This window comes from Bradyrhizobium sp. WSM4873 (assembly GCF_055811355.1).
In genome coordinates, this window is sequence record NZ_JBVVPS010000026.1 from 56,256 (window position 1) to 111,618 (window position 55,363).

The following is a 55,363-nucleotide window of genomic DNA, read 5'->3' on the forward strand; positions in this document are numbered from 1 at the left end:
AGCCCGCGCGGGTCCGACGTCCCGGGCGATGCCAACAATGCCTATGATTTCGGCCTAGGCGCCGGCTTCTATGTCGATGCGACGGAAGCGCCGTTTTCGCGCAATTATCGCATGTGGAGCTACGTCACCGACGAACTGCCGAAACTCGTGGCGGAGAATTTTCCGGTCGATGCGAAGCGCCAATCGGTGATGGGCCATTCGATGGGCGGCCATGGCGCGCTGACGGTCGCGCTGCGCAACCCGCATCGTTTTCGCGCGGCCAGCGCCTTTGCGCCGATCGTGGCGCCGTCGCTCGTGCCCTGGGGCATCAAGGCGCTGACCGGCTATCTCGGGCCGAACAAGGATATGTGGCGCAGCCACGACACCGTGGCGCTGATCGAGGACGGCGCGAAGTTTTCAGGCTTCCTCGTCGACGTCGGCGAGGCCGATAATTTCCTGAAGGAGCAGCTCAAGCCGGAGCTGCTGCAAGCCGCCTGCAACAAGGCGAACATCCCACTGACGCTGCGACGACAGGCGGGGTATGATCACAGCTACTACTTCATCTCGACCTTCATGGGCGATCACCTGCACTGGCATGCGGAGAGATTGAAGGGGTGAGCTTTCTGCCTCTCCCTTGGAAGACTCTACTCCGGCTTGCCGTAATTCGGTGCCAGCAACCGGTTGCGGATCAGATAGCTCATCGTGCGCGTCCAGGATTCATCCGTGTTGCCGCGCATGTCGGCGCTGGCAGCCGTGATCATGTTGCCGGTCTTCACGTCGCGCAGGTAGATGTTCAGATTGATGATCAAGTTCGAGACCTTCTGCACCATGCCGGTGATTTCCAAATCGGCACCCAACTGCCCGGCAAGCTTGAGGTCGCAGCCGCCGCAGGCCTGCAGATTGGCGTGACGGGCCGCATCCCGGATCGGCGCGATATCGAGCAGCTGGAACCTGCCTGACTCGACCAGTGCCTTGCGCAACTGCTCGCTGATCAGGTCGAGCCGCGCCTCCTCGGGCTTGGATCCGTAGAACTCGCCGGGCAGGCTGGTGTCGATCAGTTCGAAATCGAACACCGCGAGCTTCGGCGGATCGGCGAGCGCGACCGAGCCCGTCAACAGCAAAGCGGCGAAACATATCAGCGCTCGCATGATCGTGATTCCCGGCGTGGCAACGTGAGGACGAAATGCGGGGTTGCATGGCCTGACAAATCGGTCATGCTTTAGCAGAGACAATTCTCCATCGGCGGTCAAGCCGGGGAGTTGTGCGGAGGAAACATGATCCGATGGTTGGTCGGCCTGATCGGCCTGGGTGTTGCTGCGACGAGCACGCTCGCGGCCGATCCCGTCATGATCGGCGTCGGCTATCTCGGAATCGCCGGCACCAGATCGACGCTGTCGCTGGTCGAGCAGCCCGCGGAGAATGACGGCGTCGCCGGCGCACGCCTCGCCGTCGAGGACAACAACACCACCGGCAAATTCCTCAACCAGCGCTTTGCGCTGGAGGAGCGGCGTATCAAGGAGGGCGAGGATGCCGTGCAGGCCGCAACCGAGCTCGCCTCACGCAACGGCTTCATCATCGCCGACCTGCCGGCCGACGCGCTGCTGAAAGTCGCCGACGCCCTGCGCGAGCGCGGCACGCTGCTGTTCAACGCCGGCGCGATCGACGAGCGGCTGCGCGAGGCCGATTGCCGTGCCAACGTCATCCACACCGCGCCGACGCGCGCGATGCTGGCCGATGCACTCGGCCAATATCTGGTGTGGAAGCAGTGGAAGCGCTGGCTGCTCGTGGTCGGCTCGCATGACGAGGACAAGCTGTTCGCCGATGCGCTCCGGCGCACCGCGACCCGGTTCGGCGCCAAGATCGTGCAGGAGCGCAGCTTCGAAGACAAAGGCGGCGCACGCCGCACGGACTCGGGCGTGACGCTGATCCAGCGCCAGATGCCGGTGTTCACGCAACAGGCTCCGGCCTACGACGTGCTGGTCGCCGCTGACGAGAGCGAGGTGTTCGGCGCCTACCTGCCCTATCGCACCTGGGATCCGCGACCTGTCGCGGGCTCTGCCGGCCTGGTGCCGCGGAGCTGGGACGCCGCGCAGGACCAGTGGGGCGCGGTCCAGATGCAGAACCGCTTCGTCAAGCTCAACGCGCGGCGGATGACCGCGCTCGACATGCAGGCCTGGACGGCCGTGCGCATGATCGGAGAGGCCACCTCGCGCACCAATTCCGGCGACGTCAAGAAGGTCACCGATTTCATCAAGGGGCCGGATTTCTCGGTCGCCGCCTTCAAGGGCACAAAGCTGACCCTGCGCGACTGGAACCTGCAGCTGCGCCAGCCGATCCTGCTGGTCGACGGTCGTATGGTGGTGTCGGTGTCGCCGCAGGAAGGTTTCCTGCACCAGGTCTCCGAGCTCGACACCCTCGGCTATGACCGCCCGGAGAGCAAATGCAAGCTGAAGTGAGGACATCAAAGTGAGGACCTGGACGTTGCGCGCGTGGCGCGTTGGGTTGCTGTCCGGAATGGCACTGGCGGCGGCGCCGGCGCATGCGTTCATCGCCTATGTCTCGAACGAGAAGAGCAACACGGTTTCGGTGATCGACACCGACAGCTGGACGGTGACCAAGACCATCAAGGTCGGCCAGCGCCCGCGCGGCATCGACTTCACGCGCGACGGCAAGTTCGTGATGGTCGCGGTCGGCGACGACGACACCATCCAGATGATCGACGCCAAGACGCAAACCGTGGTGGACAGCCTGCCCTCCGGGCCCGACCCTGAATTGTTCGCCCAGGATGCCGCCGGCAAGGTCCTCTATGTCGCCAACGAGAACGACAACACGGTGACCGTGATCGACCTCGAGAAGCGCGCGCGCATAGGCGACATCCAGGTCGGCGTCGAGCCCGAGGGCATGACCATCAGCCCGGACGGCAAGACGCTGATCAACACGTCCGAGACCACCAACATGGCGCATTTCATCGACACGTCGTCGCGCCAGATTGTTGCCAACGTGCTGGTCGACGCGCGGCCGCGCTTTGCCGAATTCAAGCACGACGCTTCGGAATTGTGGGTGTCCTCGGAGATCGGCGGCACCGTCTCGATCATCGATCCTGGAAAGCACGAGGTGACCGGCAAGATCAATTTCGAGATTCCGGGGTTGAGGAAAGAGGCGATCCAGCCCGTCGGCATCGGCATGACCAAGGACGACAAGACCGCCTTCATCGCGCTCGGTCCCGCCAACCGCATCGCCGTGGTCGATACCGGCTCGCGCAAGGTGACGAAATATCTGCTGGTGGGACAACGGGTCTGGCACATGGCCTTCACGCCGGACGAGAAATTTCTGCTGACCACCAACGGCGTGTCCAACGATGTCTCCGTCATCGACGTCGCCGCTCAAAAAGTGATCAAGACCATTCAGGTGGGCGAACTGCCCTGGGGTATCACGATCGCGCCATGACCAGCCCTGCTCCCATCACCGAACAACGCGAAACACCAAGGCCCGATCCGGCGGCCGTGCCCGCGCTGTCGATCGACAGCGTCAGCCACGCCTATGGCCCGCGCCGCGCGCTGATGGACGTGTCCTTCAACGTCCAGCCCGCGAGCTTCACGGCCCTGCTCGGCCTCAACGGCGCAGGCAAGAGCACGCTGTTCTCGCTGATCACGCGGCTGTTCGGGATCCAGTCCGGCCGCGTCGGCATTTTCGGTCATGACATCAGCAAAGCCCCCGGCGAAGCGCTGCGGTTGCTCGGCGTCGTATTCCAGCCGCGCACGCTCGATCTCGATCTGTCGCTGACGCAAAACCTGCTCTATCACGCCGCACTCCACGGCATCAGCCGCCGCGAGGCTCGGGCGCGAGCCGCCGAGCTGCTCGATCGCATCGGGCTTACCGAGCGCGCCAGCAGCAAGGTGCGCGATCTCTCGGGCGGGCAGATGCGGCGGCTGGAGATCGCCCGTGCGCTGCTGCATCGGCCACGCCTGCTGTTGCTGGACGAGCCCACCGTCGGCCTCGACGTCAAGGCGCGCGCCGACATCATCAGCCATGTGCGCCAGCTCGTGAGCGAGCAAGGCATCGGCGTGCTCTGGGCCACGCATCTGTTCGACGAAATTATGGCTGGTGACGATCTCGTGGTGCTGCATCAGGGCAAGGTGCTGGCGCAGGGACCGATGAGTCGCGTCGTCGCGCAAGCCGGCGCGCAGGACGTCAACACCGCCTTCATGCGCCTGACCGGCGCGCAGACCTTGCCGGGCGGCGGCGCATGAGCAGCATCACCACGCGCGAGGCGCCACGCGGCTTCTCGGCCGCCGAATACATGACCTGCCTCACGGGCATCGTCTGGCGCGAGGGACTGCGCTTCCTGCACCAGCGCGAGCGGTTCGTCTCGGCGCTGGTGCGGCCGCTGGTGTGGCTGTTCATCTTCGCCGCCGGTTTCCGTCAGGTGCTCGGCATCTCCATCATCCCGCCCTACGAGACCTACATCCTCTACGAGGTCTTCATCGCGCCCGGGCTGATGGCCATGATCCAGCTCTTCAACGGCATGCAGTCCTCGCTCTCGATGGTCTACGACCGCGAGATGGGGAACATGCGCACGCTGCTGGTAAGCCCCCTGCCGCGCGGCTACCTCTTGTTCTGCAAGCTGCTCGCGGGCACCGCGGTGTCGCTGCTCCAGGTCTACGCGTTCCTGCTGATCGCCTGGTTCTGGGACATCACCCCTCCTCTATCAGGCTATCTCACCGTGCTGCCGGCACTGATCCTGTCCGGACTGATGCTGGGCTCGCTCGGCATGCTGATCTCCTCCGGCATCAAGCAGCTGGAGAACTTTGCCGGGGTGATGAATTTTGTCATTTTCCCGATGTTCTTCGCTTCGTCGGCGCTTTACCCGCTCTGGCGGGTGCAGGAGGGCAGCCCCTATCTCTACTATGTCTGCGAGGCCAATCCGTTCACCCATGCGGTCGAGCTGATACGTTTTGCATTCTACGGGCAAATCAACTGGATCTCGCTGGCGGTGGTCGCGACCTGCACAATCGTCTTCATGATCGGCGCGATCTATGCCTATGATCCCTCGCGCGGGCTGGCGCGACGGGGCCCTGCGGGAGGCGAAGGATGACGGTTCGGGTTCTGGCCATGGCCGCTCTGATGCTCGCAGCCGTGAGCACGGCAGCACGCGCGGCCGATCCGCGCTATCCGGATTGGCCCTGCACGCAGGCAAAAGTGCCGGAAATTTCGCTCGCAGCCGTTTGGGCCGGTCCTTCGCTCGACGACGTGCAGAACAAGTGGAAGGACGACGCCAAAGTCAGCGCGCTGGTCGCGAAACTGTCGGCACGCAAGACGCCGCTGGACGAGGCCGAGAAGTTGGTGAAGGAGTTTTTGGCAGGCTCCGCGTCCGACAAGACCGCGAATGCGAAACTGCTGTTCGCAGGCCTGTTCGACACGCTCAACGCTCAGCGCTCGCAGGTCATGAGCGGGCTGGAGCGCGTCAGCCGCAAGCAGCGCGAAGCCGCCGACAAGATCCGCGAGGAGAGTGTCCAGCTCCAGGCGCTCCAGGGCGCCACGCCGCGCGACGAGGCGAAGGTCGATGCGCTCAGCAACGAGCTGATCTGGAAGACCCGCATTTTCGAGGACCGCCACAAGGTGGTGCGGTTCGTCTGCGAGGTTCCCACCACCATCGACCAGCGGCTGTTTGCGCTCGGACGCGTGATCCAGCAGGAAATGGAATAGCGTCAGCCTCATTGACCGCTTGCAGCAGGTTCCCGCGCCTCCATTGCGGTTGTTAACCCGCCGCCGCGCTATATGCCGGAACCAAATCGGTCTAGGATGTCTTGTCGATGGGTAATCCAAGGCATCGGGAGGCCTCGATGGGAACCACGAAATTCATCCTCGCAGGCGCTGCGGCCATCAGCATGCTCGCAAGCAGCGCATTCGCTGACGATCTGACCGGAATGGTCACCCGGATCGATCGGCTCAACAGTACGATCTCGATCCAGCAGACGCAGAAGGGCACAGTCGGTGGCAGCGCAGGCGGCGCCGGCGCGCTCCAGCAGTACAAGGCCAAGGATGCCGCGATGCTCGACGCCGTCCACGCTGGCGACCGGGTGAGCTACTCTGCGACCGACAATAACGGCACGGGCACGCTGACGAAGTTGCAGAAGCAGTAGGCTTTCCTCGCCTCTTCCCACGTGCGACAGGGCGTCATGGCCGGGCTTGTCCCGGCCATCCACGCATAGCCACGCGGCACGAAGAACTTGGATGCCCGGGACAAGCCCGGGCATGACGATCTCTGCCTACTGCTCCGGCCGCGGCTCGGGCTGCGCCTCCTCAGTGGGTAGCTTTGCACGCTCCCAGCCGTCGGTGCCATCGGGATACCAGGCGACGTTGGAGTAGCCGTACCCGAGCGCGCGCTTGGCGGCGTTCCAGGACATCCAGCAATCGGCCAGGCAATAAATCACGAGCAGCGCGGTCTTGTCGCCGTGTGATGCACGCGCGAGGCCGCGCTGAAAGTAGTCGTCCATGGCGGGCGGCAGCATGCCGTAGCCGGTATCCGGCAGCCAGATGCTTCCCGGAACATTTTTGCGCGGCGCCTCGCGCCAGACGGTACCGGCTGGAAGATTCTTCGGCTTCGGCGCGCGCGGCAGCACGTCGACGAAGGCGCCGCTCTTGGCGTGCCAGATCGCCTCGGCTTCTGACGTCGACAGTACGCGCGCGCCGCCGAGCGTCGCCGGCACAGGCGCGCGGTAATTATCGGTGCGATAGCCCTCGGGCTCGAACGGCTCCTGCTGCTGCGCGACGACCGGCGCCACCAGCATGGCGGCGACCAGCGCAGCGACAACGCGCCGCCTCATGTCATGGTGCCTTCTTGGCCGTCTCCGCGCCGAGCGGCCGATCGTTCTCGTCCAGCAGCGGCACGCCGAAGTCGAGCAGGATCTTGTTGATCTCGCCCTGGTTCTCCTGGATCAGCTTGTTCAGCTGTCGCTTCCAGTTCTGATCGGCGCCACGTACGCCCATGCCGATGCGATAGACCAGTTTTGGCCCGGTGGTTTCCTTGACCAGCGGCGTGACATGAAGCGAGCCCGCCTTCTTCGCGTAGAACCCCGCCATCGGTCCCCACAGCACGCCGGCATCGATCTTGCCGGCCGTAAGGTCATCGATCATGGCCTGCGCCGAATTGTCGTAGCGCGTGTCGATCATCAGCGGATAGGGCTTTGCATCACCCATCAATCCCGCGATGGCCATGTTGGTCGCAGGCGGCGTGCCGGCGACGATGCCGACATGCTTGCCCTTCAATCTGGTATCCTCGAGCGTGTCGACCTCCTCCAGCCCGCTGCCTGCTTTCGCGACGAGGGCATAGCTCGTGCGGTAATAGGGATTGGTGCCTTGCACGAGGTCGTCGCCTTGGGGGAAGCCCATGATGACGTCGCAGCGATGCGAGCCGAGCGTCATGCGCACGAAGCCGGTGGCTTGCGGAAAAAAGACATAGTCGAGCTTCTTCTGGAGCTTGTCCGCAAACAGCTCAGCAAGCTTGTTCTCGAATCCCTCGCCCTTCTCGTTCGAGAACGGCAGATTGCGCGGGTCGGAACAGACGCGCAGCACCTTGGGATCGACCAGCTCGAACGAGAGGTCACCCGTCTCGTTGGTCTGCGCGATGGCGACGTCGCCGAACGCGCAAGACGCAACCAGGATACTCAGTGAAAACAACCAGCGACGATGTCGTCCGGCCTCCCTCATCGCGCTTCCTCCTAGGCTTGTTTGAATGCTAGCCATGCAACGCATGACGCGCCATGTTTTGCCAGACTGTGTGCTGGCTTTTCTTTGTTGCAGTGCAATGCGCGCAAACCCTTTGAACTGAGGCGGAAAAGTGTCTCGCATCGCTCTCGTGATCGCAGCCTTGTCCCTGCTGGTGAAAGCGACGCTAGCATGCGCCGCAGCGGCCGAATTGCCTGTGAGCGAAGTCGCGCCGGGAATCTTCGTACACTCCGGGACCATCGCCCTGATGACCCGCGAGAACGAGGGCGACATCGCCAATGTTGGCTTCATCGTGGGCGAGGATGCGGTGGCCGTGATTGATACCGGCGGTAGCGTTCGCGAGGGCGAGGCGCTGCTGGCGGCGGTGCGGGCCCGCACCAGCAAGCCGATCCGCTACGTCATCAATACCCACGGCCATCCCGACCATGTTTTCGGCAATGCGGCCTTCGCCCTCGGGGACACCATTTTCGTCGGTCACAGCAGGCTGCCGCGGGCGCTCGCTGCGCGCGGGCCGTACTATCTCGACAATTTTAGGCGCATCATGGGCGACGAATTGATATCTCCCGTGAAGATCGTGCCGCCGACAATGCTCGTCACGGACACAATGACGCTCGATCTCGGCGCGCGCCGCCTGAGCTTGCGGGCCTGGCCGGCCGGGCACAGCGACAATGACCTGACCGTGTTCGACGAGACGACGAAGACGCTGTTCACTGGCGACCTCGTCTTCCTCCGCCATATTCCGGTGATGGACGGCAGCATTCGCGGCTGGCTCGGCACTCTCGCGGAACTCGAGAGTATTCCGGCGCAGCGCGTCGTTCCCGGTCACGGGCCCGTGAGCGAATGGCCTGCGGCGCTGACCGATGAACGGCGCTATCTGACGGCACTGCTGGCGGACGTCCGGGCATCGAACAAGAAGGGCGAGCCGATCCGAACCGCCGCTGACAAGGCCGCCGCCTCGGAACGGCCGCACTGGGAGCTGTTCGAAGACTACAACGCCCGCAACGCAACCGCAGCATTTTCGGAAATTGAATGGGAGTAGCGGACGCGCTACGATGCGCGAAAGGTTGCTTCGTCCGCGGGACCATGACCATGACGGGATGCACGCGCCGACTGCCTCTGATCGCCCTGCTCCTCGGCATTGCATTCGCCGTGCCGGCGCAGGCGGAAGAAGCTTACGATCCCTGGCCAGGCCTGGTGCAGGACATCTTCAGCAACCGTCCGATGAATGACGGCGGCAATGTCATTGGCATCGAGATGCCCTATCGCGCCGAGGACGCGGCCATCGTGCCTGTGACCCTGCGCAGCAAGCTCTCGCCCGGCGATGCCCGCCGCATCCGTTCGATCACGCTGGTGATCGATCGTAACCCGGCACCGATGGCGGCGAAGTTCGAGCTCGGACCGGATGCCAACGTCACTGAAATCTCGACGCGCGTGCGCGTCAACAACTACACCGACGTCCATGCGGTGGCCGAGCTCAGCGACGGACAGCTCTACGTCTCGAAAGTCTATGTGAAAGCCTCCGGCGGCTGCTCGGCACCAGCTGGCAAGAATGCCGAGGAAGCCCAGAACCGGCTCGGGCAAATGCGCTACCGGCAATTCGCGCGCGAGGAGGCCCCGGCGAGCCGCATGCGGGAGGCGCAGATCATGATCGGCCACCCCAACAATTCCGGCCTGCAGATGGACCAAGTCACGCAGCTCTACATTCCCGCCTTTTTCATCAATCAGCTCAAGCTGACCCAGGACGACAGCCCCGTGCTCTCGATGGAAGGCGGCATCTCGATCTCGGAAGATCCCAATCTGCGCTTCACCTATGTTTCCAACGGCGCCAGGCGTTTTCGCGCAGAAGCCAAGGATACGGACGGACACGTGTTCCGCAACGAGTGGGATGTGGAGAAGCCGGGGACGTGAGGGCATCCATCATCGTCCCTCAATATCCCTCGCCCCAACGATACTGCCATGCGATACCGACAGCTGTCAGTTCGCTTCCCGTGCGGCTGGTGATGTCGGTGCTGGCAGAGAGCTTGACTGAGTTTTGTCGATCGATCGGAAACGCAACCGTCACGCCCGCGCGCGAGATGGCCTGCTCGTTGTCGTTTTTGATGCCGTTGAGGGTCGTGCTGCCGCCGGCGAAATACAGTCCGTCCAGCGCCATCCATATGCCGGACTGGAACGTGTAGATGACATGTCCCTGCACCGCATAGATCGGAGCCTGCGAGAACGTCTTGCCGCCGAAGAAGTCGGTGTTGTCGCTGAAGAAGGTCACGCTGGGGGCGAGTTCGACCGTCCATGGTCCCCATGCCTTTGAAATTCCGAGCTCGGGCCGGAAGGACCAACGGTTGCCGCCGAGGTTGAGCAGCTTGGTGCTGTCATATTGCCCGAGGGGCGCGGAGACCTGAAGGCTTACGCCCACGATCAGATCCTGGTGGTAGCTGGCGAAGTCCTTCGCCGAGAGCGCGGGAGCCCCAAACAGGTTGACCGAGACACGAAATCGCGGATCGCCCAGACCGGACATCTCCCGTTCGCGCGGCTCGCCGTTGACGAGCCCATGCGCGGCAAACGACGATGCCGGCACGATCGCATCGAACTTGGCCGACTGGCCAGCGACGTCGAAGGACCGAACATAGGCCACTACGCCGGTATCGGAGCGGAATGTGGCATCGGCGATCGCGGTGCTGGGATCGAACGCGAGCTTGCCTTGGGCGTAAACGTAGCCCGAGATCAGGAAATTCAATCCGACAGGCGTATTCGAATACGATCGCGGCTCTGCCTCCTGCGCGCTCGCATTCGAGACCGCCGACAATGCGGCGATTATTCCCAATGCCGGGCCAAGCGGGAACCGTCTTGCGCGACGCGCTTGAGGCGCATCGGCGTTTGCATCATCGATGATGGGCGCATCACCAACCGCCCGGTGCACTCCAACGCCGCGCCGGTCCATCGAGATATCCTACCAAGCAAGCCCGTCGGATCATACCATCGAAGCTACGCCGGCGACCTTGACGAGGGAAGCGAAGCAGCGCGGCAGCGGTCAAAAACACCTCACCTCGGCTTCCGCCTGCGCGCGCCTGAGGTCATTCACCGCGGAATTCGCCTGCTCTGACGTGCGGAACTGGACGCCGAGATTACCGCGGACCTGGGACATGCTGAGCGCCGTCTCCGCGGTGACGTAGCGCTCATAGGGCACGATCGAGGCCACCACGTCGATCGAGCAGGAACATTGCTCGATCGCCTGCCGGCTCTCGCCATTGGCCTTCATGCAGCCATAGACATACTCGGCACGCGCCGACGTCGGATAATCATTGGCCTCTTCAGCCTGCGCAGCGAGCGCGGTCGCAGCCCACACCGCCAATGCGGCGACAATCGGTCGTAGCTGTCCGGCCAGATTCATGAGCGTCCTCCCGCTGGTTGCGACGGAAGCTATGCTATGCGTATTGTCCTGAAAAGCACCCTATCAGAGGAAACGGCTCACAAGGTGATGAGAGTATTTGGTCGATCATTGGCGCTCGCGGTGACGCTGGCGCTGACACTGGCCGGGCCCGGCCGCGCCGCGGATACGATCCGCCTTGCGGTGCAGAAGACCGGAACATTCTCCTGGGAGCTGGCCGCGATCCGCGCCGGCGGCCTCGACAAGGAGGCCGACCTGTCGCTCGACGTCACCGAGCTTGCGAGCCCCGAGGCCGGCAAGATCGCCCTGCGCGCCGGCAATGCCGACATCATCCTGTCCGATTGGCTGTGGGTGTCGCGCGAGCGCACGCTCGGCGCAAAGCTCACCTTCTATCCCTATTCCAGCGCGCTCGGCGCGGTGATGGTGCCGGCCTCCTCGCCGATCAAGTCGCTCGCGGATTTGAAGGGCCGCAAGCTCGCCGTCGGCGGTGGTCCCATCGACAAGAGCTGGCTGCTGCTCCAGGCGCGCATGAAGCAGGACGGCATCGACCTGAAGTCCGAGGCGACGATCGTCTATGGTGCTCCGCCTCTGATCGCCGCCAAGGCGCTGGACGGCGAGATGGATGCGAGCCTCAATTTCTGGAATTTCTGCGCACAGCTGGAGGCCAAGGGTTTCCGCCGCCTTGCCGGCATCGAGGACATATTGCCGAAACTCGGCGCCAAGGGCGCGGTCTCTGCAGTCGGCTATGTCTTCGACGAAAGCTGGGCAGCAAATCATCGCGAGGCGGTGGCGCGCTTCATCGCGATGACCCACAAGGCCAAGCAGCTGCTGGTGACCTCGGATGCCGCCTGGGACAAGATCGCGCCGCTCACCGGCACGAGCGATGCCACCATGCTGAAGACCTATCGCGAGCGCTATCGCGACGGCATTCCGCGCCGGAGCATCGACGACGAAGAAAAGGACGCGCGCGTGCTCTACCGCGTACTGGCCGAGACCGGCGGACGCGACCTCGTGGGCTCGGCCGCCGAGCTCGATCCCGGCACGTTCTATCACGCAGTTGCCGGAGACTGAGGTGCTGCGTCTTCTGTCGTTTGCCCTGTTGCTCGCGATCTGGTGGATTGCCGCCCTGTTCGTCGGCGCCGCAAAGCTGCCCTCTCCGCCCGCCGTGCTCGACGTCGTCATCGCGGAAGCATCGAGCGGCGCGCTGTTCCTGCATCTCGGCGCCACGCTCGCCCGCGTAAGCCTCGCCTTCGTGCTGGCGATGTCACTCGGGAGCGCCATCGGCTATCTGATGGGACGGGTGAAGCTCGCCGACCGCCTCGGCGATCCCTGGCTGATCCTGCTCTTGAACCTGCCCGCGCTGGTCGTGATCGTGCTAGCCTATATCTGGGCCGGGCTCACTGAAGCAGCAGCGATCGCAGCAATCGCCATCAACAAGCTGCCGACCGCCATCGTCACCCTGCGCGAGGGCGCGCGCGCGCTCGACCGCTCGCTCGACGAGATGGCGAGCGTGTTCGCGATGCCGCGCTGGCGCGCCTTCCGCCACGTCGTGCTGCCGCAACTGGCACCCTATATCGCGGCCTCAGCCCGCTCCGGATTGTCGCTGGTGTGGAAGATCGTGCTGGTCGCCGAACTCCTGGGGCGACCCAACGGCGTCGGCTTCGAGATCGGCGTCGCCTTCCAGCTGTTCGATACGCCACGGCTGCTCGCCTATTCCCTGACATTCGCCGCCGTTGTGCTCGTGATCGAAACCGCGCTGGTGCAACCGTTCGAAGCGCGCGCAACACGGTGGCGACCCCGTGCGGCTTGAGGTCGATATCACAGGCAAGAGCTTCAGGAGTGCCGCGGGCGGAACGCAGGAGGTGCTCGCGCCGATCAGCTTCGCGCTTCAATCCGGCGAGGTCGGCGTGCTGATCGGTCCCTCCGGCTGCGGCAAGAGCACGATGCTGCGCATCATCCTCGGGCTCGACTGCGATTTCGAGGGGCGCGTCTCGCGCCCACCGGAAGCGCGGATCGGCATGGTTTTCCAGGAGCCGAGGCTGCTGCCATGGCGCTCGGTCGAGCAGAATGTGCGGCTTGCGGCACCCGATGTCACCGACGCCAAGCTCGCCGAGCTGTTCAGGATCCTGGAGCTGGATGCGCATCGCAGCCATTTTCCGGGCGAATTGTCACTGGGCCTCGCCCGGCGCGTCGCGCTCGCCCGCGCCTTTGCCGTCGAGCCTGACCTGCTCGTGCTCGATGAGCCCCTCGCCTCGCTCGACGATGCTCTCGCCGGCCGTTTGCGCGACGAGATCGCGACGCTGGTGGCGCGCCGTCCGGTGATGACGTTGCTTGTCACCCACAGCCTAGACGACGCGATCCGGCTCGGCGACCGCCTGTTCTTGCTGTCGCCGCGACCGGCGCGCATCGTGCGGGAGGTGCCGATTGCCATCCCGCGCGCGGAGCGCAGCGAGGCCGAACTCGGCAAGATCAGGGCCAAGCTCGCCGCGTTGCAGCTTGAATCGAAATGAGAACTCATGGTCAATTGGACCAACGACATCTTCGCGGGAGGGTCACCATGCGGCGTACGCTGATTGCGATCGGCATCCTGTTGGTTGCGATGCCGGGCGCGGCGCTCGCGCAGGCCAAAGGCAAGGGTATCCGGCTCTGGAATCTGACGACGGAGACGATCTCCGGCTTCCAGCTCTCGCCGGCCGGGAAGACCGAGTGGGGGCCGAACCAGTGCTTGAACGACAAGGACAAGGAGGTCGATCACGACGAGCGGCTGCGCATCACCGGCGTCGAGCCCGGCCGCTACGACGCCAGGGTCAGCTATCCCAATGCACGGCAGTGCATCGTGCGCGACATCGAGATCAAGGCGGATGCGGTGTTCTCGATCGCCGACAAGGATCTGAAGGACTGCACTAAGTAACGCCGGCGGCTTCACGCCTTGTCGTTCGGGTGCGGATATTCGCAGCGCCATCGCACCGCCTGCCACTTCGGATGGTCGCCGACCCATTGCGCGATATAGGGCGGCGCGGCCATCGCGCATTGCGTCGGCGACCCCGCATAGTTGAACACCAGATGCTGCTCCTCGCAGGTCGCAGGCGAGAGCACCGCACACACAGTCACCACCAGGTCGATCGGGTTCATGCCGGGATCCTCGCAGAGGCGATGAAGAATAGCACAAAAGATTACGTTCCGAGGAGCGGGAAGTTTCAATCCGGTCGCGTGAAATAAGCGGGAATTGCCGGTCAACTCTCCCCGCAACCGAGGCGCGAGCGCTAGAAATTAACTCCAAAGACCAGCCTCGCCTGGTGGCGCTCGAAATTGACGAGGTCGAGATTGCCGCCCGATCCGGCCGGACGGCCCCAGGCCTGCATGCTCCAGCTCATGGTCAGGCGCGAGCGCTCGGAAAGCTGGAAATAAGCGGTCGGACCGACGAAGAGCGCCTGGCCCGCGAACTCGCCCAGGCCGATGCCCTCGTACTGCCGGAAGTAGCGGACCTCGCCGCCGAGCAGCACGTCGGGCCGCACGCGCACCAGGCCGGCGAAGGCCGCGCCAATGGTCGAACTCTTTTCGGACAGTCCCGCCATCTCGAAACGCGCCCATTCGGGTTGATAGATCAGGTTGAGCGCCCCGATGGCGAAGTTCGGGATCAGCTCGCGATCGAAGGCGAGCGTGAAATCGGTACCGTACATCCGCCCTTTTGCACCAGAAGTCTCGTCGATGCGGTCGCCATGGAGTTCGGCGGCGACAGTCAATCCGAATGGCGCGCGCTCGCGATCGAGCAGGCGATAACGCAGGTCGAGCGAAGCGCCCTGAAAATTGAACTGGCGGCGGTCGCCGATATCGGGGACGCCGGTGATGTCGTGCAGCGTGGCCGTGCCGCCGACCTCGATGCGGAAGTTCGGCAGCGGCACGATCTCGATCTCGACCTCCTGCGACAGCGCGCGATAGGTCCCGCCACCTTTGCCGAATCGTCCTGTCGTCTGAGTCTGGAATTCGCGCTCGCCGGGATTGCCGACATCGGTGCCGATCATGAAGCCGAAGATGTGCTCGGTATCAAAGCCCTCTTCGGCGCTGACGCATGCCGGCGCGAGCGCGACAGTGCAGGCGGCTATGGTCCAGAATGTAAGGGCTCTCGCGCGCATCCCCGACACTACCACGGCTTCGACGGTGGTTGCCATCGAAGCCGCGGCAGGTCGTCAGTCTTACTTGTTGTCTTACTTGCGCAAAGCGCAGGCGTACATGTTGATTTCCATGCCGACCGGCACTTCCACGATCTTCGGAGCTTTCCAGGCCATTCGGGGACTCCCAAGGGATTGAGCGCGACATCGCGCCAGCCAAAACCTAGGGCTGCGTCAGACACAGCGCAAGTCTGGAATCGCGCCGTTGACACAGCGAACTGTCGCATCGCGCTTGCAAATTTCTCTCTGGGGCAACTCGCCTTCGCTCCCAGTCAAGCGGCCCGGTTCTCACCGCAACAAGCGCAGCAGCGCGCGGCCGGCGCGCGAGTTCAGCTCCTTCGCATCCAGCGTTCCATCCTTGTCGGGATTCGCCGCGTTGAAGCGCTGCTCCGCCACCGAGAGATATTCGTCCAGCGTGAGAGTCCCGTCGCGATCGGGATCGGCGGCGGCGAGTTCTTTCGCCGTTAACCGTCCGCGCAACTCGCGGGCGTCGAGCGTGCCGTCGTGATCGGGATCAAGCTTGGCGAACGATGCAGCCGCCGCCTTCTTCACCTCGGCAAGATCGAGCGTACCGTCATTGTCGGTATCGAACGTCTTGACCGCGTTGCCGGAGGCCGACCATGCCGGACCGGACAGCAGTGCAATCGTGACCGCAAGTGCAACAGAGCGACGCGATATCATGAAAACCTCCTTGACCAAGGGCTCCGATTCGAGCCGGATCGAAACGACATAAGTCCACAAGCGAGCCTCCGTTCAAGCCCCGAATTGCAGCCTGCGCACCGCACAACTTGCGGAACCCGTCGGTCCGACCGCTGCCGTCGCGCACGCGCCCTGCTCCATGCCGCGGAATTTCTTCAGCGCCTGCGCACAAGTGAGCGTGGCTTGCCAGGTCACCGTCAGATGACGGCATCCGGCGCCCACTATATCGGCGTCGCAATTACGACTTTCGTATTGACGCGTTTTGCATTCGGGCGGAGTGTTGCTGTCGCAGCGTCAATAGGCGCGCATACTGGGAGGAACGGATGAAACGCTTTGCGATGGCCGCGAGCCTCGTCATGCTTACGTCGACTTGTGCAAGTGCACAAACCAGCGAGCAGCTGGTCAAGGGTGCGACCGATACATCGAACGTTCTCAACTACGGGATGGGCTACAATCTTCAGCGTTTCTCGACGCTGAACCAGATCAACAAGGACAGCGTCAAGAACCTTGTCCCGGTCTGGAACTACTCTTTCAACGACGATCGCAGCGAGGAATCCCAACCGCTGGTCTACCAGGGCGTGATCTACGTGACGTCGCACAACGCGACCATGGCGGTCGACGCCAAGACCGGCAAGCAGATCTGGAAATCCAAGGTCGAATATCCCGCCGAAACGCCGCGCATCGTCTGCTGCGGCATCATCAATCGCGGCGCGGCGCTCTATGAGGGCAAGGTGTTCCGCACCACGCTCGACGCCAACGTGGTCGCGCTCGACGCCAAGGACGGCAAGGAGCTGTGGCGGCAGAAGGCGGCCGACATCAAGGAAGGCTATTCGATGACGGTGGCGCCGCTGGTCGCCGACGGCGTGGTGATCACCGGCATCTCCGGCGCCGAGTTCGGCACCCGCGGCTTCATCGACGGCTGGGACCCCGCGACGGGCAAGCACCTGTGGCGCACCCATTCGATCCCCTCCCCCGATGAGCCCGGCGGCGACACCTGGAAGGGCGACACCTGGAAGCTCGGCGGTGGCTCGACCTGGATTACGGGCTCCTACGATCCCGAGCTGAACACGGTCTATTGGGGTATCGGCAATCCCGGACCGTTCAACTCGGCGGTGCGCCCGGGCGACAACCTCTACACCTGCTCCGTGCTGGCGATGGATCCCAAGACCGGCAAGATCAAGTGGCACTACCAGTTCTCGCCGAACAATCCGTTCGACTATGACAGCGTGGCCGAGATGGTCCTCGCCGACATGAACGTCGAGGGCAAGCCGACCAAGGTGTTGATGGACGCCAACCGCAACGGCTTTTTCTACGTGCTCGACCGCACCAACGGAAAGCTGCTCGCGGCCAATCCCTACGTGAAGGTCAACTGGGCGACCGGAATCGACATGAAGACCGGACGGCCCATCGAGACCGACGTCTCGAAGGACGCCCGTGAGGGCAAGAAGGTGACAGTCTATCCGTCGATCCTCGGCGGCAAGAACTGGGAGCCGATGTCGTTCAATCCGCAGACCGGCCTCGCCTACGCCAACACGCTCGCCTTCGGCGGCAGGTACAAGACTGAACCCGCCACCTTCAAGCAGGGTGAATGGTATCTCGGCATGGACCTCACCGATCTCTGGGAATGGGGCGACGGCCCGCGCGGTCATCTGAAGGCGATCGATCCCATGACCGGAAAGGCGAAGTGGGAAGCACCAAGCGACATCCCGCGCTTCTCCGGCGTGCTGTCGACCGCGGGCGGCGTCGTGTTCTCAGGGGCGCTGACCGGCGAGTTCGAGGCCTTCGATGCCGACACCGGCAAGAAGCTCTGGCAATTCCAGACCGGCTCGGGCATCGAGGGACAACCGGTGACCTGGCAGCAGGACGGCGTGCAGTATGTCGCGGTGACGAGCGGCTATGGCGGCGTCTACTCGCTGTTCTCCGGCGACGAACGGCTGGCCAAAGTCCCGCCCGGCGGCTCGCTTTGGGTTTTTGCGGTCAAGCAATAACCACGGCACGATGCTGAGAAAGCTATCTCACAAGACGGTGGCGATCCTCGCCACCGTCGCGGTGCTGACGGTCGCGCTTGCGGCGACCGTTCGTGCCGCCGATGATTCAACCGGCAATCCCGTGCAGGCGCAGATCGACCACGGCAAGTCGACCTATGCGGAGAAATGCTCGCACTGCCACGGCCCCAACATGATGAACCCCGGCACCATCACGCCGGACCTGCGCGCCTTCCCCGACGACAAGACGCGCTTCGTCACCACCGTGAAGAACGGCAAGAACAACAGGATGCCGCCCTGGGCCGACATTCTCAGCGACGAGGAGATCGGGAATCTCTGGGCCTTCATCTCGAGCCGGAGAAAACCATGAGGCGCTGGCTGGCCGTGTGGGGCATTGCCGCGATCCTCGCGGCGGCGACTACGACCGCGCGCGCGACTGACGACCCGCTGAAGATTTGTCTCGACGAGGACCGGCCACCGTTGTCGGTGCATCACAAGGGCAAGCCGGGCTCGGGTTTCGACGTGCTGCTGGCGCAAGCGATCGCCGACCGGCTCGGACGGCCGCTGACGATCCAGTGGTTCGAGAGCAAGCTGGACGAGGATTCGAGCCCGCAGCTCGAGGCCAATGCGCTGCTGTCCGACGGGCGCTGCTCGCTCGTCGGCAGCTACGCACTGACGACGGACTCCCTCGTCAAGCCCGGCATGAAAACGGCGCGCCTGCCGGATTTTGCCGGCGCCACGCGCGACGACAGGCGCCGCCGCGTCGCGCTCGGCGTGCTCGCGCCAAGCCAGCCCTATGTCTACTCGCCGATGACGGTCGTGCTCGGACCGAAGGCGCGGGGTCGCAAGATCGACGACATTGGCGACCTCGCCGGCCTGCGCCTCGTGATCGAGAGCGGCTCGCTCGGCGATGCGATCCTCATGACCTTCGACAAGGGGCGCCTGATCGACGACATCACGCATCTCGTCCCCGGCCGCGATGATCTCCTCGGTGCACTTGCCCGCGGCGACTATGACGCGACGCTGATCGACCTCGGCCGCCTCGACGCCCATCGCGCTACGAACCCCGATACGGCGATCACCGCGTCCGGCTACTACTATCCGATCGGCGCCAATCGCGGCTATGTCGGGCTGGTCAGCGATCCCGCGCTGATCGACGCCGTCAACAAGGCGCTGAGCGGGCTTACCGCCGAGGGCAAGATCGCCGAATTCGGCAGGCAGGCGGGGCTGACCTATCTGCCGCCGCGTGAGCCTGCGATCCTCGGCGACGTCTGGATGAAGATCATTCAGCGGTGACCGGAGCGTCCGGCTCCCGGAATGACGGATAAAGTGGTCGGCGATGGGCCCGCTACAACCATGGCTGGCTCGGCGACATTCTGCACCCTATGATGCCGCCGTTTTCATACGGTCCTTTGGTGGCATCGTGAATCCTTCCGCCGCAAGCCTGCGCGACCTCCTCGCCCGGGAAATCAAGACCGGCGAGCTGGTGCGGGCGCTGATCGTCGTCGGCCCGATGGTCGCCGCCTATTTCATCGCGCGCGAGACGGCGCTGCTGAATCTCGGATTGATCGCGGTCTCGTTGCTCATTCCCGCACTCAGGCTGCACCTGCCGCCGAAAGTCGTCGCGTGGCATTATCTCGCCATCCTCCTCACCTTTGCCGCGCTGTTCCTCGCGAGCCCGATCAAGCCGCTATTCGCAGTGCTGACGGCGCTTGCCGGATTCCTTGCGGTCGCGGTAACGCGCTATGGCGAACATTTCCGCACGCTCGGGAATTGGGTGTTCATCCCCGCCGTGTATCTTGCCTGCGAGGTGCGGGAGGGCGTGAGCGCCTCGGAAGCCCTGCGCCATGCCGGCATGATCATCGTGTCAATCTCCGATCGCGCTGGCTCTGGTCTGCGCCATCCGGATTTACGACCGGCGACGGTGCGGCGATGCCGCGAGTTCGTTCGGACCACCCGCGGCCGAGTGGTTTGCGCCCGCGGGGGCAACCGCCCTTGCGGTGTTCACTGCGGCGGCGCTGGTCGAGATCCTCGATCTCGCGCAGGGCCAATGGGTGATGTGGTCGGCCGCAAGCGTCGTGGTCGGCGATCTCGCCGCTTCGACCGGCAAGCTGAAGCAGCGGGCGATCGGCGCCGTCGCCGGCGTGCCGCTCGGTTTCCTTGCCGGCATGGTTCTGCCGCAAAGCCGGGTCGGCTATGCGCTCGCGGTTCTCGCGGCCACCCTCACGCTGATCTCGTTCTCCCGCTACATCGTCGGCTTCGGCCTGCGCTGCTTCTTCATCGCGCTGGCCGCTTCCTTCGCCGGCAGCGCCAGCGGCATCGCGGAGGAGCGCATCGTCAACGTGCTGATCGGCGGCAGCTTCGGCTTGCTTGCGGTAGCGCTGACCGAAATCGTCTGGCTACGTGTCATGCGAAAAGTGCGATTGTCCGGATGACGCGCGAATAGGCACAGCGCGACCCTTCGAATGCGCCAATCTGTCTCGCCTGCCGCCCATGGCAGAGACGACCCGATGCAGTACCGTCGGTGACAATCCGGGAGAGAATCATGTCCGCAAAACTCGATCGCCGCCACTTCATCGCCGCCGGCACCAGCACACTCGCGATGCCTTTCGTCTCGCGCGGCGCCTCGGCGCAAGCTGCGTGGCCATCGCGGCAGATCCGCATGATTTGCAGCTATCCCGCCGGCGGACAGACCGATCTGCTCGCGCGCGCCTATGGTGAATTCATTTCCAAGCAGGTCGGAAAGACCGTCGTCGTCGAGAACAAGCCCGGTGCCGCGGGCGCGATCGGGACGGCGGAGGTCGCCCGCGCGGAGCCCGACGGCCACACCATCCTGTGTTCGATCTCGACCACCTACATCATGAACCGGGTTGTGATGAAGACTCCGGGCTACGACATGGACAAGGATTTGACGCTCGTCAGCGTCATTCCGGGCGCCGGCCTCCTGCTGGTGGCGAACCCGAAAACCGGCGTCAAGACGCTGGAGGATTTCGTCGCCTTTGCGCGCAAGAGCGGCAAGGTCAACTTCGGCACCTATAGCGCGGGCTCGGCCCCGCATATGACGGTCCACGAACTCAACAAGCAGTATGGCCTTGCCATCGAGCCGATCCACTATCGCGGCGAAGCCCCGATGTGGACGGGCATGCTGGAAGGTACGCTCGATGTGGCCATGGGCAGCTACACGGCAGCGCAATCGGTTTTGCAGAGCGACCGTGGCACCGTGTTCGCGGTGCATTCGAAGAAGGTCGACGCGATCCCTGATATCAAGACCCTCCCCGAGCAGGGCGCGACGTCGAAATTCTTCACCGTCAGCGGCTTCTCCGGTTGGGCCGTGCCGAAAGCGACACCGCAGCCGGTTGTCGACCGCCTGGCAGAGCTTTGCGTGGCTGCCAACGGCGATCCGAAGGTGAAGGAGGTGCTCAACACGTTCGTGCTCGAACCCGCGATCGGCTTCAACGAAACCAACGCGCTGTATCGGCGCGAGCTGCCGATCTGGATCGAGAGCGCGCGGTCGCTCGGCCTTGAGCCCGCCTGAACCGCGAGGCAAGACGCCCTTCGCGGCGCGGCATCCGATCAAAGCCTGGTGCCGGAAACGTATTTTCCCGCTATGATTGTGCGACGCTGGCGGGAAGGTCTCGCCGGCGCGGACGAGAAAGGCCGATCCCATGACACCGGATGGCGTCGCCGTAGCCGTCATGATCATCCTGCTCTTTCCGATGGGCTATTTCACGCTGGCGTCTCCGGCCTTCCTGCTGGTGAGGCTAGATATCCAGCCCGTCGCCCAGCTTTTGCGCGGAATGTTCAATGCCCATTTTCTGGTGATGCGCGTTGCCGGAATCATCGGAGCGGTCGCTTTCCTGCTCGACGGTCGTCTGGTCGCCGCAATGGGCGTCGGCCTCCTTGCAGCCTTGGCGATCTACGGACGCCGCGGGTTCATGCAACGGATGGACGAACAGCTCAGCGCCAGGGACGCCGGCGATGCCGAGGCCCCGCGCCGGCTGCGCCGGCTCCATTGGAGCGGAATGCTGGGCAATGCAGTGCTGCTCGCCGCTCTCCTGACAAGCATTCCCTACATCGCCATATCGGCGTGAGAGACATCGCGGGCGCGTGAGGGTCAACCGTCGTCGTCGACGCCGAACCTGGCGTTTGCCTAGTGCTCGTCCGCCGCAACCGCGCCCTGTTGCGCCTTGTGGATCGAGGACGGCACCACGCCGAAATATTTCCGGAACACCCGGCTGAAATGCGATGAGCTGGAGAAGCCCCAGGAGAACGCGACGTCGGTGATGGTCTTGCCGGCGTGGGCCTCGAGCTCCTGGCGGCAATTCTGAAGACGCGCCTGCCAGATGTAGTCGCTCACCGTGGTGCCGCGCTCCGAGAACAGCATGTGCAGATAGCGCTTGGAGCAGCCGAGCTCGCCGGAAATCTGGTCGATGCACAGATCCGGATCGCGCAAATGCTCGCGGATGAAGAACTGCGCGCGCACATAGGTCGCTTCGGGCCCGACGCGATCGAGCATCGTGTCGGCCTCACGCAGCGGCAGCAGCAAGAGGTCGATCAGCGAATCGGCCACGCCGACCGCACTGTTCGCCGACAGCTTGGCCGCCTCGTCGAAGGTCGCATGCACGAAATCATGGGCGATGCGCCCCGTCCCCGTGCGTGAGGTCAATTTGCAGGCGGGCATTCGCTGCGACGGGAATCCGCGGTCGCGCAGCAGCGCCTTCGGCACGATCACCACGTCGTGGCGCGTGAAAGCGGGGCTGATGATCGAATGTGGACAGGAGACGTCATAGGCAATGATGTCGCCCGGGTTCAGCTCGATGTGGCGGCCTTCCTGCTCGAAATAAGACACACCGTAAGTCTGGAAGTGGATCTTGATATACGGGTGTTCATTGGCCTTGGCGCGCGCCAGCGTGTGCGCGATGCGATGCTGGCTGACCTCGATCTGGCAGAGCTTCAGGCGCGAGACGCTGGTGTAGTCGATGCGGCCCTCGAGCGAGGACGCTTCGAGCGGATCGACGTCGAAATGCCCACACAGGCTGGTCAGCCCGTCGATCCAGCTTTGGATCTGACGTTTCGGCGTCATTCCCGTCGTCGAGAGCGTGTGAATCGTGTCGGACATTAATCCAGCCACTGGTTTGATCCGGAGATTTGACGCGAATCGCGAGCCGCGCTGCCGGAGCCCTGAACCGTGATTGCGTGACGTTTACCTCGATTTTGAGCGATCTTCTAGAACGAGCGCCATCGTTCCATTGCCACCCTTGAAAGTTAATCCTCCGCCTTAGTTGCAGCGCCGTCAAGGGGAACCTGAGCGTTGAAGGCGCTCCCAAAGCGTTGAGGAAGCCGCTGAATTCGCTACTGCAAAATCAAAAACTTCCGACCCGTGCGCTGTCAAGCAAACCAGCTTCTCTCTTGGGCAAGTTTCCCGATAACGAAGTCGTTAGGGATTGTATCAGGAACAACAAGAACGGGCCGCTCCGCACGTGGACCCGTGGCTCTCATCAGGAGGAGGAAACACCACAGCATCGTTTCTGGTCCCAATCGTGACCGCCCTGCACGAGCAGACGCCGGACGAAAAGCCCGGCGATTAGCAATGCTTCGGAAAAAATAAACGAGACCAATGGAGGAATGACTATGCGCAAGGTACTACTCGCGGCCTATCTCGGCTCCGCGGCGGCTCTCGCCGTCGGCAGCGCGTCGGCCAACGACGAAGTGCTCAAGATGTCGCAGAACCCGAAAGACTGGGTGATGCCGACGGGCGACTATGCCAACACCCGCTATTCCAAGCTGAACCAGATCAACGCACAAAACGTAGGCAAGCTCCAGGTGGCCTGGACCTTCTCGACTGGCGTGCTGCGCGGCCACGAAGGCGGCCCGCTGATCATCGGCAACATGATGTACGTCCACACGCCGTTCCCGAACAAGGTCTATGCTATTGACCTTTCCAACGAGAACAAGATCGTCTGGAAGTACGAGCCGAAGCAGGATCCGAATGTCATCCCGGTGATGTGCTGCGATACGGTCAACCGCGGTTTGGCCTATGGCGACGGCAAGATCTTCCTGCATCAGGCCGACACCACGCTCGTCGCGCTCGATGCCAAGAGCGGTCAGGTGGCATGGACCGCGAAGAACGGCGACGCCAGCAAGGGCGAGACCGGCACTTCGGCTCCCATGGTCGTCAAGGACAAGGTGCTGATCGGTATCTCTGGCGGCGAGTTCGGTGTTCAGGCGCATATGACCGCCTACGACATCAAAACCGGCAAGCTGGCGTGGCGTGGCTACTCGGAAGGGCCGGATAACCAGATTCTGGTCGACGCCGAGAAGACCACCGCGCTCGGCAAGCCGGTCGGCAAGGACTCCAGTCTCAAGACCTGGCAAGGCGATCAGTGGAAGATCGGTGGCGGCGCCACCTGGGGCTGGATCTCCTACGATCCCGAGCTGAATCTCGTCTACTACGGATCGGGCAATCCCTCGACCTGGAACCCCAAACAGCGTCCCGGCGACAACAAATGGTCGATGACGATTTGGGCTCGCAACCCGGATACTGGCGTTGCCAAGTGGGTCTATCAGATGACGCCCCACGACGAGTGGGACTATGACGGCGTCAACGAGATGATCCTCTCGGACCAGGCCATCAACGGCCAGCCGCGCAAGCTGCTGACGCACTTCGATCGTAACGGCCTCGGCTACACGCTCGATCGCGTCACCGGCGAGCTCCTGGTCGCTGAAAAGTACGATCCGAAGGTGAACTGGACCTCCGGCGTCGACATGGACAAGAACTCGCCGACCTACGGCCGCCCGAAGGTGCTCGACGCAGCTTCGACCGACAAGGCGGGCGAGGACCACAACGTGAAGGGCATCTGCCCGGCCGCGCTCGGCACCAAGGACGAGCAGCCGGCAGCCTACTCGCCGGACACGCAGCTGTTCTACGTTCCGACCAACCACGTCTGCATGGACTACGAACCGTTCAAGGTGAGCTACACCGCGGGCCAGCCCTATGTGGGTGCGACGCTCTCGATGTATCCGCCGCAGGGTGAAACCCACATGGGCAATTTCATCGCTTGGGACGGCAAGACCGGCAAGATCGTCTGGTCGAACAAGGAGCAGTTCTCGGTCTGGTCGGGTGCGCTCGCAACCGCAGGCAACGTGGTGTTCTACGGAACGCTCGAAGGCTACCTGAAGGCAGTCGACGCCAAGACCGGCAAGGAGCTCTACAAGTTCAAGACTCCCTCCGGCATCATCGGCAACGTCACCACCTATGAGAACGGCGGCAAGCAGTATATCGCAGTGCTCTCCGGCGTGGGTGGCTGGGCCGGCATCGGTCTGGCCGCAGGCCTGACCGATCCGACCGCCGGTCTCGGCGCAGTCGGTGGCTACGCGGCGCTCAGCAACTACACGGCACTCGGCGGTACGCTGACCGTGTTCTCGCTGCCCAACTAGACCTCTCAGCATCGCTCCGGCGCGTGGATCAACTCCACGCGCCGGCTCGTCTCACCGAAGGCCTTCCGAGGAAAATCTCTTGCGTAAAATCTGCTCTGCCATTGCTGCGATGTTCTTGGTCGCGTCCGGGGAAATTGCCGTCGCGGACGGCTCAGGTGACCCGACCGCCGTCAAGCAGAACGAAACCGGCGAATGGTCCGACAAGGAAGGCAACCCGACCTACAAGATCACTGACGGATCCGTCGACTGGTACACCTATTCCGGATACCGCCGCTATCACTCGGACTGCCATGTGTGTCACGGCCCGGATGGCATGGGCTCGACCTACGCCCCGGCGCTCAAGGATTCGCTGAAGACGATGAGCTATGCCGACTTTCTCGGCGTCGTCGCCTCCGGCCGCAAGAACATCTCGACTGCCGCAGAGAACGTGATGCCGGCCTTCGGCGATAACCCGAACGTCGCCTGCTACATGGACGATCTCTACGTCTATCTGCGCGCCCGCTCCAACGAGGCCTGGGGCCGCACAAGACCCGGCAAGCACGAGGACAAGAACGACGCCTATACCAAGAACGAAGATTCGTGCATGGGCAAGAAGTGAACGTGCGGAGCCCGACCAGGACCTGATTCCTGGCGCCCTGCTGGAATTTGAGGAGTTTAAGATGAAGACACGTGCCGCCGTCGCTTTCGAAGCCAAGAAGCCGCTCGAGATCGTCGAAGTCGATCTGGAAGGACCAAAGGTCGGCGAAGTCCTGGTCGAGATCAAGGCGACGGGCATCTGCCATACCGACGCCTACACGCTCGATGGCTTCGACAGCGAGGGAATTTTCCCGTCGATCCTGGGGCATGAGGGCGCGGGCATCATCCGCGAGATCGGTCCTGGCGTGACCTCGGTGAAGCCGGGCGACCATGTCATCCCGCTCTACACGCCGGAATGCCGGCAATGCAAAAGCTGCCTTAGCCAGAAGACCAATCTCTGCACCGCGATCCGCGCGACGCAGGGCAAGGGCGTGATGCCCGACGGTACCAGCCGCTTCTCCTACAAGGGCAAGCCGATCTACCACTACATGGGCTGCTCGACCTTCTCGAACTTCACTGTGCTGCCGGAGATCGCGGTCGCCAAGATCCGCGAGGACGCGCCGTTCGACAAGAGCTGCTACATCGGCTGCGGCGTCACCACCGGCGTCGGTGCCGTCGTCAACACCGCCAAGGTCGAGCCGGGCTCCAACGTGGTCGTGTTCGGCCTCGGCGGCATCGGCCTGAACGTGATCCAGGGCGCCAAGATGGCTGGCGCGGACAAGATCATCGGCGTCGACATCAACGACTCCAAGGAGGAATGGGGACGCCGGTTCGGCATGACCGATTTCGTCAATCCCAAGAAGATCACCGGCGACATCGTCCCGCATCTCGTGACCCTGACCGACGGCGGCGCCGACTACACCTTCGACTGCACCGGCAACACCACAGTGATGCGCCAGGCGCTGGAAGCCTGCCATCGTGGCTGGGGGACCTCGATCATCATCGGCGTTGCCGAATCCGGCAAGGAGATCGCGACCCGCCCGTTCCAGCTCGTCACCGGGCGAAACTGGCGCGGCACCGCCTTCGGCGGCGCGCGGGGCCGCACCGACGTGCCGAAGATCGTCGACTGGTACATGAACGGAAAGATCCAGATCGACCCGATGATTACCCACACGCTCAAGCTCGAAGACATCAACAAAGGCTTCGACTTGATGCATGAGGGTAAATCGATCCGTTCAGTCGTCGTGTTCTAGCTCGAAAAGCGTCACCCCAAGGAGGATCGACCCATGACTGTTGCACTCCATCCCTCGATCGATAACGGCATCAAACAGGGCAGCGGCACCTTCGCCGGCGGCACACTCGCCTGCAAATGCAGCGACCATCAGGTCAAGGTCGCCGTCAAGGGCGACGTCGCGCATAACCATGCCTGTGGCTGCACCAAATGCTGGAAACCGCAGGGCGCGAATTTCTCCGTCGTCGCCGTGGTACCCCGCCAGAACGTCACCGTGCTCGAGAACGGCGACAAGCTCCAGATCGTCGATCCGTCGGCGGTGATCCAGCGCTACGCCTGCAAGGCCTGCGGCACGCACATGTACGGCCGCATTGAGAACAAGGGTCACCCGTTCTACGGCCTCGACTTCATCCACCCTGAACTGTTCCAGGAACAGGGTTCGCAGGCGCCGCAATTCGCCGCCTTCGTCTCGTCGGTGATCGAATCGGGCGTGAAGCCGGAGCAGATGGGCGCAATACGGGCTCGGTTCAAAGAGCTCGGACTTGAGCCCTATGACTGCCTGTCGCCGGCGCTAATGGACGCGATCGCAACCCATGTAGCGAAGGCCAAGGCCGCCTGAGCAAAGGCCGCCTAGGCAAAAGGCCGCCTGACGTTTGCCGCGCCCCGCCCGCTCGCTGGTTCCACCACACCCAGCGAGCGGACGGAGCCGGCCCGGGACAATCGCGGCGATGCCGCCGCTTCTCGATTGCGCTTGTGTGGGGGCCGCGAGCTCCCTCAGTCCTGGTCTCTGAATGACTGCGCAGGGCTGCCGGCTTCCTGCTTGAAGTCCGCTGCGCCTGCGTTTCTCCCTCCCTCGACTGAGGCATCCTGCTTCGTCCGCACAGGTCTTCTGGCGGACGAAGCTTTTTTAGTGTGCCCATCTCGAGAGGCGCGCGGCGTGATGCGGCGCCCTGCTTTTGACAAACCTTCGTTGCAATCTTTTCCCATCGAGAACAGCTGACTAGAGAACACTTGGCTGTGAATGCTAGACCGAAGCGATCCTTGCTAAGATCGCGACGTGACGATGCCGCGCGAATTCAATAATCAAGAACAAGACGGGAGGTATCGAACACATCCGGACATGACATTGGCATTCCTGATTCCTGCCGGGATCTGCCCGCGCGGGATGACCGCTGGAATGCGACGCCGCGCAGCGGACATTGCACCGACCGGCATCTGGAAAATCTGAAATCAACAAGCTTATGAAGAGCGAGGGACGATCATGATCAAGGTGAAGATCAATGGCCAGGAACAGAGCTGGGACGGCGACCCGGATCTCCCGCTACTCTGGTTCCTGCGCGACGAAGTCGGGCTGACCGGCACCAAGTTCGGCTGCGGCCAGGCCCTGTGCGGCGCCTGCACCGTCATCGTCGACAAGGAAGCCGTGCGCGCCTGCATCACGTCGATCAACGACGTCGCCGGCCGCGAGGTTACGACGATCGAGGGACTGCATCCGAACGGTGATCACCCGGTGCAGAAGGCCTGGCGCCAAGTCAACGTTCCCCAATGCGGCTTCTGCCAGGCGGGCCAGATCATGCAGGCGGCTGCGCTGCTGATGGACAACCCAAAGCCGTCGCACGACCAGATCCGCGAAGCGATGTCCGGCAACATCTGCCGCTGCGGCTGCTACCAGCGCATCGAGAATGCGGTCCATCTCGCATCGACGGGAGTGTGACATGAATTTCATCGACAACCCGAAGAAGCTTCGTGGCTTTGAGAAGAACATCAGGGTCGAGAAGGTTTCGCGCCGCAGCATCCTGAAGGGGCTCGGCATCACCGGCGGCTTCGTGCTCGCGGCGCCCGTGATGTCGCGCCAGGCGTTCGCCTACGAGACCGGCGCCGGCAAGATGCCGCACGGCGTCGTGGTCGATCCGCGCGTGTTCGTCGCGGTCGCACCCGACGGCACCGTCACCATCCTCGCCCACCGCGCCGAAATGGGCACCGGCGTGCGCACCAGCCTGCCGCTGATCGTGGCCGAGGAGATGGAAGCCGACTGGTCGCGGGTCAAGGTGGAACAGGCCCATGGCGACGAGGTCAAGTTCGGCAACCAGGACACCGACGGCTCGCGCAGCACGCGGCATTATTTGATGCCGATGCGCCAGATCGGTGCCTCCGCCCGCACCATGCTGGAGCAAGCCGCCGCGAAACGCTGGGGTGTGCCGGCAACCGAGGTCAAGGCCGTCAATCACGAGGTCGTCCACAGCGCGACGAGCCGCAAGCTTGGCTTCGGCGAGCTCGCAGCCGATGCCGCCAAGGAATCGGTGCCGAGCATCGAAGGGCTCAAGCTGAAGGACCCCAAGGACTTCCGCTATCTCGGCAAGGGCCAGATCGGCATCGTCGATCTCCACGACATCACCACCGGCAAGGCGCGTTACGGCGCCGACGTGCGGCTGCCTGGCATGAAGTATGCCGTGATCGCGCGCCCGCCGGTGACCGGCGGCAAACTGGTCAAGTTCGATCCGGACGCGGCGTTGAAGGTCCCCGGTGTCGAGAAGGTGATGCAGGTGCGCGGCTGGCCGTGGCCGTCGAAATTCCAGCCGCTCGGCGGCGTTGCCGTGATCGCGCGCAACACCGGCGCGGCGATCAAGGGCCGCGACGCGCTGAAGCTGACCTGGGACGACGGCGCCAACGGCAAATACGATTCCGTCGCCTACCGCAAGGAGCTCGAGGAGGCCTCGCGCAAGCCGGGTCTTGTGGTGCGCCAGGAAGGCGACGCCGAGGCTGCTCTGAAGGGCGCCGACAAGGTCGTCGTCGGCGAATATTATCTGCCGCATCTTGCCCATGTCAGCATGGAGCCACCGGTGGCAGTCGCCGACGTCAAGGGTGACAAGGCGGAGATCTGGGCGCCGGTGCAGAGCCCGGGCAGTACGCGCGAGGACGTCGCGAAGACGCTCGGCATTCCCGAGGGCAACGTCACGGTCAACGTCACGCTGCTCGGCGGCGGCTTCGGCCGCAAGTCGAAATGCGACTTCGCGCTCGAGGCCGCGCTGCTGTCGAAGGAGCTCGGCGTGCCCGTCAAGGTGCAGTGGACGCGCGAGGACGACGTCCGCCACGATTTCCTGCACACGGTCTCCGTGGAACGGATCGAGGCGGGGCTCGACAAGAGCGGAAAAGTGGTCGCTTGGCGCCATCGCAGCGTGGCCCCGAGCATCGGCTCGACGTTTGCGGCAGGTGCAAAGCACCAGGCGCCTTTCGAGCTCGGCATGGGCCTCGTCGACATGCCCTTCGAGATCGCCAACATCTCCTGCGAGAACCCCGAGGCCGCGGCGTTCACCCGCATCGGCTGGTACCGCTCGGTCTCGAACATCCCGCGCGCGTTTGCGGTCCAGTCGATGGTGGGCGAGATCGCCCATGCGACCGGCCGCGACCAGAAGGAGACGCTGCTCGCGCTGATCGGCAGCCCGCGCATCGTCAAGCCTGCTGTGAAGGACATGTGGAACTACGGCGAGCCCTTGGACAGCTATCCGATCGACACCGCGCGCCTGCGCAAGGTGGTCGAGCTGGTCGCCGAGAAGGGCGAATGGGGCCGTCAAGTGCCGAAAGGCCATGGCCTCGGCATCGCCGTGCACCGCAGCTTCGTCAGCTATATCGCGACCATCGTCGAGGTGGCCGTCGACGACAAGGGCAAGCTGACGGTGCCGCGGGTGGACACCGCCATCGACTGCGGCACCTATGTCAACCCCGAGCGCATCGCCTCCCAGATCGAGGGCGCGGCGATCATGGGGCTCAGTCTCGCCAAATACGGCGAGATCACCTTCAAGGACGGCAAGGTGCAGCAGAAGAACTTCGACGACTTCCAGGTCCTCAGGATCGACGAATCCCCTGCGGTGACCAATGTCTACATCGTGCCGCCCGCACCCGACACCCCGCCGAGCGGCGTGGGCGAGCCCGGCGTCCCGCCATTCGCGCCGGCGCTGATGAACGCCATCTTCGCCGCGACCGGAAAGCGCATCCGCAGCCTTCCGCTCGGCAAGCAATTGGAAGCGTAAAGGCGGGAACACAAGGCGGCCTCGCGCCGTTTGCATCGATCTGACAGGAGCAGATCGATGACCCATATCTCAAAGGCGCTCGCAGTCTCGTTGCTGTCGAGCGCCTTTCTTTTGACGGCCACTGGCGCATACGCCCAGAGCAACACCACGCCGCCGACAACGGCGACGCGCCCCAGCACGCCGGACCAGAACTCTCTCCCTAACACCAATGCCACGCCGCCCTCGACCAGCCAGACCACCGGGCAGCACAATCCCGATCCCAAGGTTCGCGAGATGAACCAGAAGGCAAAGGACAAGGTCGAGCGCGAGGGGAAGTAGCGATCTGCGCATCGGCATTTTGACGCCGTGATTATCGGCTCTACTTCTTCGCCGAAGCGCATCGATACGCCCTCTCCCCTTGCGGGAGAGGGCAGCGACGCCGGTTGCCACGACCCCGCTTGGGTGAGGGGTATGCCTGCGCGGGTCTCGCATATTGAGATGCGCGGATAGAACCCCTCATCCGGCGCTTCGCGCCACCTTCTCCGCAAGGGGAGAAGGGACAACGCCGACGCAAAATGCGGCGGACGTTGCCGTCCGCCGCATTTGCCCCCTGACACTCCGCTTCTTTCGATCCGCCAGCGGAGCTTACTTCTTCAGCGCGAACACCCAGATCACGCCGCCCTGCGGCACGTTGGCTTCGATGCCGATATCGTTGGTCACGAGTGCATCCTGGATGCGCTGCGCATCCACGCCCCATCCCGACTGGATCGCGATGTATTGCGTGCCGTCGATCTCATAGGACACCGGCATGCCCATGATGCCGGAGTTGGTCTTCTGCTCCCAGAGCAGCTCGCCGGACTTCGCGTTGAAGGCGCGGAAGTTGCGGTCGTTGGTGCCGCCCACGAAGACGAGATCGCCTGCGGTCGCCGTCACCGATCCGAACAGCTGCGACTTGGGGAAGTTGTGCTGCCACACCTTCTTGCCCGTGGCGGGATCCCAAGCCTGGAGCTCGCCGAAATGATCGGCACCCGGCTTCGTCTTCAGGCCGATGTCCTCCGGCTTGGTGCCGAGCCAGAGCTCGCCGGGCTTGAGCGGAACCTTCTCGCCGGTGAACCCGCCGCAGAAATTCTCGTTGGCGGGCACGTAGACGAGGCCGGTCTTCTGGCTGTAGGCCGCGGACGGCCAATCCTTGCCGCCCCACAGCGACGGACAGAACTCCACGCGCTTGCCGACCATCGGCTTGTGCGCGGGATCGACGATCGGCCTGCCGCTCTCGGCGTCGATGCCCTTCCAGACGTCGGTGGAGACGAACGGCCAGCCGGCGACGTAGTTGATTTTGGTCGGTGTGCGCTCGAGTATCCAGAAGATCGCATCGCGTCCCGGATGGACCAGGCTCTTGATGTTGCGACCGTCGCGTTGCAGGTCGATCAACATCGGCGCTTCGACCTCGTCCCAGTCCCAGGAATCGTTCTGGTGATACTGGTGATAGGTCTTGATCTTGCCGGTGTTCGGATCGAGCGCGAGCACGGAGGAGGTATAGAGATTGTCGCCGGGATGCATCTCGCCGGGCCACGGCGCGGCGTTGCCGACGCCCCAATAGATCGTCTTGGTGTCCTTGTCGTAATTGCCGGTCATCCAGGCCGAGCCGCCGCCGTTCTTCCAATCCTCGCCCTGCCATGTGTCGTGGCCGGGTTCGCCTTCCCCGGGAATGGTATAGGTCCGCCACAGCTCCTTGCCGTCCTTGGCATCATAGGCGGCGACATAGCCGCGCACGCCGAACTCGCCGCCGGAGCCACCCACGATGACCTTGCCGTCGACGATCAGCGGCATCAGGGTCATGTACTGGCCCTTCTTGTAGTCCTGCACCTTGGTGTCCCACACCACCTTGCCGGTCTTGGCGTCGAGCGCGACGACATGGTCGTCGGTGGTGGCAAGATAGAGCTTGTCCTCCCAGAGGCCGACGCCGCGGCTGGTCGGATGCAGCTGGAATAGATCGTCGGGGAGCTGCCGCTTGTAGCGCCAATACTCGTCACCGGTCTTGGCGTTCAGCGCGATCACCTGCCCCATCGGGGTCGCAACGAACATCACGCCGTTGTTGACGATCGGCGGCGCTTCGTGACCTTCGACGACGCCGGTCGCGAAGGTCCAGACCGGGGTGAGGTTCTTAACATTCGAGGTGTTGATCTGGTCGAGCGGGCTGTAGCCCTGCCCGTCATAGGTCCGCCGGTAAAGCATCCAGTTGGCGGGCTCCGGGTTTTCCAACCGCTGCGCCGTGACCGGCGCGTAGTTCTCGACCGGGCCTGATATGGCGGCGGTCGAGGCAAGACATGTGAAGGCGACGAAGCCGGACAGTAACCACTGCTTCCTGGTCATGGCGTTCCCCTTTTTTCATTCGTTTGAATTCTTGTTTTGAATTCTTGTCGTTCGTCCCGTCGTCCGCCCATCGGCGGATGCGGTCTCTCATGACGCGGGCACAACCCGCACGCCCATCATCCCGGCTGCGCGCCACCTACCTTTCCGACGAAGTTTCCGGCGACGTTGAGCGAGCCGTCAGCCAGCGCCAGCGGCAGCGCAGCGAGCCGTCGCGGCGCCGGCCCGAACACGACCTGCGCGCCCGCGCGAGGATCGTATTCGGAGTTGTGGCACATGCATTTGAGCACTTCCTTGTCACCGACATCGCTCTTCACCCACGCCGTGACGGGACAGCCGGCATGCGAGCAGATTGCCGAATAGGCGATGATGCCGTCGACAGCGCGCGCTTTCGTCTGCTCGTCGAGCTCCGCGGGGTCGAGCCGGATAATCAGGATCTCGTTGAGGCGCGAGGCGCTGCGCACGACCGATGTCTTCGGATCTTTCGGCCAGGCATGCACCGGCGGTCCGCCGGCCGACAGAGCGGCCGCGGTGACGGGCTTTCCCTCCTGATCGCCTTCGGAGAATACGAGCAGATCGCCCTTCTGAGGCCGCTCGTCGGAGCCGGGCGCATCCTCGCTCGCGTGGACCTGCGTGGAACAGGCGAGGCACGCCGTCGTGGCCAGCGCGCTCATCAACAGCGCCCGCCGGGTTTGCTCCGTGCACGCGTCAGCTTCGGATTCCGCTGTGTTGTCGGAGGATGAAGAGGATGGGTTGAACGATGCACGCGACATGTTCACAAGCAGGCGCTGGAACTCTGCCGAAAAAAAGGCAAAGATTTTTTCCCGCAGTGCATCACACGGTTATGCTCGCACTGATTGAACTCGAACACCCGCATTTTCGCGCATTTTTTTAATTGCAACGTCACGCTGCGCGACCGGCATGATGATTTTGCAGATCAGGTTAATGCTATTGGTATTGGTGCAATGCGCCGACGCTCGGCGCGAACCATAGCGCCATCAGTGCGGCTTGCGCGTTTCTCAGGCAGGCATTTTGTATTCTAGGAGCGGAGCACGTGACGCGGCGACGCGATACGGCCGGCCAAGGTTGCCGATGCCATCTCAAAGCTGTCGGCGATGCGGCGCGCTCTGTCGATGAACAGCGCGGCTGCCTGCGGCGGGCAGACCTCGCGCGCGGTCTGTTCGAACAGATCTAGCCAGCGGTCGAAATGATCCCCGACCAAGTTCAGTGGCATATGCGCCCGCATCGGCGAACCATGGTAGCGGCCGCTCATCAGCACGACCGACGACCAGAAATCCCGGAGCTTGGCCAGATGCTCGTCCCAATTCTGAACGATCACGAACACCGACCCCAGCAACTCATCCTCGCGCACGCGCCCGTAGAAACGGGTCACGAGTTCCCCGATCATCTCTTCGGTGATCCCCGTGCGCTCGATTGCATCCTGGGTCAGCAAATTCCGCCGCGCGGCCGCCGCCTCGCGCTCGGCCTTCAGTCGATCCGACATGTCCCTTGTTATCCGTTCCGTTGTTCCCGCAGGCCGCCCGTTCGACATTGTCGGGCCGATTGCGCGCGGCGTCTTTGTCGCAGCGCAAATCGCGGGGTCTGGCGGCGAGCACGCAACGCCCGCCGCCCGCGCCATTGTCAGGCGCTGTAGGTGTAGAAGCCCTGCCCCGTCTTGCGGCCGAGATGGCCGGCGTCGACCATTTCCTTGAGCAAGGGGGCCGGACGGTATTTGGGGTCGTTGAAGCCTTTGTAAAAGACCTCCATCACCGACAACATGGTGTCGAGCCCGACGAGATCGGCGAGCGCCAACGGTCCGATCGGATGGTTGCAGCCGAGCTTCATGCCGGCATCGATCTCTTCTGCCGTCGCAATCCCCTCCTGCAGCGCGAAGATCGCCTCGTTGATCATCGGGCACAGGATGCGGTTGACGGCGAAGCCGGGGCTGTTCTTGGCCGTGATCGCCACCTTGCCGACGCGCTTGGCGAAATCGAGCGCCTTGGCGTGGGTGTCGTCGGAGGTCTGCAAGCCGCGGATGAGCTCCAGCAGCGCCATGACCGGAACCGGATTGAAGAAGTGCATGCCGATGAAGCGGTCGGGCCGGTCGGTCGCCGCGGCGAGCTTCGTGATCGAGATCGACGAGGTGTTCGTGGCGAGCAGCGTGCGCGGTGACAGCGTCGCGCAGAGATCCTTCAGGATCTTGACCTTGAGTTCCTCGTTCTCGGTCGCGGCCTCGATGACGAGATCGCAATCGACGAGCTTGGCGCGGTCCGTGGTGCCGGTGATGCGCTTGAGCGTGGCGTCGCGATCGGCCGCCGACATCTTCTCCTTCTTGACCAGGCGCTCGAGGCTGCCGCCAACCGTCGAAATCCCGCGGTTCACTGCCGCATCGGAAATATCGACCATCACGACCGAAAGCCCGGCCGCGGCACAAATCTGCGCGATGCCGTTCCCCATGGTCCCTGCCCCGATGATGCCAACGGTCTGGATCATTGCCTCAAATCCTTCATCCTTGTGGACGTGCCATACCGGCCCCGTCCCATTGTTCCTGGATCAGGGTCTAGCACCGCTCCCGGGCGGGTGCGACCTGATCCTGTCCCTTCCTTAAAGCATCCAAGGCGGGAATAAAGCTGCCTTTCGGCCGCGAAACGGCATGATTCGCGCTCCCGGGCCTGTTTGGCCCGGCCAATCTGCGGCACCCGTCTCTGGAAGCGCCGAGCGTTCGGAAGCACCGAGCTCGAGGCGGTAGCGGCTCAATCGAGACGAAGTACCTTGCCCGGATTCATGATGTTCTTGGGATCGAGCGCTCGCTTGATCGTGCGCATGATGTCGAGCTCGGTCCGGGAGCGATAGTGCTGGAGCTCGTCGAGCTTCTCGATGCCGATGCCATGTTCCGCCGAGATCGAGCCGCCCATGGAGGTGACGAGGTCGTTGACGGCCCGTGTGATTGCCGCGGAATACTGGGACAGCGTATCGAGGTCCATGCCCTTCGGACCCATGAAGGAGAAGTGCACATTGCCGTCTCCGATATGGCCGAGCGGATAGGGGCGGATCGTCGGCAGGATGGCGAGCACGGCATCAAGACCGCTGTCGATAAACTCGGGGATCCTGGAGACCGCGACGGACACGTCGTAGCTCAAGCCCGGCCCTTCTGTGCGCGATGCCTCGGCCACGCTCTCGCGAATTCGCCACATGTTGCGCGACTGCGCTTCGGTTTGCGCGATCACCGCATCCAGCACCCGGCCCGCCTCGAGGTGGTCGGCCAGGAACTGCTCCATCCTGTCCGACATGCCCGTGCCGCCGTCCTGCCGTGGCCGGGCCGACGACCATTCGAGAAGGAGATACCATTCGGTCTCAGCCTTGAGAGGATCCTGGGTGCCGGGAATGTGGCGCAGCACCATGTCGGTGCACGCACGGCTGATGAGCTCGCAGGAACCGACATTGTCATCGGAAGCGGCATGCGCCTCCGACAGAAGGTCGATGGCGGCCTTGGGATCGCGGATTGCAAGCCATGCCGTGCATACGTCTTTCGGCGCCGGCCAGAGTTTCAGCACCGCCTTGGTGATGATGCCGAGCGTCCCTTCGGCGCCCATGAACAGATGCTTGAGGTCATAGCCGGTGTTGTCCTTCTTGAGTGCGCGCAGGCCCTCCCAGACATCGCCATTAGCCAGCACGACCTCCAGACCCAACACCAGATTTCGCGCATTGCCATAACGCAGCACCTGCACGCCGCCGGCATTGGTGGACAGATTGCCTCCGATCATGCACGAGCCCTGAGCACCGAGGCTGAGCGGAAAGAGGCGGTCGTGGCGCGCGGCTGTGTCCTGAAGCGTCTCGAGGATGCAGCCTGCCTCCACGGTCATGGCGTAGCCGACGGGATCGACATCCAGCACCTGGTTCATGCGACCGAGCGACAGCACGATGCCGCGGTGCATGGGCCACGGCGTAGCGCCGCCCATCAGGCCGGTGTTGCCACCTTGCGGAACGATGGCAATGCCGTTGTCGTAGCAGAGCTTGACGACAGCGGAGACTTCCGCGGTGCTGGCCGGACGCACGACCGCCGCGGCCTGCCCCGCCAGCGTGCCGCGCCAGTCGGTCACGAAGGGCAGCTTGTCTGGTTCGTCGAGGATCAGGCCTTTGTCGCCGACGATGGCCCGCAAGCGGTCGAGAACGGCTGAGGCGACGGGTGCGGTCGGAATCGAGGGAGCGCTGGGAAGGGCTGCACCCGGCATGTGTTCCTCTCTTTTCGGCCGTTCGGCGCCTTGGGGCGCGCCAGCCTTCGTTCTTGTTTTCATTCTGGGCGGTGGTGCGATGACCCTAGCATAAGGGTCGCGCTTGCGGGAACGTCTCCGGCAGTAAACGTCGTGCGGATTTGCCTGGAATGCTGAATGCAGGCGCACTTCCGCCGAGGTCCCGCATACCGTACTGTGCCCCGATCAAGTTCGGATTGGAGATCATGAGCCGCTTCTGGAGTCCGGTCGTCCACACGCTTTCGCCGTACGTCCCCGGCGAGCAGCCCAAGCAGGACGGCATCGTCAAGCTCAATACCAACGAGAATCCCTACCCGCCCTCGCCGCGCGTGCTGGCGGCGATCGCATCGGCCGCGGAGCGGCTGCGCCTTTATCCCGATCCTCGCGCGACGCGCCTGCGCGAGGCGATCGCGGCCCATTGCGATGTGGCGCCCGAGCAAGTGTTCGTCGGCAACGGCTCCGACGAGGTTCTGGCCCACACCTTCCAGGCGCTTCTGAAGCACGAACCACCGCTTCTATTCCCCGACGTCACCTACAGCTTCTACCCCGTCTATTGCGGCCTCTATGGAATAACGCACGACGAGGTGCCGCTCGATGCTGCGATGAGGATCGATATCTCCGACTACAGGGGGCCATCGAGTGCCATCCTCCTCTGCAACCCGAACGCTCCTACCGGCATCGCGCTTCAGCGCGACGCAATCGCATCGCTGCTGGCCGAACAGCCGGACCGGCTGGTGGTGGTGGACGAGGCCTATGTCGATTTCGGCGCCGAGAGCGCCGTGCCGCTGGTTGCACGCCACGACAATCTGCTGGTCATCCAGACCTTCTCGAAGTCGCGCTCGCTCGCTGGCCTGCGGGTTGGTTTTGCCATCGGCCAACGACCACTGATCGAAGCGCTGGAACGGGTGAAGGACAGCTTCAACTCCTATCCGCTCGATTGCCTCGCGATCGCCGGCGCCGTCGCCGCGATCGAGGATGACGGCTGGTTCCGAGACACCCGTGCCCGCATCATCGCAAGCCGCGAAACCTTGGCCCGCGATCTCAGACAGCTCGGCTTCGAAGTGTTGCCGTCGCTCGCCAACTTCGTCTTCGCACGCCATCGAAGCCGGAGCGGAGCAGATCTCGCGGCAGCGCTTCGGCAGCGTGGCGTTGTGGTCCGTCATTTCGGAAAGCCGCGCATCGAGGACTTCCTCCGCATCACGGTCGGAACGGAGGCCGAGTGTGCCCGGCTTGTTGAAGTGCTGCGCGGCTTGATCTGAGCCCCGACGGTGCCATGCCGCACGGGGCTTTGATTCCGGTCAAATTCGGGTTACCAAACCGCTCCGCCGTCGCCTTGCACGACGATGCCCTCAGGGAAATATACGTGAATCACCTCCGCAGCCCCGGAATCGACGCACCCCAGCCATGGCGGCGGGCGCCGAAGCTCGGGCACGGATGAACGACTTCGCGCGATCCATCGGCGCCGCATTCGCGCTGATCGGCGAGGCCGACGCAGAGCTTCTGCGCATCGTCGGACTGTCGGTTCGCGTCAGCCTGACCGCCAGCATCCTGGCGCTTCTGATTGGGGCGCCGTTCGGAGCCCTGCTTGCGATCACCCGGTTCCGCGGACGGCAGGTCATCATCGTCCTCACCAATGCCTTGCTTGGTCTTCCGCCGGTGGTGGTCGGGCTCGCGCTTTATCTCCTGCTGTCGCGCTCCGGCCCGCTCGGGCCCGCCGGCCTGTTGTTCACGCCGGCGGCCATGGTGGTTGCGCAGACGCTGCTCGCGACACCGATCGTGGTCGCACTGGTGCACCGGCCGGCGAGCCTGCTGTGGGCGGAGTATGGCGACCTGGCGCGGATCGACGGGCTGTCAACGCTACGCAGCATCGGCTTGCTGTTCGCGCTGGGCCGGACCTCGCTGCTGACGGCCTTTCTCGCAGCCTTCGGGCGCGCGATCGCCGAGGTCGGCGCCATCCTCATCGTCGGCGGCAACATCCGCGGCTTCACGCGCACGATGACGACCGCGATCGCGCTGGAGACCAGCAAGGGCGACCTACCGCTGGCGCTCGGGCTCGGGCTGATCCTGCTCGCACTCAGCGTCGCAGTGTCGACCGTCGCCTTCCTGCTAGTGGGGCGCGTTGGGGAAAAATAGCTGCTCGCCCCCGACCTTGTAGCCGGCGATGGCCTCCTGCCCCCCAGGAGAGATCAGCCAGTCGATGAAGGCCTGCCCGTCCCGCGCCCTCACGTTTGCATGCTTGGCCGGATTGACCAGCATGACGCCGTACTGGTTGAACAGCCGCTTGTCGCCTTCGGTCAGGACGGCGAGCTCGCCGCGGTTCTTGAATGACAACCAGGTGCCGCGGTCCGACAGGAGATAGGCATTCGACGACGACGCCATGTTCAGTGCCGGGCCCATGCCCTGACCGATCTCGCGATACCAGCCGTCTTTGGCGGCACCGAGGTCGACGCCAGCTTCCTTCCAAAGCCGCAATTCGGCGGCGTGCGTGCCGGACTTGTCGCCGCGCGAGATGAACGGCGCCTTCGCGGCCGCGATCTTGCGCAGCGCCTCGGCCACGTCCTTGCCGCCGGCGATCTTCGCGGGATCGCTCTTCGGCCCGACAATGACGAAGTCGTTGTACATGACGTCGAAGCGCTTCACACCCTCGCCTTCGGACATGAACTGGTCTTCGGCAGGCCTGTCATGGACGAACACGACGTCTGCATCGCCGCGCCGTCCGATGTCGAGCGCCTGGCCCGTGCCGACGGCCACGACCTTCACGTCTATGCCCGCGGCCTTCGAGAACAGCGGCAGCAAATAGCCGAACAGCCCCGACTGTTCCGTCGACGTCGTCGAGGCCACAGTGATGGCGGGCTCCTGCGCGACTGCGATAGTGGACCAGAGCAGAACCGCTCCGAGAGTCAGTATCCTTTTCATGCCTCGTCCTTACACCAGATGCCCGATGTTCCAAACTCTACCGTCGATAGAGCCCTACAGGGAACGCGACAAGCGCCCCAAGGCGCTTGGTCATGATCCTCGCGACGTCTCCCCGTGAGGAACGTCCGCTCCGCGCGCAAGTTGTCCTCACGTCAACCCAGGAGGAAACCAGATGAAGAAGATCATTTTGGCATCCGCATGCATCATGGCGCTGGCGACCGGCAGCGCCTTTGCGCAGACACAACCCGCCCCAGGCGCATCCGGCCAGGGCGACGTTGGCCCCTCGTCGCGGGGCCCCGCGACCAAGGGCATGACGACCGGCGCATCGTCGAACATGCAGAACGAGGCCGCCGACAGCAAGGGCAAGCAGACTCCGTCGGCGGGCGGCAGCAACACCAATAACATGGGCAGCCAGGCCGGCGGCGGCGCTGGCTCCGGAAAGTAGGCCGGCATCGGTCGGAAATTCTGAGGGGGCGATCGCCCCCCTCTCCCCAGACGCCTTCGTGCGGCTCAAGTATGTCGTCACCGATGTTATGCGTGAAGGGTTTGCTGTCGAACGAAGAGTATTGGCGGGCGGCACCTTGACTACAGTCACGCGGCAAAACTGAAAGCGTGGATGTTCTGCAATTGGTCCCATCTACATTGACATCAGTGTGACAGCCGGGGATTTTTACATTGCTGGCGAATCAGCGATGCCTTAAGCCGAGTACCTCTTGGACAACTCCCAGTGCTTTCGAGACTGATATCGTTGCTGCGCCGCATCCCCGCGGTGAAATGGGCGTTCAAGCGGCTTCGGCCCGCGCCGCACGGCGGCAGCATCGACGTCGCGCCTGATACCGCAGACGCCTCGCTCGCCCTTGTTGCTGACATCGCAGAAGCCGCGGAGGTTCTCGACACCAGCATCGGCGCGGATCCGACGCACTGCGACCCCGCGGTCGCAGCTTCAGCCCCCGAAGACGACAGCGCCAGCCCTGTCATCGCGGAGAGCACGTCGGAAGCGCCAGCCGATGTCAGCGGCAGCGGCGAATCATCCCCGGAGACGGCGGCGGAAGTCGAGCCGGTCGCCGTAGGAGCTTCGGTCGCGACCATCGACATCCTGCGCGAAGCGATCGACATCCCCGAACTCATCATCAACAGAGATCCAACTTCCGAACTCGCGGCCGACGTTGAGCCCGTTGTCGCGGAGAAGGCCTCGTCTGTCGATGTCGAGGTCGTCCCGGTTGACGCGATCGCGCCCGTCGTCGACGTGGATACTTTCTCGACTCTCGACGACACGTGCGTCGCGTTCGCGGATCGCGACATCTCGCTGGAGCATGTCCCCGAGGAGAGCATCGACAGCGATCCCTCCGGCGGCGAACTGGAAGATTCCACCGAGACGCCCGGCGTCGTCACAACTATCGAGCCAGCTCCGGCCCTTGTGTCTCCCGCTCCGGAGATCCCGAGTGCACCGAAAGCTCGCGTGAGAGCCGTAGAACCCGCCGACCGGGCCACGCTGATCCGGCAGCGTTGGGCGGAGACCGGGATCAGGATGTGGAATCCGCGGCTTCACGGCGCCGGCGATGCCACGCTGAACATCCAGGGGAGCGTCGGGCTGCTGCCGCCCGCGCCCGGCGAGACGATGCCGCGCTACGACAAGCTGGAATTCAGGATGCTCGGCGGACAGATCGTTTGCGAAGGCGTGATTGTCGAAGCACCCGCGCATGCAAGCCAGCGCAGTTTTACGCGGCTCGCCGAGCCGGGGAAACCCGACCGTGTCCGCGAGCCAATGCGCGAACGCCAGGCCGCCCTCGCCTGACCCTTTATTCCCTGCGCTCAAGGGATAGGATAGCCCTTCCAGACCCACTCTAGCGCCGACGGCAGCGTCTGCGCGATCGTGGGACGGTCGACGTGCTTGGCGTTGCGCACGAACAGGAACTGATAGTGGTAGCCCTTCTCCGCCAGCACCTTGGCCATCAGCGCGTTGGAGACGGTCCAGTCGTGCATGCCGTCGGGAATGGTGGGGTTCGGATAGAACAGGTCCTGGTCGCCGCCGAAGAACCAGAAGCGGATCGGCTTGGCCGGCGCAGCGACGATCAGCGGCACGCCGGGCGGCTCGGCCGGCGTGAGCACGCCCGCCTTGGAGATGAGATTGGGTGTGGCCGGCCCCGTCCATGCGCTGTGATATTCCCAGGCGCCACCGCGCAGCGACGGGTCATGCGGCCATTGCTGGTTGACCATGGTCGGCGAGAACGCCAGCACGCGGTGATAGAGATCGGGATAGAACCACGCCATGGTGAAGGCTGCCACGCCGCTCGAACTCAGCCCCACGGTCGCACGCCCATCGGGATTTTTTGTCAGCCTGACCTCGGCGTTCTTTTCGACCAGCGGCAGCACTTCACGCTCGACGAATTGCGCGTAGGCGCCTGACACCGCGTCATATTCGCGGCCGCGCTGACTGCCCTGCGCGTCCTGCCCGCCATTGCCGATCTGGATCGCGATCATCGGCGGCACGCGGCGCTGCGCGATCAGATTGTCGAGCGTGACGGTGAGATCCTTGTAGGCGTTGGAGCCGCCGTCGCCGACCACGATGAACGGCGCCTCGGTGCCGCGCACATATTGCGCCGGCACGTAGACGTCGATGGTGCGCGACCAGATCCCTGGACGGCTGGTGGTGACGATCATGTGCGACTTGTCGTTCGGCGCCGTGATGGTCGTCATGATCGAGGAATTGGTGCAACCGGCAAGATCGTCGCGGATCAGGCCCGGATTGTAGATGGTGCTCTCCTTCGACGACAACGTGAAGGACTTTGTCGTCCCACGCGGCACGCCCTCCTTCGCGATCGTCTCCGGCGCAGGATTGTGGGTGGGACCGATGATGAAATTGCCCTCGGCGCCCGGTGGCGGCAGCGTTGCGTCAGGAAGCTCGGTGGCGCGCGGGTAATTGGGATTGGAGGGATCGCGCGTCGGAGGCGCCGTCTTGAAGTCGAGACCCGTCGTATCGATGAAGAACGGGCCCGCCTTGTCGGCGGTGTTGGCCCCAGGCGGCACAGCCATATTCTGGGTGACGCAGGCCGGCTGCGAGAAGGCAATCGAAGTGAAGGAGACGAGGGAAATCAGCGTCCCCGTAAGGACGGAGAATGATTTGGTCATTTCAGCTCCCGATGCCGACGAGTCTTTCTGGCTCGCCTTGGGGCAAAGTATGGCGAGCCGACTGCGCGCGGTCAAACCTCAGCCGGCCGCGTTGCAGCGATGGCCGCCATGGTCAAAACGGACAGGCACGGTTATTCCGCGCATTGCCACGAAATCGTCGGTGCGACAATACGTTGCGCTGGCGCACATGGTTAGCGGAGCGTAGCCGCTACTTATGCAGGCTCTTTCAGCCAATCCCCGCACTTCCGCCGCGGGATATCGTTAACGCAGCCTCACCGGTGCGCGTATCGAGAAGATCAGCGGCGCGTCGAACTCTCGCGAAAGACTCCAATCTAACGCGCCCTTTACCCTCGCCGTGCAAGATCGGCCGCGTTTTGAAGGAATCCAGGGCTGAAATTGCAATGCCTGTCACCAATTTGAAGTCTCATCTAGCTGCCGTTGTGGAGCTGTTTCGGGTGCCGGCCGACAATCCGGAACTGATGCGCGCGCAATTCGACGCGTTCTCAAAACAAATCCCGCTGCTCTATTTCATCCTGATCACAAACACGATCGCGGTGGCTTATACCTATGTGCCGCTGGCACCGCCCTCGCTCAGTATGATCGTGCCCGCCCTGTTGATCGCGATCACAGGCTTTCGCACATTCTGGTGGCTGCGCCAGCGCCGTGTCGTGCGCACCGATGCCGACATCCTGCGCAATCTGCGCTTTACCAACTGGATCGCGGCGCCGATCGGCGCAGGCTTCACAGCATGGTCCTTCGCACTCTACCCTTACGGCGATGCTTTCGCCAAGAGTCAGGTGGCCTTCTACATGGCGGTGACCGTGATCGGCTGCATTTTCTCGCTGATGCATCTGCGCTCGGCGGCACTGATCGTGACGCTGGTCGTCGACGTGCCCTATGTGCTGTTCTTCTGGGCCACCGGCGAGCCGACGCTGAAGGCGATCGCCGTCAACAATCTGCTCGTGTCGGGGGCGATGGTGACGGTGCTGTTCATCTACTATCGGGACTTCGCCGATCTCGTCGCGAGCCGCAAATCGCTGCTGGCGCAGCAGGCCGCCACCCAGGCCCTTTCGGACGAGAACTTCCGCCTCGCCAACCTCGATTCCCTGACGGAGTTGCCGAACCGCCGCCGCTTCTTCGCCGAGTTGTCGAGCGCGTTCACCGATGCCGAGCGCAGGAACGTTCGAGTCGCGGTCGGGATCATCGACCTCGATGGCTTCAAGCCGATCAATGACAATTACGGCCACTCCGTCGGCGACCGCGTTCTGATCGAGGCGGGCCGGCGCATCCGCGAGGTCTGCGAGGGCTTCGGTCCGCAGCGGGTGGAATTCGCCAGGCTCGGCGGCGACGAGTTTGGTCTCGTCGTGTGCGGCGACCCTGACGATACGGATCTGATGCGGCTCGGCGAACGCGTTGGTGACCAGGTCAAGCTGCCCTACCAGCTCGACACCGCCCATACCGGGCTGTCCTGCTCGATCGGCTTCGCGCTATTCCCGCAATCGGCAACGACGGCGGAAGCGCTCTATGAATGCGCCGACTATTCGCTCTATCACGCCAAGCGCCATCTGCGCGGCCGCACCGTGATCTTCTCGAGCGAGCTCGAGGCCGAGATCCGCAGCCGCGGCGTCATCGAGAATTTGCTGCGCACCGCCGATTTCAGCACCGAGATGGACCTGGTGTTCCAGCCGATCGTAGACGCCATGAGCGAGCACACCGCCGGCTTCGAGGTCCTGGCGCGCTGGCACAGCGCCCGCCTTGGCCTGGTTTCGCCGGCCGACTTCATTCCGGCCGCCGAGCGCATCGGCCTGATCCGGCCGCTGACGCAGGCGCTGCTGGTACGTGCGCTCGCGACGGCCAGGACCTGGCCCGACCACATCCGCCTGTCGTTCAACCTGTCCGCCCACGACGTCTGCTCGCCCGAGGGCATCCTGCCGCTGATCACCATCGTGGAGACGAGCGGGCTGCCGCCGCGCCGGATCGACTTCGAGATCACCGAGACCGCCGTCACCTTCGATTTCGTACGCGCGCAACAGTCGATCGCGGCATTGAAGGCGATGGGTTGCGGCATTTCGCTGGACGATTTCGGCACCGGCTACTCCTCGCTGAGCCACGTGCACTGGCTGCCGCTCGACAAAATCAAGATCGACCGCAGCTTCATCGCCGACGTCAACGACAATCCAGTGAGCCACAAGATCATCAAGTCTCTCACGGGCCTCTGTGACGACATGGAGATCGCCTGCGTCGCCGAGGGCGTCGAGACCCGCGCTCAGCTCGACACCTTGCGCCGGCTGGGATGCGACTTCATCCAGGGCTACTACTTCGCAAAGCCCATGCACGGCGACGCTATCGACGAGTATCTCGCAAAGGAACGCCAACGCCTCAGCGGCGCCGGAGCCAGGGTCGTGGCCTGAGTCGCGCCTAGCGCAGGCTCGGCAGATCGAGCCCTTTGTCGCGGGCGCAGTCGATCGCGGTGTCGTAGCCCGCGTCGGCGTGGCGCATGACGCCGCTGGCAGGATCGTTCCAGAGCACGCGCGCGATCCGCTTCGCCGCTTCCGGCGTGCCGTCGGCGACGATCACCATGCCGGCATGCTGGGAATAGCCGATGCCGACGCCGCCGCCGTGATGCAGCGACACCCAGGTCGCGCCGCTGGCGCAATTGAGCAGCGCGTTGAGCAAGGGCCAGTCGGACACAGCGTCCGAACCGTCCTTCATCGCTTCGGTTTCGCGGTTGGGGCTCGCCACCGAGCCGCTGTCGAGATGGTCGCGGCCGATCACGATGGGTGCCTTCAATTCGCCACGCGCCACCATCTCGTTGAAGGCAAGGCCCAGGCGATCGCGATCGCCGAGCCCGACCCAGCAGATCCGCGCCGGCAGGCCCTGGAACTTGATGCGCTCTTTGGCCATGTCGAGCCAATTGTGCAGGTGCTTGTCGTCAGGCATCAGCTCCTTGACCTTGGCATCGGTCTTGAAGATGTCCTCGGGATCGCCCGACAGCGCAGCCCAGCGGAAAGGCCCGACGCCGCGGCAGAACAAGGGACGGATATAGGCGGGGACGAAGCCGGGGAAATCGAAGGCATTCTTCAGGCCCATGTCCTGCGCCATCTGGCGGATGTTGTTGCCGTAGTCGAGCGTCGGAATGCCTTGCGCATGGAAATCCAGCATGGCCTGGACGTGCTCGACCATCGAGATCTTCGAGGCGCGCTCCACGGCCTTGGGGTCGGCGGCGCGCTTGGTCTCCCACTCCGCAAGCGTCCAGCCCTTCGGCAAATAGCCGTTGATCGGATCGTGCGCGCTGGTCTGATCGGTGACGATGTCGGGCCTGACACGACGGCGGACCAGCTCGGGAAATATCTCGGCGGCATTGCCGAGCAGGCCGACCGAGACCGCCTTCTTCGTCTTCGCCGCCTCCGCCATGATCGCAAGCGCCTCGTCGAGCGTTGCGGCCTGGCGATCGAGATACCCGGTGCGCAGACGCATCTCGATGCGGCTCGGCTGGCATTCGACCGCCAGCATCGAAGCCCCGGCCATGGTCGCTGCCAGCGGCTGCGCGCCGCCCATGCCGCCGAGACCGGCCGTCAGAATCCATTTGCCGGCGAGGCTGCCGCCGTAATGGCGACGCCCGACCTCGACAAACGTCTCGTAGGTGCCCTGCACGATGCCCTGGCTGCCGATATAGATCCAGGAACCCGCCGTCATCTGGCCGTACATCATCAGGCCCTTGCGATCGAGCTCGTTGAAATGATCGAGCGTCGCCCAGTGCGGCACGATGTTGGAGTTGGCGATCAGCACGCGCGGCGCGTCGGCATGGGTGCGGAACACGCCGACCGGCTTGCCGGACTGGACCAGCAGCGTCTGGTCGTCCTCGAGCTCGCGCAGCGAAGCAACGATCCGGTCGAAGCTCTCCCAGTCGCGCGCGGCGCGGCCGATGCCACCATAGACGACCAGCTCGCTCGGACGTTCTGCAACGTCGGGATCGAGATTGTTCATGAGCATGCGCAAGGGAGCTTCCGTCAACCAGCTCTTGGCGCTGATTTCGCTGCCACGGGGCGCGCGGATGGTGCGTTCATTGTCCAGTCGGCGGTTCATGCGGAGCACCTCGTCAGGCAAGCGTCGGAAACGGGTCGGTTGAAAGTACGGCGAGCACCGCAGCCGGCAGCGCGTCGGCCTCGACCAGCGCAGCAGCCTTGGCGAGATCGCCGGCCATGTAGCGGTCGGCGCCGAGCTGCGGCACCTGCTCGCGCAGTGCGGCGATGACGGCGGCGAGCGGCGCGCTGGTCGCATGCGGCGCGCGCAGTGTGATGCCTTGGGCGGCCACCAAGAACTCGATGCCCAGGATTGTGGCGAGATTGTCCGCCATGTCGGACAGGCGCCGTGCAGCATGCGCGGCCATCGAGACATGGTCTTCCTGGTTGGCACTGGTCGGCGTTGAATCGATCGAACAGGCGGCCGCGCGCTGCTTGTTCTCGGCATAGAGCGCCGCCGCCGTCACCTCGGCGATCATGAAGCCGGAATTGATACCGGGATCGGGAGTGAGGAACGGCGGCAGGCCGAAATTGAGCGCGGGATCGACCAGCGTCGCGATGCGCCGCTCGCTGATCGCACCGATTTCCGAGAGCGCGAGCGCGATGGTATCCGCGGCAAAGGCCACCGGTTCGGCATGGAAATTGCCGCCGGAGACGATCTCGCCGGTCTCGACCAGCACGAGCGGATTGTCGGTGACGGCATTGGCCTCGACGACAAGCGTCCGCGCCGCCTGCACGATCAGGTCGAGCGCCGCGCCCGCAACCTGCGGCTGGCAGCGCAGGCAATAGGGATCCTGCACGCGCTCGTCGCCTTCGAGATGCGATAGGCGGATGTCGCTGCCGTCGAGCAGCGCCATCAGGGTTGCCGCCGCCGCGGCCTGTCCGGAATGGCCGCGCAGCGCCTGGATCTCGGGGCGGAACGGCGCCGTCGAGGCCATCGCCGCATCGACCGACAGCGCGCCGGTGACGAGCGCGGCGCGGGCCAGGCGAAATGCGCGCAGCACGCCGGAGATGGCGTAAGCGGTGGAGAATTGCGTGCCGTTGATCAGCGCGAGCCCTTCCTTGGGACCGAGCGTCAGTGGAGTCAGGCCGGCCGCGGCGAGCGCGTCGCTGCCCGACACGGTCTTGCCGTCGACGATCGCCTGCCCTTCGCCGATCATCACAGCGGTCATATGCGCGAGCGGCGCGAGATCGCCGGAAGCGCCGACCGAACCTTGCTGCGGCACCAGCGGTGAGACGCGCCGCGCCAGCATGGCCTGCAGCTGCTCGATCACCTCGCGGCGCACGCCGGAGGCGCCGCGCCCGAGCGAGATGATTTTCAGCGCCATCATCAGACGGACGATCGGTTCGGGCGTCGCCGTGCCAACGCCGCAGCAATGCGAGACGATGAGATTGCGCTGGAGCAGCGCGGTCTGATCAGGCGGGATGCGCTTCGACGCCAGCTTCCCGAAGCCGGTGTTGATGCCGTAGACGGGAGCATCCGCTCGCGCGGCCCTTGCCACGATCTCCGCGGCCGCGTCGACGCGCGGCCAGAACGCGGGATCGAGTAGCACGGATTGCCCTTGGAGCACGCGCGCGAGATCATCGAGGCTGACCGTTCCCGGCTTGACGACGATCGGCGCGCGCGGCTCCGTCACTGTCCCCTCCACACCCGGCGGTGCAGCGGATTGAAGCCGATGCGGTAGACCAGCTCGGCAGGACGCTCGATGCCCCAGATCGCAAGGTCGCACCATTTGCCGGCCTCGAGCGTGCCGGTATCATGGAGCACGCCGAGCGCTCGCGCGCCTTCGCGAGTGACACCGGCAAGGCACTCGGTCACGTTCATCCGGAACAGCGTCGCGCCCATGTTCATGGCGAGCAGGAGCGATGTCAGCGGCGAGCTGCCCGGATTGCAGTCGGTCGCCAGCGCCATGGCAACGCCGTGCTTGCGGAATGCCTCGACCGGCGGTTTTTGCGTCTCGCGGATGAAGTAGAAGGCGCCGGGCAGCAGCACGGCCACCGTTTGAGCTTTTGCCATTGCCGCTGCACCGGCTTCATCGGTGTGCTCGAGGTGATCGGCCGATAGCGCCGAGAATTTTGCGGCGAGCGCAGCACCGCCGAGGTTCGAGAGCTGGTCGGCATGCAGCTTGACCGGCAGTCCAAGCCGGCTCGCCGTCTCGAACACCCGAGCCGTCTGCTCCCCGGAGAATGCGATACCCTCCATGAAGGCATCGACGGCATCAGCCAGGCCCGCCTGCGCGACCGCCGGCAACATCTCCCTGCAGACGAGATCGATGTAGCGATCCTTGTTGCCGTCGGCCTCCGGCGGCAGGGCATGCGCACCAAGAAACGAGGTTCGAATCGCGACCGACCGCTGACGACCCAGGCTTCGCGCGGCGGCCAGCTGCCGCATCTCGGTCTCGGTGTCCAAGCCGTAGCCGGACTTGATCTCGACCGTGGTGGCACCCTCGCCAATCAGCGCATCGAGCCGCGGCAGCGCGTGTGCTACGAGCTCGGCCTCGCTTGCCTTGCGTGTCGCGGCCACCGTCGAGAGGATGCCGCCGCCGGCGCGCGCGATCTCCTCGTAGCTCGCGCCCTTCAGGCGCAGCTCGAATTCATGGGCGCGGTTGCCGCCATAGACCAGATGGGTGTGACAATCGACGAGACCAGGCGTGATCCAACACCCCTCGCAATCGATCCGGTCGGCTGCATCGGCGCTCGCCGGAAAATCGGCCTGCGAACCCGCATAGACGATACGGCCGCCGCGCGCAGCGATCACGCCGTGCTCGATCTCGCCGAGATCGGGACGGTCGGCCCGCATCGTGGCGAGCCGGCCGTTATGCCAGATCCGGTCGAAGCGCTCTGCCATGCAACTGTCCCTTCGCGGATGCCCCTGCGCCCTGGGATGCTTGACTTATATGTCTAGACATATAATCGTGTCGCGGTTCTGTCCAGCCGGCTGGAAACATGACACGACTGCATTTCGCCTCCGCGCTCCTGCCCTCGGGCTGGGCCAATGACGTGCAGGTGGTGATCGCCGCCGGCGCGATCGCCGAGGTGACGCCGGGCGTGACCCCGGCCTTCGGCGACGAACGCCACCAGATCGCGCTGCCGGGATTGGCGAGCCTGCACAGCCATGCGTTCCAGCGCGGCATGGCGGGGCTTGCAGAACTACGCGGCGATAGCGCCGACACCTTCTGGACCTGGCGCGAGACGATGTACCGCTTCGCGCTGGCGATGACGCCTGACGACGTCGCAGCGGTCGCGACCTTGCTTTATGTCGAGATGCTGGAGCAGGGTTTTACCCGCGTCGGCGAATTCCATTATCTGCATCATGATCGCGACGGCTCGCCCTACGCCGACATCGGCGAAATGGCCGCACGCATCGCGCAGGCGGCAGAGGCCTCGGGTATCGCGCTGACGCTGCTGCCGAGTTTTTATGCGCATGGCGGCTTCGGCGGCGCGGCGCCGCACGCCGGCCAGCGCCGCTTCATATGTACGGTTGATCAATTTTCCGCGCTGATGGCGGCCTCGCGCAAGGCGATTGCACGATTGCCGGACGCGAATATTGGCATCGCGCCGCACAGTTTGCGCGCGGTGGCGCCGGACGAGCTTGCAGCGATCATTCCGCTCGCGGACGGGGGACCGGTGCACATTCATGCCGCCGAGCAGGTGAAGGAAGTGGAGGATTGCCTGGCGTGGTCCGGACGACGTCCAGTGCAATGGTTGCTGGAGCACGCGCCCGTCGACCGACGCTGGTGCCTCATCCACGCGACCCACACGACGGATGAAGAAGTCACTGCCTTCGCCAGGATCGGCGCGGTCGCCGGACTCTGCCCCATCACCGAGGCAAGCCTTGGCGATGGCATTTTCCCGGCCCGCGAATTCGTCGGTGCCGGCGGCGCCTTTGGCATCGGCACGGATTCCAATGTGCTCGTTGGCGTCGCCGACGAGCTGCGCCAGCTCGAATATGGCCAACGGCTCAAGCACCGCGAGCGGAACGTGCTCTCCGCTGGCCCAGGCCGGTCGACGGGGCGCGCCCTGTTCGATCATGCGCTTGCAGGCGGTGCCCGGGCCTTGGCACAGACGTCAGTCAGTCTCACGCCCGGTGCGCGCGCCGACATCGTCACGCTCGACATCACGCATCCCTCGCTGGCGGGGCGCGCGCACGACTCCGTCATCGACGGCTGGATCTTTGCTGCGGGCAGCGGTGCGATCGATTGCGTCTGGGTCGGCGGCGACAAGGTGGTCGAAGGCGGCCAGCACAGACTGCGCCAGGCCGCGCGCGAACGCTTCAACGCATCAGTGCGGAGGCTCGTTGCATGAGTCTCGCCACTGATACGACCGACCAGCCGACGCTGTACAAGCGAATCCGCGCCGATATCGAGAACCGCATTCTGACCGGCGAGTGGCCGCCCGGGCATCGCATCCCATTCGAGCACGAGCTGGTTGCGCGTTACGGCTGCTCGCGCATGACCGTGAACAAGGCCCTGTCGGAGCTCGCGCAAGCCGACCTGATCGAGCGGCGGCGACGTGCCGGCTCCTTCGTCCGCCGGCCGCAACACCAGTCGGCCGTGCTCAAGATCGCCGATATGCGCGCCGAGATCACCGGGCTCGGGCGCGCTTACGGCTACGAGCTGATCGGCCGCAAGCTCCGCACCGCAACCGCTGCCGACCGCGACCGCCTCGGCGTCAAGAAGGCCGGCAAGGTGATCGCGATCACCTGCCGCCACAGCGCCGACAACGTGCCTTTCGCAGTCGAGGACAGGTTGATCGATCTCGCGTCGGTGCCGGATGCGGCGACCGCGGATTTTTCGCGTGAGCCGCCCGGCTCGTGGCTGCTTCACCATGTTCCATGGACAGAGGCCGAGCATACGATCAGCGCTATCGTCGCGGACGATCGCACGGCGGAAGCGCTCGACATCGCCGTCGGCGCACCCTGCCTCGTGATCGACCGCTATACCTGGCGCAGCACGCGCACGATCACCGCGGTGCGGCTGCTCTATCCCGGTGACTCTCACCGCCTTGTCGCCCGATTCAAGGGAGGCTGAGAGGACGATGTCGGCACAAATCGTGCAACGCTTCGGGCAACGGTCCATGAGGACCGACCAAGATCAACAGGACGTCAATCCATCGATCGGCAAGAGGACGACTATCATGCATAGTTCGAAAGTATTTGCGGCAGTCATTGCGCTTACGGTCTCCACCCCCGTGCTCGCCGACGACGTCAAGGTCGGCGTCGGCATCTCCGGATGGACCGGCTTTGCGCCGCTGACGCTGGCGAAGGAAGCCGGCATCTTCAAGAAGAACGGCCTCGACGTCACCATCAAGAAGATTCCGCAGAAGGATCGCCATCTGGCAATCGCGTCCGGCGACGTCCAGTGCGCGGCAACGACCGTGGAGACCTGGATCTCCTGGAACGCCAACGGCGTTGCGACCAAGCAGATCTTCCAGCTCGACAAGAGCTACGGCGCCGACGGCATGGCCGTGCGCAACGATCTCGCCGCGATCAAGGATCTGAAGGGCAAGACGGTTGCGGCTTCCGCGCCCGGCACCTCGCCCTATTTCGCGCTGGCCTGGATGCTCAAGAAGAACGGCCTGTCGGTGAAGGACGTCACCGTCGTGAACCTCGAGCCGGCCGCGGCGGCGCAGGCCTTCGTCTCCGGCCAGAACGATGCCGCGATGACTTACGAGCCGTATCTGTCGACGGTTCGTGCCGCACCCGACAAGGGCAAGATCATCGCCACCACGCTCGACTATCCGATGGTCATGGACACGTTCGGCTGCACGCCGAAATTCCTCACCGAGAACCCGAAAGCCGCCAAGGCGCTCGCCGACAGCTATTTCGAGGCCCTCGACATGATCGCCAAGGACCAGGCCAAGGCCTACGAGATCATGGGCGCCGACGTGAAGCAGACCGGCGAGGCGTTCGGCAACTCGGCGAAGTATCTGCGCTGGCAGGACAAGGCGGCGAACCAGAAGTTCTTCGCCGGCGATTTCCTGACCTTCAACAAGGAGGCTGCCGACCTCCTGCTGGAGATCGGTATCATCAAGGCCGCGCCGAAGGTCGAGGATCTCTTCGACGCCAGCTACATCAAGTAAATCTCGCAGGAGCCGCTGGCCCCGTCTCGCGGCGGGGCCGGCAAACTTGTTCACCGCCCGGATAGACAGTTTGATGCGTCCCCTCGATCCCGTGACGTCAAGGCAGCGCGTGGCTTACGGCCTTGCGTTCTTCGTGGTGTTCGTTGCCCTCTGGTCCTGGGCGACCTTCGGCGGCCACGTGTCGAAGGTGTTCCTCGCCAACCCGCTGACCATGGTGCAGGAAGGCGTCGATCTGATCATCAAACAGGGCTTCCTGTTCGACATCGGCATGACGATCTGGCGCGTCGTCGGCGGATTCGTGCTGGCCGCCATCATCGCGGTGCCGTTCGGCGTGCTGATGGGCGCGTACAAGCCGGTCGAGGCGTTCCTCGAACCGTTTGTCTCCTTCGCGCGCTATCTGCCGGCGTCCGCCTTCATTCCCCTCCTGATCCTGTGGGCTGGCATCGGCGAACTGCAGAAGCTGCTCGTCATCTTCATCGGCTCGGTGTTCCAGATCATCCTGATGATCGCGGTCACCGTCGGCACCACGCGGCGCGACCTGGTCGAGGCGGCCTATACGCTGGGGGCCAGCGACCGCGGCATCATCCGCCGCGTGCTGTTGCCCTCTTCCGCGCCTGAGATCGCCGAGATCCTGCGGCTGGTGCTGGGCTGGGCCTGGACCTATGTCATCGTTGCCGAGCTGATCGGCTCCTCCTCCGGCATCGGGCACATGATCACCGACAGCCAGGCGCTGCTCAACACCGGCCAGATCATCTTCGGCATCATCGTGATCGGGCTGATCGGCCTGGTCTCGGACTTCCTGTTCAAGGCGTTCAACGCGTGGCTGTTTCCCTGGAGGCTCGCATGACGATCCTCAAGATCGAACAGGTCTCGCGGACCTTCCCCGCGCGTCACGGCAACGCCCCGACGAGGGCGCTGGAGCCGACCGATCTCGTGATCGGCAACAACGACTTCGTCACCATCCTCGGCCCTTCCGGCTGCGGCAAGTCCACGCTGCTTCGCATCGTCGCCGGCCTCGATCGACCGACCGGCGGACGCGTGGTGCTCGATGGACGCGAGGTGACCGGCCCGGGCGCCGATCGCGGCATGGTATTCCAGTCCTACACGTTGTTTCCCTGGCTGACGGTGCGCGAGAACATCGCCTTCGGCCTGCGCGAGCGTGGCGTGTCCGAGGCGGAGCGAAACAAGATCGCTGACGCCTTCATTCGCCAGGTCGGTCTGTCCGGCTTCGAGAACCATTGGCCAAAACAACTCTCCGGCGGCATGCAGCAGCGCACCGCGATCGCGCGCGCGCTCGCCAATGATCCCAAGATCCTGCTGCTCGACGAGCCCTTCGGCGCGCTCGACAACCAGACACGCGCCTTGATGCAGGAAATGCTGCTCGGGATCTGGGAGCGCGACCAGAAGACCGTATTGTTCGTGACCCACGACATCGAGGAAGCGATCTTCCTCGGCAGCCGCG

Annotated in this window: 58 protein-coding genes (2 of these 58 only partly in view); 37 read left to right on the forward strand and 21 right to left on the reverse strand. The window is 64.1% G+C overall.

Annotated elements, in window-relative coordinates:
* A protein-coding gene (gene fghA, locus AC0L21_RS28110) for an S-formylglutathione hydrolase (protein ID WP_473264929.1) crosses the window boundary here: on the forward strand, positions 1–597 show its 3' portion. 249 nt of this gene lie to the left of the window's left edge; the window shows 597 of its 846 coding nt (coding positions 250–846); the start codon falls outside the window, past its left edge; its stop codon occupies positions 595–597.
* A 26-nt stretch (positions 598–623) separates the two neighbouring features.
* Here the strand turns inward: fghA and AC0L21_RS28115 are convergent, their stop codons facing one another.
* Complete coding sequence (locus AC0L21_RS28115; protein ID WP_473264930.1) at positions 624–1,127, reverse strand: DUF3280 domain-containing protein; 504 nt, start codon at positions 1,125–1,127, stop codon at positions 624–626.
* Between the two features lie 126 nt (positions 1,128–1,253).
* Between AC0L21_RS28115 and AC0L21_RS28120 the strand changes: the two genes are divergently transcribed.
* The 6 genes from AC0L21_RS28120 (at position 1,254) to AC0L21_RS28145 (ending at position 6,122) form a co-directional block, all read left to right on the forward strand.
* On the forward strand, positions 1,254–2,435 hold the full coding sequence (locus AC0L21_RS28120; RefSeq protein WP_473264931.1) for an ABC transporter substrate-binding protein: 1,182 nt from the start codon (positions 1,254–1,256) through the stop codon (positions 2,433–2,435).
* 58 nt (positions 2,436–2,493) lie between these two features.
* The gene (locus AC0L21_RS28125) at positions 2,494–3,426 is read left to right on the forward strand and encodes a YVTN family beta-propeller repeat protein (protein WP_473264976.1); all 933 of its coding nucleotides are present in this window, start codon (positions 2,494–2,496) and stop codon (positions 3,424–3,426) included.
* Positions 3,423–4,229, forward strand: coding sequence for an ABC transporter ATP-binding protein (locus tag AC0L21_RS28130; protein WP_473264932.1), 807 nt, complete (start codon positions 3,423–3,425; stop codon positions 4,227–4,229). The genes AC0L21_RS28125 and AC0L21_RS28130 overlap by 4 nt, the downstream gene beginning before the upstream one ends.
* Positions 4,226–5,074 carry an ABC transporter permease gene (locus AC0L21_RS28135; RefSeq protein ID WP_473264933.1) on the forward strand — a complete coding sequence of 283 codons (849 nt, stop codon included), beginning with the start codon at positions 4,226–4,228 and terminating at the stop codon, positions 5,072–5,074. The genes AC0L21_RS28130 and AC0L21_RS28135 overlap by 4 nt, the downstream gene beginning before the upstream one ends.
* Complete coding sequence (locus AC0L21_RS28140) at positions 5,071–5,685, forward strand: hypothetical protein (RefSeq protein ID WP_473264934.1); 615 nt, start codon at positions 5,071–5,073, stop codon at positions 5,683–5,685. The genes AC0L21_RS28135 and AC0L21_RS28140 overlap by 4 nt, the downstream gene beginning before the upstream one ends.
* 137 nt (positions 5,686–5,822) lie before the next feature.
* On the forward strand, positions 5,823–6,122 hold the full coding sequence (locus AC0L21_RS28145; RefSeq protein WP_063995428.1) for a copper-binding protein: 300 nt from the start codon (positions 5,823–5,825) through the stop codon (positions 6,120–6,122).
* Between the two features lie 126 nt (positions 6,123–6,248).
* On the opposite strand, the gene AC0L21_RS28150 is transcribed toward AC0L21_RS28145, so the two are convergent.
* Both AC0L21_RS28150 and AC0L21_RS28155 read right to left on the reverse strand, forming a co-directional pair.
* Complete coding sequence (locus AC0L21_RS28150; RefSeq protein WP_473264935.1) at positions 6,249–6,806, reverse strand: PQQ-dependent catabolism-associated CXXCW motif protein; 558 nt, start codon at positions 6,804–6,806, stop codon at positions 6,249–6,251.
* 1 nt (position 6,807) lies between these two features.
* On the reverse strand, positions 6,808–7,689 hold the full coding sequence (locus AC0L21_RS28155; RefSeq protein ID WP_473264936.1) for a substrate-binding domain-containing protein: 882 nt from the start codon (positions 7,687–7,689) through the stop codon (positions 6,808–6,810).
* Positions 7,690–7,819: 130 nt separating this feature from the next.
* Between AC0L21_RS28155 and AC0L21_RS28160 the strand changes: the two genes are divergently transcribed.
* Both AC0L21_RS28160 and AC0L21_RS28165 read left to right on the forward strand, forming a co-directional pair.
* Complete coding sequence (locus AC0L21_RS28160; protein ID WP_473264937.1) at positions 7,820–8,746, forward strand: quinoprotein relay system zinc metallohydrolase 2; 927 nt, start codon at positions 7,820–7,822, stop codon at positions 8,744–8,746.
* Positions 8,747–8,796: 50 nt separating this feature from the next.
* Positions 8,797–9,615 (forward strand): quinoprotein dehydrogenase-associated SoxYZ-like carrier, encoded by an 819-nt coding sequence (locus tag AC0L21_RS28165; protein ID WP_473264938.1) that lies wholly within the window; start codon positions 8,797–8,799, stop codon positions 9,613–9,615.
* A gap of 19 nt (positions 9,616–9,634) precedes the next feature.
* Here the strand turns inward: AC0L21_RS28165 and AC0L21_RS28170 are convergent, their stop codons facing one another.
* Positions 9,635–10,642: a transporter gene (locus AC0L21_RS28170; RefSeq protein WP_473264939.1), complete on the reverse strand. Its 1,008-nt coding sequence runs from the start codon at positions 10,640–10,642 to the stop codon at positions 9,635–9,637.
* 90 nt (positions 10,643–10,732) lie between these two features.
* Positions 10,733–11,092 carry a hypothetical protein gene (locus AC0L21_RS28175; protein WP_007601391.1) on the reverse strand — a complete coding sequence of 120 codons (360 nt, stop codon included), beginning with the start codon at positions 11,090–11,092 and terminating at the stop codon, positions 10,733–10,735.
* An 87-nt stretch (positions 11,093–11,179) separates the two neighbouring features.
* Between AC0L21_RS28175 and AC0L21_RS28180 the strand changes: the two genes are divergently transcribed.
* Genes AC0L21_RS28180 through AC0L21_RS28195 form a run of 4 tightly spaced genes read left to right on the forward strand, consistent with a single transcriptional unit; the run spans position 11,180 to position 14,000 of the window.
* Entirely contained in the window at positions 11,180–12,160 is a 981-nt protein-coding gene (locus tag AC0L21_RS28180) for an ABC transporter substrate-binding protein (RefSeq protein ID WP_473264940.1), read from the forward strand.
* 1 nt (position 12,161) lies between these two features.
* Positions 12,162–12,899 (forward strand): ABC transporter permease, encoded by a 738-nt coding sequence (locus tag AC0L21_RS28185; RefSeq protein ID WP_456768809.1) that lies wholly within the window; start codon positions 12,162–12,164, stop codon positions 12,897–12,899.
* The gene (locus AC0L21_RS28190) at positions 12,889–13,599 is read left to right on the forward strand and encodes an ABC transporter ATP-binding protein (protein ID WP_473264941.1); all 711 of its coding nucleotides are present in this window, start codon (positions 12,889–12,891) and stop codon (positions 13,597–13,599) included. Before AC0L21_RS28185 ends, AC0L21_RS28190 begins: the two co-directional genes overlap by 11 nt.
* A gap of 47 nt (positions 13,600–13,646) precedes the next feature.
* A complete protein-coding gene (locus tag AC0L21_RS28195; RefSeq protein ID WP_085350566.1) occupies positions 13,647–14,000 on the forward strand; it encodes a hypothetical protein in 354 nt (117 codons plus the stop codon).
* Between the two features lie 11 nt (positions 14,001–14,011).
* Here the strand turns inward: AC0L21_RS28195 and AC0L21_RS28200 are convergent, their stop codons facing one another.
* From AC0L21_RS28200 to AC0L21_RS28215, 4 genes are all read right to left on the reverse strand, one after another.
* Positions 14,012–14,221 carry a hypothetical protein gene (locus tag AC0L21_RS28200; protein ID WP_027566545.1) on the reverse strand — a complete coding sequence of 70 codons (210 nt, stop codon included), beginning with the start codon at positions 14,219–14,221 and terminating at the stop codon, positions 14,012–14,014.
* Positions 14,222–14,352: 131 nt separating this feature from the next.
* Entirely contained in the window at positions 14,353–15,258 is a 906-nt protein-coding gene (locus tag AC0L21_RS28205) for a hypothetical protein (RefSeq protein WP_473264942.1), read from the reverse strand.
* A gap of 36 nt (positions 15,259–15,294) precedes the next feature.
* Positions 15,295–15,375, reverse strand: coding sequence for a pyrroloquinoline quinone precursor peptide PqqA (pqqA, locus tag AC0L21_RS28210; protein ID WP_018460299.1), 81 nt, complete (start codon positions 15,373–15,375; stop codon positions 15,295–15,297).
* A gap of 171 nt (positions 15,376–15,546) precedes the next feature.
* Complete coding sequence (locus tag AC0L21_RS28215) at positions 15,547–15,939, reverse strand: EF-hand domain-containing protein (protein ID WP_473264943.1); 393 nt, start codon at positions 15,937–15,939, stop codon at positions 15,547–15,549.
* 341 nt (positions 15,940–16,280) lie between these two features.
* Here AC0L21_RS28215 and AC0L21_RS28220 point away from each other — a divergent pair, with 341 nt between their 5' ends.
* From AC0L21_RS28220 to AC0L21_RS28230, 3 genes are read left to right on the forward strand one after another with little or no spacing between them, the layout of a single operon-like run.
* Entirely contained in the window at positions 16,281–17,945 is a 1,665-nt protein-coding gene (locus AC0L21_RS28220; RefSeq protein ID WP_473264944.1) for a methanol/ethanol family PQQ-dependent dehydrogenase, read from the forward strand.
* A gap of 10 nt (positions 17,946–17,955) precedes the next feature.
* Positions 17,956–18,312, forward strand: a complete 357-nt coding sequence (locus AC0L21_RS28225) for a c-type cytochrome (RefSeq protein WP_473264945.1) — start codon at positions 17,956–17,958, stop codon at positions 18,310–18,312.
* The gene (locus AC0L21_RS28230) at positions 18,309–19,238 is read left to right on the forward strand and encodes a substrate-binding periplasmic protein (RefSeq protein ID WP_473264946.1); all 930 of its coding nucleotides are present in this window, start codon (positions 18,309–18,311) and stop codon (positions 19,236–19,238) included. The genes AC0L21_RS28225 and AC0L21_RS28230 overlap by 4 nt, the downstream gene beginning before the upstream one ends.
* A gap of 52 nt (positions 19,239–19,290) precedes the next feature.
* On the opposite strand, the gene AC0L21_RS28235 is transcribed toward AC0L21_RS28230, so the two are convergent.
* Positions 19,291–19,575, reverse strand: coding sequence for a hypothetical protein (locus tag AC0L21_RS28235; protein WP_473264947.1), 285 nt, complete (start codon positions 19,573–19,575; stop codon positions 19,291–19,293).
* Positions 19,576–19,942: 367 nt separating this feature from the next.
* Here AC0L21_RS28235 and AC0L21_RS28240 point away from each other — a divergent pair, with 367 nt between their 5' ends.
* The 3 genes from AC0L21_RS28240 (at position 19,943) to AC0L21_RS28250 (ending at position 22,033) form a co-directional block, all read left to right on the forward strand.
* A complete protein-coding gene (locus AC0L21_RS28240; protein ID WP_473264948.1) occupies positions 19,943–20,377 on the forward strand; it encodes an FUSC family protein in 435 nt (144 codons plus the stop codon).
* A 110-nt stretch (positions 20,378–20,487) separates the two neighbouring features.
* Positions 20,488–21,477 carry a Bug family tripartite tricarboxylate transporter substrate binding protein gene (locus AC0L21_RS28245; RefSeq protein WP_473264949.1) on the forward strand — a complete coding sequence of 330 codons (990 nt, stop codon included), beginning with the start codon at positions 20,488–20,490 and terminating at the stop codon, positions 21,475–21,477.
* Positions 21,478–21,607: 130 nt separating this feature from the next.
* A complete protein-coding gene (locus AC0L21_RS28250; RefSeq protein ID WP_473264950.1) occupies positions 21,608–22,033 on the forward strand; it encodes a hypothetical protein in 426 nt (141 codons plus the stop codon).
* Positions 22,034–22,092: 59 nt separating this feature from the next.
* On the opposite strand, the gene AC0L21_RS28255 is transcribed toward AC0L21_RS28250, so the two are convergent.
* Positions 22,093–23,061: a helix-turn-helix domain-containing protein gene (locus AC0L21_RS28255; RefSeq protein WP_007601369.1), complete on the reverse strand. Its 969-nt coding sequence runs from the start codon at positions 23,059–23,061 to the stop codon at positions 22,093–22,095.
* A 512-nt stretch (positions 23,062–23,573) separates the two neighbouring features.
* Here AC0L21_RS28255 and xoxF5 point away from each other — a divergent pair.
* The 8 genes from xoxF5 (at position 23,574) to AC0L21_RS28295 (ending at position 31,472) form a co-directional block, all read left to right on the forward strand.
* Complete coding sequence (gene xoxF5, locus AC0L21_RS28260; RefSeq protein WP_473264951.1) at positions 23,574–25,379, forward strand: lanthanide-dependent methanol dehydrogenase XoxF5; 1,806 nt, start codon at positions 23,574–23,576, stop codon at positions 25,377–25,379.
* Between the two features lie 109 nt (positions 25,380–25,488).
* Positions 25,489–25,977, forward strand: a complete 489-nt coding sequence (locus tag AC0L21_RS28265; protein WP_473264977.1) for a c-type cytochrome, methanol metabolism-related — start codon at positions 25,489–25,491, stop codon at positions 25,975–25,977.
* 61 nt (positions 25,978–26,038) lie between these two features.
* Positions 26,039–27,148 (forward strand): S-(hydroxymethyl)glutathione dehydrogenase/class III alcohol dehydrogenase, encoded by a 1,110-nt coding sequence (locus tag AC0L21_RS28270; RefSeq protein ID WP_027566533.1) that lies wholly within the window; start codon positions 26,039–26,041, stop codon positions 27,146–27,148.
* Between the two features lie 33 nt (positions 27,149–27,181).
* Complete coding sequence (gfa, locus tag AC0L21_RS28275; protein ID WP_473264952.1) at positions 27,182–27,745, forward strand: S-(hydroxymethyl)glutathione synthase; 564 nt, start codon at positions 27,182–27,184, stop codon at positions 27,743–27,745.
* A gap of 438 nt (positions 27,746–28,183) precedes the next feature.
* Complete coding sequence (locus tag AC0L21_RS28280) at positions 28,184–28,354, forward strand: hypothetical protein (RefSeq protein WP_473264953.1); 171 nt, start codon at positions 28,184–28,186, stop codon at positions 28,352–28,354.
* A gap of 33 nt (positions 28,355–28,387) precedes the next feature.
* Positions 28,388–28,840 (forward strand): (2Fe-2S)-binding protein, encoded by a 453-nt coding sequence (locus AC0L21_RS28285; protein WP_473264954.1) that lies wholly within the window; start codon positions 28,388–28,390, stop codon positions 28,838–28,840.
* Position 28,841: 1 nt separating this feature from the next.
* Complete coding sequence (locus tag AC0L21_RS28290) at positions 28,842–31,154, forward strand: xanthine dehydrogenase family protein molybdopterin-binding subunit (RefSeq protein ID WP_473264955.1); 2,313 nt, start codon at positions 28,842–28,844, stop codon at positions 31,152–31,154.
* Positions 31,155–31,211: 57 nt separating this feature from the next.
* Entirely contained in the window at positions 31,212–31,472 is a 261-nt protein-coding gene (locus AC0L21_RS28295) for a hypothetical protein (protein ID WP_473264956.1), read from the forward strand.
* Between the two features lie 306 nt (positions 31,473–31,778).
* Here AC0L21_RS28295 and AC0L21_RS28300 read toward each other — a convergent pair whose 3' ends face one another.
* From AC0L21_RS28300 to AC0L21_RS28320, 5 genes are all read right to left on the reverse strand, one after another.
* Positions 31,779–33,506, reverse strand: a complete 1,728-nt coding sequence (locus AC0L21_RS28300) for a methanol/ethanol family PQQ-dependent dehydrogenase (protein WP_473264957.1) — start codon at positions 33,504–33,506, stop codon at positions 31,779–31,781.
* 116 nt (positions 33,507–33,622) lie between these two features.
* On the reverse strand, positions 33,623–34,276 hold the full coding sequence (locus tag AC0L21_RS28305) for a QcrA and Rieske domain-containing protein (RefSeq protein WP_473264958.1): 654 nt from the start codon (positions 34,274–34,276) through the stop codon (positions 33,623–33,625).
* Between the two features lie 266 nt (positions 34,277–34,542).
* Positions 34,543–35,007, reverse strand: a complete 465-nt coding sequence (locus tag AC0L21_RS28310) for a group III truncated hemoglobin (protein ID WP_473264959.1) — start codon at positions 35,005–35,007, stop codon at positions 34,543–34,545.
* Positions 35,008–35,144: 137 nt separating this feature from the next.
* The gene (locus AC0L21_RS28315; protein ID WP_473250896.1) at positions 35,145–35,996 is read right to left on the reverse strand and encodes a 3-hydroxybutyryl-CoA dehydrogenase; all 852 of its coding nucleotides are present in this window, start codon (positions 35,994–35,996) and stop codon (positions 35,145–35,147) included.
* A gap of 260 nt (positions 35,997–36,256) precedes the next feature.
* A complete protein-coding gene (locus tag AC0L21_RS28320) occupies positions 36,257–37,735 on the reverse strand; it encodes an FAD-binding oxidoreductase (RefSeq protein ID WP_473264960.1) in 1,479 nt (492 codons plus the stop codon).
* Positions 37,736–37,959: 224 nt separating this feature from the next.
* On the opposite strand from AC0L21_RS28320, the gene hisC reads away from it, so the two are divergent.
* Both hisC and AC0L21_RS28330 read left to right on the forward strand, forming a co-directional pair.
* Entirely contained in the window at positions 37,960–39,012 is a 1,053-nt protein-coding gene (gene hisC / locus AC0L21_RS28325; protein ID WP_473264961.1) for a histidinol-phosphate transaminase, read from the forward strand.
* 175 nt (positions 39,013–39,187) lie between these two features.
* Positions 39,188–39,886: an ABC transporter permease gene (locus AC0L21_RS28330; protein WP_473264962.1), complete on the forward strand. Its 699-nt coding sequence runs from the start codon at positions 39,188–39,190 to the stop codon at positions 39,884–39,886.
* On the opposite strand, the gene AC0L21_RS28335 is transcribed toward AC0L21_RS28330, so the two are convergent.
* Complete coding sequence (locus tag AC0L21_RS28335) at positions 39,860–40,669, reverse strand: ABC transporter substrate-binding protein (protein WP_473264963.1); 810 nt, start codon at positions 40,667–40,669, stop codon at positions 39,860–39,862. The two genes, AC0L21_RS28330 and AC0L21_RS28335, sit on opposite strands and share 27 nt — an antisense overlap.
* 172 nt (positions 40,670–40,841) lie before the next feature.
* On the opposite strand from AC0L21_RS28335, the gene AC0L21_RS28340 reads away from it, so the two are divergent.
* Both AC0L21_RS28340 and AC0L21_RS28345 read left to right on the forward strand, forming a co-directional pair.
* Positions 40,842–41,114, forward strand: a complete 273-nt coding sequence (locus AC0L21_RS28340) for a hypothetical protein (protein WP_473264964.1) — start codon at positions 40,842–40,844, stop codon at positions 41,112–41,114.
* Between the two features lie 282 nt (positions 41,115–41,396).
* Positions 41,397–42,464, forward strand: coding sequence for a hypothetical protein (locus AC0L21_RS28345; RefSeq protein ID WP_473264965.1), 1,068 nt, complete (start codon positions 41,397–41,399; stop codon positions 42,462–42,464).
* A 17-nt stretch (positions 42,465–42,481) separates the two neighbouring features.
* On the opposite strand, the gene AC0L21_RS28350 is transcribed toward AC0L21_RS28345, so the two are convergent.
* Positions 42,482–43,798: an alpha/beta hydrolase gene (locus tag AC0L21_RS28350; RefSeq protein ID WP_473264966.1), complete on the reverse strand. Its 1,317-nt coding sequence runs from the start codon at positions 43,796–43,798 to the stop codon at positions 42,482–42,484.
* Positions 43,799–44,199: 401 nt separating this feature from the next.
* Between AC0L21_RS28350 and AC0L21_RS28355 the strand changes: the two genes are divergently transcribed.
* Positions 44,200–46,209, forward strand: coding sequence for a putative bifunctional diguanylate cyclase/phosphodiesterase (locus AC0L21_RS28355; RefSeq protein WP_473264967.1), 2,010 nt, complete (start codon positions 44,200–44,202; stop codon positions 46,207–46,209).
* Between the two features lie 7 nt (positions 46,210–46,216).
* Here the strand turns inward: AC0L21_RS28355 and hutU are convergent, their stop codons facing one another.
* From hutU to hutI, 3 genes are read right to left on the reverse strand one after another with little or no spacing between them, the layout of a single operon-like run.
* Positions 46,217–47,884, reverse strand: coding sequence for a urocanate hydratase (hutU, locus tag AC0L21_RS28360; protein WP_473264968.1), 1,668 nt, complete (start codon positions 47,882–47,884; stop codon positions 46,217–46,219).
* Between the two features lie 13 nt (positions 47,885–47,897).
* Positions 47,898–49,457, reverse strand: a complete 1,560-nt coding sequence (gene hutH, locus AC0L21_RS28365) for a histidine ammonia-lyase (protein ID WP_473264969.1) — start codon at positions 49,455–49,457, stop codon at positions 47,898–47,900.
* A complete protein-coding gene (gene hutI / locus AC0L21_RS28370; RefSeq protein ID WP_473264970.1) occupies positions 49,454–50,668 on the reverse strand; it encodes an imidazolonepropionase in 1,215 nt (404 codons plus the stop codon). Before hutI ends, hutH begins: the two co-directional genes overlap by 4 nt.
* Positions 50,669–50,766: 98 nt before the next feature.
* Here hutI and AC0L21_RS28375 point away from each other — a divergent pair, with 98 nt between their 5' ends.
* The 5 genes from AC0L21_RS28375 to AC0L21_RS28395 form a co-directional block, all read left to right on the forward strand.
* Positions 50,767–52,125: a formimidoylglutamate deiminase gene (locus tag AC0L21_RS28375; RefSeq protein WP_473264971.1), complete on the forward strand. Its 1,359-nt coding sequence runs from the start codon at positions 50,767–50,769 to the stop codon at positions 52,123–52,125.
* Positions 52,122–52,850 (forward strand): histidine utilization repressor, encoded by a 729-nt coding sequence (gene hutC / locus AC0L21_RS28380; RefSeq protein ID WP_473264972.1) that lies wholly within the window; start codon positions 52,122–52,124, stop codon positions 52,848–52,850. Before AC0L21_RS28375 ends, hutC begins: the two co-directional genes overlap by 4 nt.
* Positions 52,851–52,956: 106 nt before the next feature.
* A complete protein-coding gene (locus AC0L21_RS28385) occupies positions 52,957–53,901 on the forward strand; it encodes an ABC transporter substrate-binding protein (protein ID WP_473264973.1) in 945 nt (314 codons plus the stop codon).
* Positions 53,902–53,974: 73 nt separating this feature from the next.
* Positions 53,975–54,748 carry an ABC transporter permease gene (locus tag AC0L21_RS28390; RefSeq protein WP_007601313.1) on the forward strand — a complete coding sequence of 258 codons (774 nt, stop codon included), beginning with the start codon at positions 53,975–53,977 and terminating at the stop codon, positions 54,746–54,748.
* On the forward strand, positions 54,745–55,363 hold the 5' portion of the coding sequence (locus AC0L21_RS28395; RefSeq protein ID WP_473264974.1) for an ABC transporter ATP-binding protein. Its footprint extends 167 nt past the window's final position; 619 of the gene's 786 nt are visible here — the first part of the coding sequence; it begins with the start codon at positions 54,745–54,747; its stop codon lies beyond the right edge, outside the window. Before AC0L21_RS28390 ends, AC0L21_RS28395 begins: the two co-directional genes overlap by 4 nt.

Excerpts from the sequence above, each read along its gene's own strand:
- AC0L21_RS28115 (WP_473264930.1), bottom strand. The coding sequence starts at position 1,127 with ATGCGAGCGCTGATATGTTTCGCCGCTTTGCTGTTGACGGGCTCGGTC.
- AC0L21_RS28120 (WP_473264931.1), top strand. The coding sequence starts at position 1,254 with ATGATCCGATGGTTGGTCGGCCTGATCGGCCTGGGTGTTGCTGCGACG.
- AC0L21_RS28125 (WP_473264976.1), top strand. The coding sequence starts at position 2,494 with ATGGCACTGGCGGCGGCGCCGGCGCATGCGTTCATCGCCTATGTCTCG.
- AC0L21_RS28130 (WP_473264932.1), top strand. The coding sequence starts at position 3,423 with ATGACCAGCCCTGCTCCCATCACCGAACAACGCGAAACACCAAGGCCC.
- AC0L21_RS28135 (WP_473264933.1), top strand. The coding sequence starts at position 4,226 with ATGAGCAGCATCACCACGCGCGAGGCGCCACGCGGCTTCTCGGCCGCC.
- AC0L21_RS28140 (WP_473264934.1), top strand. The coding sequence starts at position 5,071 with ATGACGGTTCGGGTTCTGGCCATGGCCGCTCTGATGCTCGCAGCCGTG.
- AC0L21_RS28145 (WP_063995428.1), top strand. The coding sequence starts at position 5,823 with ATGGGAACCACGAAATTCATCCTCGCAGGCGCTGCGGCCATCAGCATG.
- AC0L21_RS28150 (WP_473264935.1), bottom strand. The coding sequence starts at position 6,806 with ATGAGGCGGCGCGTTGTCGCTGCGCTGGTCGCCGCCATGCTGGTGGCG.
- AC0L21_RS28155 (WP_473264936.1), bottom strand. The coding sequence starts at position 7,689 with ATGAGGGAGGCCGGACGACATCGTCGCTGGTTGTTTTCACTGAGTATC.
- AC0L21_RS28165 (WP_473264938.1), top strand. The coding sequence starts at position 8,797 with ATGACGGGATGCACGCGCCGACTGCCTCTGATCGCCCTGCTCCTCGGC.
- AC0L21_RS28170 (WP_473264939.1), bottom strand. The coding sequence starts at position 10,642 with ATGGACCGGCGCGGCGTTGGAGTGCACCGGGCGGTTGGTGATGCGCCC.
- AC0L21_RS28175 (WP_007601391.1), bottom strand. The coding sequence starts at position 11,092 with ATGAATCTGGCCGGACAGCTACGACCGATTGTCGCCGCATTGGCGGTG.
- AC0L21_RS28180 (WP_473264940.1), top strand. The coding sequence starts at position 11,180 with ATGAGAGTATTTGGTCGATCATTGGCGCTCGCGGTGACGCTGGCGCTG.
- AC0L21_RS28195 (WP_085350566.1), top strand. The coding sequence starts at position 13,647 with ATGCGGCGTACGCTGATTGCGATCGGCATCCTGTTGGTTGCGATGCCG.
- AC0L21_RS28200 (WP_027566545.1), bottom strand. The coding sequence starts at position 14,221 with ATGAACCCGATCGACCTGGTGGTGACTGTGTGTGCGGTGCTCTCGCCT.
- AC0L21_RS28205 (WP_473264942.1), bottom strand. The coding sequence starts at position 15,258 with ATGGCAACCACCGTCGAAGCCGTGGTAGTGTCGGGGATGCGCGCGAGA.
- pqqA (WP_018460299.1), bottom strand. The coding sequence starts at position 15,375 with ATGGCCTGGAAAGCTCCGAAGATCGTGGAAGTGCCGGTCGGCATGGAA.
- AC0L21_RS28215 (WP_473264943.1), bottom strand. The coding sequence starts at position 15,939 with ATGATATCGCGTCGCTCTGTTGCACTTGCGGTCACGATTGCACTGCTG.
- AC0L21_RS28220 (WP_473264944.1), top strand. The coding sequence starts at position 16,281 with ATGAAACGCTTTGCGATGGCCGCGAGCCTCGTCATGCTTACGTCGACT.
- AC0L21_RS28225 (WP_473264945.1), top strand. The coding sequence starts at position 17,956 with ATGCTGAGAAAGCTATCTCACAAGACGGTGGCGATCCTCGCCACCGTC.
- AC0L21_RS28230 (WP_473264946.1), top strand. The coding sequence starts at position 18,309 with ATGAGGCGCTGGCTGGCCGTGTGGGGCATTGCCGCGATCCTCGCGGCG.
- AC0L21_RS28235 (WP_473264947.1), bottom strand. The coding sequence starts at position 19,575 with ATGCCACGCGACGACTTTCGGCGGCAGGTGCAGCCTGAGTGCGGGAAT.
- AC0L21_RS28245 (WP_473264949.1), top strand. The coding sequence starts at position 20,488 with ATGTCCGCAAAACTCGATCGCCGCCACTTCATCGCCGCCGGCACCAGC.
- AC0L21_RS28250 (WP_473264950.1), top strand. The coding sequence starts at position 21,608 with ATGACACCGGATGGCGTCGCCGTAGCCGTCATGATCATCCTGCTCTTT.
- AC0L21_RS28255 (WP_007601369.1), bottom strand. The coding sequence starts at position 23,061 with ATGTCCGACACGATTCACACGCTCTCGACGACGGGAATGACGCCGAAA.
- xoxF5 (WP_473264951.1), top strand. The coding sequence starts at position 23,574 with ATGCGCAAGGTACTACTCGCGGCCTATCTCGGCTCCGCGGCGGCTCTC.
- AC0L21_RS28265 (WP_473264977.1), top strand. The coding sequence starts at position 25,489 with ATGTTCTTGGTCGCGTCCGGGGAAATTGCCGTCGCGGACGGCTCAGGT.
- AC0L21_RS28270 (WP_027566533.1), top strand. The coding sequence starts at position 26,039 with ATGAAGACACGTGCCGCCGTCGCTTTCGAAGCCAAGAAGCCGCTCGAG.
- gfa (WP_473264952.1), top strand. The coding sequence starts at position 27,182 with ATGACTGTTGCACTCCATCCCTCGATCGATAACGGCATCAAACAGGGC.
- AC0L21_RS28285 (WP_473264954.1), top strand. The coding sequence starts at position 28,388 with ATGATCAAGGTGAAGATCAATGGCCAGGAACAGAGCTGGGACGGCGAC.
- AC0L21_RS28290 (WP_473264955.1), top strand. The coding sequence starts at position 28,842 with ATGAATTTCATCGACAACCCGAAGAAGCTTCGTGGCTTTGAGAAGAAC.
- AC0L21_RS28295 (WP_473264956.1), top strand. The coding sequence starts at position 31,212 with ATGACCCATATCTCAAAGGCGCTCGCAGTCTCGTTGCTGTCGAGCGCC.
- AC0L21_RS28300 (WP_473264957.1), bottom strand. The coding sequence starts at position 33,506 with ATGACCAGGAAGCAGTGGTTACTGTCCGGCTTCGTCGCCTTCACATGT.
- AC0L21_RS28305 (WP_473264958.1), bottom strand. The coding sequence starts at position 34,276 with ATGTCGCGTGCATCGTTCAACCCATCCTCTTCATCCTCCGACAACACA.
- AC0L21_RS28310 (WP_473264959.1), bottom strand. The coding sequence starts at position 35,007 with ATGTCGGATCGACTGAAGGCCGAGCGCGAGGCGGCGGCCGCGCGGCGG.
- AC0L21_RS28315 (WP_473250896.1), bottom strand. The coding sequence starts at position 35,996 with ATGATCCAGACCGTTGGCATCATCGGGGCAGGGACCATGGGGAACGGC.
- AC0L21_RS28320 (WP_473264960.1), bottom strand. The coding sequence starts at position 37,735 with ATGCCGGGTGCAGCCCTTCCCAGCGCTCCCTCGATTCCGACCGCACCC.
- hisC (WP_473264961.1), top strand. The coding sequence starts at position 37,960 with ATGAGCCGCTTCTGGAGTCCGGTCGTCCACACGCTTTCGCCGTACGTC.
- AC0L21_RS28330 (WP_473264962.1), top strand. The coding sequence starts at position 39,188 with ATGAACGACTTCGCGCGATCCATCGGCGCCGCATTCGCGCTGATCGGC.
- AC0L21_RS28335 (WP_473264963.1), bottom strand. The coding sequence starts at position 40,669 with ATGAAAAGGATACTGACTCTCGGAGCGGTTCTGCTCTGGTCCACTATC.
- AC0L21_RS28340 (WP_473264964.1), top strand. The coding sequence starts at position 40,842 with ATGAAGAAGATCATTTTGGCATCCGCATGCATCATGGCGCTGGCGACC.
- AC0L21_RS28350 (WP_473264966.1), bottom strand. The coding sequence starts at position 43,798 with ATGACCAAATCATTCTCCGTCCTTACGGGGACGCTGATTTCCCTCGTC.
- AC0L21_RS28355 (WP_473264967.1), top strand. The coding sequence starts at position 44,200 with ATGCCTGTCACCAATTTGAAGTCTCATCTAGCTGCCGTTGTGGAGCTG.
- hutU (WP_473264968.1), bottom strand. The coding sequence starts at position 47,884 with ATGAACCGCCGACTGGACAATGAACGCACCATCCGCGCGCCCCGTGGC.
- hutI (WP_473264970.1), bottom strand. The coding sequence starts at position 50,668 with ATGGCAGAGCGCTTCGACCGGATCTGGCATAACGGCCGGCTCGCCACG.
- AC0L21_RS28375 (WP_473264971.1), top strand. The coding sequence starts at position 50,767 with ATGACACGACTGCATTTCGCCTCCGCGCTCCTGCCCTCGGGCTGGGCC.
- hutC (WP_473264972.1), top strand. The coding sequence starts at position 52,122 with ATGAGTCTCGCCACTGATACGACCGACCAGCCGACGCTGTACAAGCGA.
- AC0L21_RS28385 (WP_473264973.1), top strand. The coding sequence starts at position 52,957 with ATGCATAGTTCGAAAGTATTTGCGGCAGTCATTGCGCTTACGGTCTCC.
- AC0L21_RS28390 (WP_007601313.1), top strand. The coding sequence starts at position 53,975 with ATGCGTCCCCTCGATCCCGTGACGTCAAGGCAGCGCGTGGCTTACGGC.